Raw genomic sequence first — 57,671 nt, forward strand, 5'->3', positions numbered from 1 at the left:
GATTTACACTAAGGGTCACCATTTCAGCGACATTCATATGCGTTCTCCAGAGATGACCGTGATTGAGCAAAACCTACAGCAAATCCGCAGGCAAATCGCCGCCGCGGCTGAGCAGTGCGGCCGCGATCCGCACGATATTTCTCTGCTTGCAGTGAGTAAAACGAAACCTGTGAGCCTGATCGAAGAGGCCATCGCCGCCGGCCAGCGCCGCTTCGGTGAAAACTATGTACAGGAGGGCGTGGACAAGATTAGCCTGCTGCGGCCGCGCTACCCGGATCTCGAGTGGCACTTTATCGGGCCGCTGCAATCCAACAAAACCCGGCAGGTCGCCGCGCACTTTGACTGGTGTCATACTGTCGATCGCTTGCGTATCGCCCGCCGCCTGAACGACCAGCGCCCGGATGCCGTACCGCCACTCAACGTGCTGATTCAGGTAAATATCAGCGAAGAGGCCAGCAAATCTGGCATTATGGTGGCCGAACTGCCGGGCCTGGCGGCGGAGATTGCCGCACTACCGCGGCTCAGGCTGCGCGGCGTGATGGCCATTCCGGCGCCGGAAGCCAGCTATGCACGGCAGCTGGCCGTCTGCCAGCAGATGGCGGCGGCGTTTCATCATCTGCAGGCCGTCCATCCCGAAGCCGACACGTTGTCACTGGGAATGAGTGATGACATGCGCGCGGCTATTGCCGCAGGCAGCACGCTGGTGCGTATTGGCACCGCGATTTTTGGCGCCCGTGATGCCGGCGCGGCAAACCCGAACAACCCACACTGAGGAACCTCATGCTGACATTGACGTTTTTGGTCAAAACGCTTATCGATCTCTACGTAATGGTGCTGCTGCTGCGCATTTGGATGCAGTGGGCACGCTGTGATTTTTACAATCCGCTGGCGCAGTTTGTGGTGAAAATTACCCAGCCGGTTATCAAGCCGCTGCGGCGTATTCTGCCGTCGCTGGGACCGATTGACACCGCCTCCCTGCTGCTGGCATTTGTGCTGACGACCCTGAAATATCCACTGCTGCTGCTGATTCAGGTCGGCGCGTTTTCCGTCGATCCGGTCAATTTACTGGTCGGACTGCTATCGCTGCTGAAGTCCGCTGGCTATCTGGTGTTCTGGGTGATCATTATTCGCTCGCTGATGAGCTGGATAAGCCAGGGACGCAATCCGGTTGATTACGTGCTGATTCAGCTGACCGAGCCGCTGATGGCGCCAATTCGCCGCTTCCTGCCGGCGATGGGTGGCATCGACTTTTCGGCGATGGTGGTGATTCTGATCCTCTACCTGCTGAACTACCTTGGCATGGACCTGTTTCCGGGCCTGTGGTACCTGCTCTAACCCTGCTCCTCCACCGCGGCGGCACCGCCGTCGCGGCTTCCCCGTGGCGTGCGCCGCGGTGACCTGATACCATACCCGCCGGTGCATGACCGCGCCCGAAGGCCAACTCCCGCTGCGCGCCGCGTCATCGCACCGTTATCCTTTTTCACCGCACGCTGGCCCGACCCAGGTCGCGGCATCATCACGTAAGCGCAGGAATGTCACATGCAAAAAGTCGTATTAGCCACCGGCAACCCCGGCAAAGTCCGCGAGCTGGCGGATCTGCTTGCCGATTTTGGTCTGGACGTGGTGGCGCAAACCGATCTCGGCGTCATCTCCGCCGAGGAGACCGGCCTCACCTTTATTGAAAACGCCATTTTGAAAGCGCGTCACGCCGCGGCGAAAACCGGCCTGCCGGCGCTGGCCGATGACTCCGGGCTGGCGGTCGATGCTCTCGGCGGCGCCCCGGGAATCTACTCGGCCCGCTATGCGGGCGAAGCGGCCAGCGATCGACAGAATCTGGAAAAGTTGCTTGCCGCCCTGCACGAGGTGCCGGACGATCGGCGTCAGGCGCAGTTTCACTGCGTACTGGTCTGGGTACGTCACGCCGATGATCCGGTACCGCTGGTGTTTCACGGCCGCTGGGATGGGGTCATTACCCGCGTGCCGGCTGGCGAAGGCGGTTTTGGCTACGATCCGATTTTTTATCTGCCGGCGCTGGGCAAAACCGCCGCCGAACTGAGCAAAGCAGAAAAACAGGCGATCTCCCACCGCGGTCAGGCACTGACGCTGCTGCTGGATGCCCTGCGTGATGACTGATTTACCGCTGCTCAGCCTGTATATCCACATTCCGTGGTGCGTGCAGAAATGCCCCTACTGCGATTTCAACTCCCATGCGCTCAAGGGCGAGGTGCCGCACGATGATTACGTGCAGCACCTGCTGCGCGATCTGGAGCAGGACCTGCCGCTAACCGGCGGGCGGCCAGTTAGCACCGTTTTTATCGGCGGAGGAACGCCGAGCCTGCTCTCCAGCGCCGCGATGCAGACGCTGATGGACGGCGTACGGGCGCGGCTGCCGCTGGCCGCTGACGCGGAAATCACCATGGAAGCCAATCCCGGCACCGTCGAAGCCGACCGCTTTAGCGCTTATCAGCGCGCGGGGATTAACCGGATTTCGATTGGCGTGCAGAGCTTCAGCACGGAAAAACTGACCCGGCTGGGGCGCATTCACGGCCCGGAAGAAGCGGTGCGCGCCGCGCGGCTGGCGGCCGGGCTCGGCCTGCGCAGCGTTAATCTTGACCTGATGCACGGTCTGCCCAATCAGTCACTGACAGAGGCGCTGGATGATTTGCGTCAGGCGATCGCACTGGATCCGCCGCACCTCTCCTGGTATCAGCTGACCATTGAGCCGAATACGCTGTTCGCCTCACGCCCGCCGCGCCTGCCGGACGACGACGATCTGTGGGATATTTTTGAGCAGGGAGACCGCCTGCTGCGCGCCGCCGGCTATGAACAGTACGAAACCTCGGCGTACGCCAAACCGGGTTACCGCTGCGAGCATAATCTCAACTACTGGCGCTTTGGGGATTACCTCGGAATTGGCTGCGGCGCGCACGGTAAGCTGACGCAACCCGATGGCGAGATTGTCCGCACCACCAAAACCCGCCATCCGCGGGGCTTTATGCAGGGTCACTACCTCGATAAACGCCACAGCGTAGCAGCGGCGGACAAGCCGTTTGAATACTTTATGAACCGATTCCGCCTGCTGGAAGCCGCGCCGCGCGCGGAGTTTTCCCGGCTAACCGGCCTGAATGAAAGTGTGATTCGCCCGCCGATTAACGCAGCGCTGGCGGCAGGCTATCTGACTGAAACCACCAGCCACTGGCAGATAACTGAAAAAGGCAAACTGTTCCTGAATTCACTGCTGGAACTGTTTCTCGCCGACTAAGCCGTCGCCAGAGTCGACCGCCCGGCGGTCGACTCTGGTTAGCTAGCGCGTTTTCTGCGCCAGCTGCCATCCCCACAGGACGGCAATCGCCAGTGCGAACAGCGCGCCAAAGCCGATGCCGGTGGCGACGACCGGGGCACCGAGCTTGATGGCCAGCGAATAGAGCGCCAGCATCAGCAGCATGGCGGCGTTTTCACCGAGGTTTTGCACCGCAATCGCGTTACCGCTGCCCACCGTCGCTTTGCCGCGCGCCTGCAGCAGCGCGTTCAGCGGCACCACAAAGAAGCCGCCAAGCACGCCAATCAGCAACAGAATCACATAGGCGGGGAGCAGGCTGTGTTGCAGGGCAAAACCCACCACCGCCACGCCAATCAGCACGCCGGCGGGCATGCAGCGCGCCACCGTCTCCAGCGTCACCAGCCGCGCGGCGGCGCCGGCGCCGGCCACAATACCGACCGCCACCATCGCATTCAGCAGCGTGGGCGTGGCGTTATCGCTGATGCCCAACGCGACCGGCACCCACAGCACCAGCAGAAAACGCAGCGTGACGCCGGCGCCCCAGAACAGGCTGGTTCCCAGCAGAGAAAAGCGCGTCTCGCCGTTGCGCCACAGCACCGTGCAGGCCAGAAAAAAGCTGCGTGACATGGCGACCGGGTGCCACGACTGACCCGGCCGCGCCGCCAGCAGCGCCGGGATCAGCAGGTTCGCCGCCACCGCCAGCGCGTAGGCCAGCACGCACACCACCAGCGCGCCGATCAGGCTCCAGTCAGCCAGCACCCCGCCGGCGACCGATCCGAGCAGGATCGCCGCAATGGTGGAGGCCTCCATTAATCCGTTGGCTTTGACCAGCTTCTCCCCGCTGGTCAGCTCGCCGAGAATGCCGTATTTCGCCGGCGAGTAGGCCGCCGCGCCAATGCCCACCAGCGCATAGCCAACAAACGGATTCAGGCCGCAGCCGATGGTCAGGGCGCCGAGCAGTTTCAGGCCGTTAGCCACCATCATCACCCGCCCCTTGGCAAAGCTGTCGGCGATCTGGCCAACAAACGGCGCCAGCAGAATATAGGTAGCCACAAACACCATCTGCAGTACCGGCTGGCTCCAGTCGGGATAGCGCTGCTGTTTAATCACCGCCAGGGTCGCGAACAGCAGGGCGTTATCACCAAACGCCGAGAAAAACTGTGCGCCGATCGTCGCCAGCATGCCGCGCGACAGCAGTGAGGGATTATTCTGCGACATGAGCCTGCTCCGCCAGCTGTTTCAGGGTGACAAAATCGGGTTTGCCGCTGCCAAGCAGCGGCAGCTGCGACAGCGAACGAATATCGCGCGGCACCGCCAGCTCCGGGCTGCCCAGCGCGCGCGCCGCCTGCTGCAGGCGCTCACGGGTCAGCGTCGGGTCGGTGGTGAACAGTACCAGTGCCTCACCGCGCGTCCCGTCCGGGCGGCTGCTGGCGGCGTGCTGTTTCTCCGGCGAGGCGCGCAGCGCAATCTGCTCCACGCTCTCCAGCGACACCATCTCACCGGCCAGCTTGGCGAAGCGTTTCGCCCGCCCGGTGATCTGCAAAAAGCCCTGATCGTCAAAGGTTACAATATCACCAGTATCGTACCAGCCGGCCTCGCTCACGCCCTCCCCATTGTCCGCCGCCGGCGTTTCCAGCACCCCGGGGCGCTCCACGCGCAGATAGCCCTTCATGATGTTGGGACCGCGCAGCTGCAGCCGTCCGCCCTGCTCAATGCCCGGTACGGCGATCAGGCGCGAATCCATGCCCGGCAGCAGCCGCCCCACCGTATGCGGGCGCGCCACCATTGGCACGTTAATCGCTACCACCGGGGCACATTCGGTGACGCCATAGCCCTCAAGAATGCGGATACCGTAGTGGTCCTGCCAGGCCTGGCGCACGCCCTCCTGCAATTTTTCCGCGCCGGCCACCACGTAGCGCAGGCGGGCGAAATCGTACGGATTGGCAAAGCGGGCGTAGTTGCCAAGGAAGGTCGAGGTGCCAAACAGCACCGTACAGTTACGGTCATACACCAGTTCAGGCACGATGCGGTAGTGCAACGGGCTGGGATAGAGAAACACCTGCGCGCCGGTCATCAGCGGAGTCAGCAGCCCCACCGTCAGGCCAAAAGCGTGAAACAGCGGCAGCGCGGACATAAAGCGATCGCGCGGCGTGAAGTCGGCCACGGTGCGAATTTGCTCGACGTTGGCCAGCAGGCTTTTATGCGAGTGCACCACCCCTTTCGGCTGTCCTTCCGATCCGGAGGTAAACAGCACCATCGCCGGATCCTCCGGCTGCTGTCGAACGCTTGCCAGCCGTGGCAGCAGCAGGTGGCCAAGGATCCACAGCTTATCCTGCAGGGTCACCGTGCCTTTCAGATCCTCCAGATAGACCCAGCGCACCTGGCTGACGCCTTCCGGCAGGTGCTGCAGCTTGCCCTTCTCAAGGAACTGACGCGAGGTAAACACCGTGTTAATTTGCGCGGCGGTCACCGCACAGGTCAGGCCGCTGACGCCGGCGGTGTAATTCAGCATTGCCGGGACGCGGCCGCGCATCGAAGCCCCGAGGATTGCCGCGGCGGTGACCGTGGCATTGGGCAGCAAAAGGCCAATGGTTTCCCCCGGCGCGCTGTAGCGCGCCAGAATACGCCCGACGCCGAGCGCCTTTTTGAGCAGGCCATTATAGCTGTCAGGGGCAAAATTGATGTCTTCAATGCACGGCTTAAAGCGGCCATAGCGGGTCGCGGCGCTGAGAAAAGCCTCATACAGCGTTTCGCGTGGGCGCACCTGCATCCGCGCTTCCATCATGATGTGATGCAGATGTTCACCGGCCAGCTGCCGGCGGTCGCGGGCGCGCGGCGCCTCCGGCATCGGGATCAGCGTGGGGGGCAGCACCGTCAGAGTAATGCGGGGAAACAGGCGACGTCTGACCACGCCGCCCAGGCGGCCAAAGAAACTGTACTCCGCCCCTTCGATGCGCACCGGCACCACCGTCGCCTGTGATTTTGCCGCCACAAAGCCGGCCCCGCTGTAGATTTTCATCAGCGAGCCAGTCAGGGTGATGCGCCCTTCCGGAAAAATCACTACCGGCCGCCCTTCACCCACCAGCCTGACCAGGTGTTTGAGCGACATCGGACGGGTGGGATCCAGCGGCACAAAATCGATCAGTGGCCTCAGCGCCCGCATATACCAGCGACCGGCAATGCTGCCATAGACGGCAAACACCGGACGGACGGGCAAAAACAGCGCCAGCAGCACCCCGTCCAGAAACGACATGTGGTTGGGAACAATCAGCACTTTTTCTTTATGCAGCCCGGACAGATCACCGCGCAGCGTGGTACGAAACAGTAAGCGACAGAGGAAACGAAACAGACGGAAAATCATGCTGGCTCCATTAGCATCTTAAGATGGCAACACCATGCCGCATCGCCATGATTTTCTCAATAAGTCCGTTCATTCCCCGGCATCAGAATAAAAAAAACCCACGCATCCGCGTGGGTTGGTGCAACTGAACAGGTGGCAACATACGGGTATGCGCCGGTCCACCAATAATACCTCTGGGAGGCACATTCTCAGCGAAAAGCGCGCCGCGCCTCCAGCGCCAAAACGCAAGAGAGTGGGTCGAAATGCAACCAGATATGTGCAATCGGCGCGCGATTTACATTCCCCGCGGCCGGCGCCGGCAAAAAAAAACCCACGCATCCGCGTGGGTCGGTGTAATCAACGTTATTTCTGGTGATGTTCACCCATTCATACCTCTGGGAAAACCACTCTACTCGCGACGCGATCGTCGACGCCAGTTCGCTTTGGCAACAGTTCGGCGCAAAGTGTAACCAGCCATAACCCTCAGTCAGCGAGTTTTTCCACCTCAACCAGGCAGCTCATCGCATTCGGTCCCTGAGTCAGGGATGAGGTTCCGATATCCAGCGTCAGCACGTTGGGATTGCCGGCGCGATCAAACGCCTGCCAAGGACCGCCAAAGCCGGGATCGAACCAGGCACCGGTGGCAATCAGCACCACGCCCGGCGTAACGCCGTCGCTGAGGCGCACCCCGGCGCGCATCTCACCGCGATCGTTGCGTACCGCCACCGCCTCTCCGGCAGAAATACCCCGCGCGGCCGCATCGTCCGGATGCATCAGCAGCGTCTCATGACCGGCGGTTTTCGCCGCCTGTACCGACGGCGTGGCGTCCATCTGGCTGTGCAGCCGGTCTTCAGGCTGGAGCGATATCATGTGCAGCGGGTAGCGCTGGCTCTGCGCGCTCCCCAGCCACTCCTTCGGCTCGCGCCACTCGGGATGTCCAGCCATGTCCGCCAGGTGATAGTTCGCGATAGTGTCACAGTAGAGCTCAATTTTACCGCTGGCGGTCTGCAGCGGATGCTGCTGCGGGTCGGCGCGAAAATCCGCCATAAACACCCACGGCGTCTCCCTGGCCGGCACCTCTGCGTAGCCCTGCTGCCAGAAAGTAGCAAAATCCGGGAAGTCGACGCCGCGCGCCGCATGCGCTTCGGCACACTGCTGATACAGCTGGGCAATCCAGCCCGCTTCATCGCGCTGTTCGGTGAAGCGATCGCGATAGCCGAGGCGCTCGGCGAGATCGGCGAAAATAGCCCAGTCGTCGCGCGCCTGATGCTGCGGCGCAATGGCCTGATGCATCGCTAGCACAAAACGATCGCGGGACGAGCCACCGATGTCGTTGCGTTCCAGCGTGGTGGTGACCGGCAGCACGATGTCCGCCATCTGCGCCGCCGGCGTCCAGACGATGTCCTGCACGATCACCGTCTCCGGACGCTGCCAACCCGCTGCCAGCCGGTTAAGCTGCTGATGATGGTGGAAGGGGTTTCCCCCCGCCCAGTGAATCAGCCGGATATCCGGATAGCGCAGCGTTTGCCCCTGGAAGCCATATTCCGCCCCCGGGTTCAGCAACATATCGGCAATGCGCGCCACCGGAATCGCCTGGTCGGCAATCGGGTTCACACCGGCGGACATCATCGGTGCCGGTCCGTCCACCCGCGGATTGCCAACGCTGTTCATCGATCCGTGGCCAAAAGAGAAACCGCCGCCGGGCAGACCGGGCTGGCCAAGCATCGACGACAGCGCAATCATCATCCAGTAGGGCTGTTCGCCGCGGTGGGCGCGCTGCACCGCGTAGGCGCAGGTGATAAAGCTGCGTTTGCCAATCAGCTGCTGCGCCAGTCCGGTGATGCGCTCTGCGGGAATGCCAGTAATGGCGCTGGCCCACTGCGGGGTTTTCGCCTCGCCGTCGCCGCGGCCGCTCAGGTAAGCCTGCAGCGCCGGCCAGCCCTCGCAGTGACTGTGCAGAAACGCCGTATCCACCCCGCCCAGCCGCATCACCTCATGGCCGAGAGCCAGCATCAGCGCCACGTCGGTGTTGGGCCGGATGGGGATCCATTCGGCGTTGAGCCACGCCGGGCAGTCGTCGCGCATCGGGCTGATATTGATAACCGGCGTACCTTTTGCCGCCAGCTGCTGCAGCGCCGGTTTTAGCGAATGCTCACCGGCGCCGCCGGACGCTACCTGGGCATTTTTCAGCGCCAGCCCGCCAAAGGCGATAAACACCTCGGCGTGTTCAACCACCGACGGCCAGTCGGTGACCCGTCCGGTCAGCGGCTGCCAGGTGCCAATCACATAGGGCAGAAAAAACTGCGCGGCGCCCCAGCTATAGTTGCCAAGCTGATCCACCGCGCCGCCGCCAAGATTATAGAACCGACGCACCAGGGTGCGTGCATGATGTACCCGTCCGGCAGAAGACCAGCCGTATGATCCGTCAAACAGCGCGCTGGCGCCATAGCGGTCGCGGATGCGGCGGTTCTCGTCGGCCACCAGGTCCAGCGCCGTCTCCCAGTCCACCGCCACAAAATCTTCCCGTCAACGCAGCGTGCGGTCGCTGTTTTCCCGCCGGGCTAACCACGAGCGCCGCACCATCGGCTGACGGATCCGGCGGTCCGAGTAGACCAGCTCCGGAATCCGGGCCAGCATCGGTGAAGGATCGGCATCGGCAAAAAAGGGGTCGCAGCGGGTCAGGACGCCCCGCTCGGTGACGGCGGTGAAGGCGCCCCAATGGGCCAGGTGTGGAAATTTTTTTACGCTCATCAGGCTGTCCGACAGGCAGAAAATCAGTGGGATACAGCATACCATTCCCGGCGCGTTTTGCGACGCACCGCCAACGCCGCCGACTTGAACTCCCGGCGCTTTTCCGCAACACTGGCGCGATGTGTCAACGTTTACCCACGATGAGCAACTAACCGATGGCCACCATTAAGGATGTCGCCCGGCTCGCGGGCGTCTCGGTAGCGACCGTCTCGCGCGTAATTAATCAGTCGCCAAAAGCCAGCGACGCCTCCCGTCAGGCGGTATTGAGCGCCATGGAATCCCTGCAGTACCATCCCAACGCTAACGCCCGCGCGCTGGCGCAGCAGTCGACGGACACCCTCGGCCTGGTGGTGGCCGACGTGGCCGATCCCTTTTTTGGCGCCATGGTGAAGGCCGCCGACGAGGTAGCGGAACGCACCGGCAATTTTCTGCTGATTGGCAATGGTTATCATCAGGAACAGAAAGAGCGGCAGGCGATTGAGCAGCTGATACGCCACCGCTGCGCGGCGCTGGTCGTGCATGCTAAGCGGGTGCCCGATGCGGAGCTGGCCCGGCTGATGCAGCAGATCCCGGGCATGGTGCTGATTAACCGCACTCTGCCGGCGTTTGCTTCACGCTGCATCGCGCTGGACGATCGCCACGGCGCCCGGCTGGCCACTCGCCATCTGATTCAGGCCGGTCATACGGAAATTGCCTTTATTTGCTCCACCCACCGCATTTCCGATGCCGATGAGCGTTTGCAGGGCTACTACGACGCCCTGCGCGAGCACGGCCTGCCCTGCGAGGATCGGCGGGTGGCGTTTGGCGAACCGGACGAGGTGGGCGGCGAAAGCGCAATGACCGAGCTGCTGGGGCGCGGGGGAGCATGTACCGCCGTGGCCTGCTACAACGACTCCATGGCCGCCGGCGCGCTGGCGGTGCTCAGTGATAATGGCGTACGGGTGCCGGAAGAGATGTCACTGATCGGTTTCGATGATGTGCTGGTGTCGCGCTATGTCCGCCCGCGCCTGACCACCATTCGCTATCCGATTGTTACCATGGCGCAGCAGGCGGCCGAACTAGCGCTGGCGCTGGCGCGCGGTCAGCCGCGCCCGGCGGTGACCACGCTGTTCAGTCCGACGCTGGTGCGCCGTCATTCGGTCGCCCCGCCTGCCGGAGTGTAACAGGCGCTACAGCGCCCGCTGGTACAACCGTACCGGCGTTGCCGGATAATCCAGCCCGTCGCCGATATAGCGCCAGCCAAAGCGCTCGTAGTAGTCAGCACAGGCCGAATAGAGGTAGAGATGCTGATGACCGCGGCCGCGCGCGCAGGCGATGACCGCCCGCTGCAGCCGCTCGCTCACTCCCTGCCCGCGCGCGTCCGGGTCCACGTACAGCGCCGCCAGCCAGGGGAACAGATCCTGTCGGCTGATCAGATCGCAGCGCCAGAGGCCTACCGTACCGACCGGCCGATCGCCATCCAGTGCCAGCCAGGTAACCGGATAGTCGCCGTTGCGCAGGCTGGCGTCAACGATGCTGGCAAAAAAGTCGCGGCTCTCACGGTTGCCAAAAGCCTGCCACAGCCAGTCGGTCACCCGCGCCGCGTGCTGCGGCGCAGCACGCAGATCCACCACCTGAAACGTCACGCTTACGCCTCCAGCGCCAGCAGCTCCGCCAGGGTCTGGCGACGGCGGATCTGCCGCACCTCGCCGCGATCCAGCAACACCTCCGGCAGCAGCGGCCGGCTGTTGTAGTTGGAGGACATGGAGGCGCCGTAAGCACCGGTATCGTGAAACACCAGGTAGTCGCCCACCTGCACCGTCGGCAGCAGGCGGGGTTCAACCTTGCCGCCCTCCAGCTGGGTAAAAACATCGCCCGACTCACACAGCGGGCCGGCGACCACCGTCTCGACCGTTGCCGCCTCGCTCAGCGGCTCACCCGCGGCGCTAAGGGCGGTAATGTGGTGATAGCTGCCGTACATCGCCGGACGCATCAGGTCGTTGAAGCCGGCATCCACCAGCACAAAGTGGCGGCGGCCCATGGACTTCACGGCGCGCACCTGCGAAATCAGCACCCCGGACTCCGCCACCAGAAACCGTCCCGGCTCCAGCTCCAGCGTCACCGGGTGTCCCAGCCGGGCGGCAATGCGCGCGCGCGCGCCGTTCCACAGGCCGTAGTAGTGTTCGGTGTCAATGGCCTCCTCCCCGCGGCGATAAGGGATCGACAGACCGCCGCCGGCGGAGATCGCCTGCAGATCCTGACCGCTGTCGCTGACCAGCTGTACCATTGCATCGCACACCTGTGCCAGATGGCCATAATCCACGCCGGAACCGATGTGCATATGGATCCCCACCAGCCTCAGGCCATACTGCGCGATGGCCGCCAGCGCCAGCGCCAAATCGCCATGCCAGATACCGTGCTTGCTGTTTTCACCGCCGGTATTGGTTTTTTGACTGTGGCCATGACCAAAGCCGGGATTGACCCGCAGCCAGACGCGATGACCGGGCGAAACCGCCCCCAGCTGATGCAGCATATCCACCGAACCGGCATTCACCGTAATGTCCAGTTCGACGACTCGCGCCAGGGTGGCCTCATCCAGCACATCGGCGGTAAACACAATATCGTCGCTGTCAGCGCCGGGCGCATAGCCGGCGGCCAGCGCTCGCTCAATCTCGCCGAGCGAAACGGAATCCACTTTCACCCCCGCCTCACGCATCAGCCGCAAAATATGGATGTTGGAGCAGGCCTTTTGGGCAAAGCGCACCACGTCAAACTGCTGTAGCTGAGCAATACGCTCGCGGATCACTGCGGCATCATAGACCCACACCGGACATGAGTACTGGCGGACCAGCGCGTGCAGCGCGGTCGCATTCAGGGCGGCGTCGGGGTGGCTTAGGGAACGGGGCATACAACTCTCCTTATCAATATTGGCGTATTACGCCACAGCGCGGCCTGACTGAAAAATATCTATATCGCCGAAGTCTATTCATTTACGATATAGCTTTGCCGGAATGATCGCCATGGCTGCCGTCACCCACCGTCACATTGAAATTTTTCACGCCGTAATGACCAGCGGTAGCCTGACCGCCGCGGCCGCGCTGCTGAACACCTCCCAGCCCACCATCAGCCGGGAGCTGGCGCGGTTTGAGCGCCTGAGTGGCCTGCGGCTGTTCACCCGCGAACGCGGTCGACTGCACCCTACGGTGCAGGGGCTGCGGCTGTTTGAAGAAGTACAGCGCTCCTGGTACGGACTGGATCGGATCCTCGATGCCGTTGAAGGGCTGCGGCAGTTCCGCCAGGGCGAGCTGTCCGTGGTGTGCCTGCCGGTATTCTCGCAATCGCTGCTGCCGGCCGTCTGTCACCCCTTTTTACAGCGCTACCCCGACCTCAGCCTGACCATCACCCCGCAGGAATCCCCGCAGCTGGAAGAGTGGCTGTCGGCCCAGCGGCACGATCTTGGGTTAACCGAATCCGCCAGCGCGCCGGTGGGCACCGATCTGACGCCGCTGCTGACCCTGAACGAAGTGTGCGTGCTGCCGGCCGGGCACCGGCTGGCCGCCCGCGAAACGCTGACGCCGGCCGATTTTCACGGCGAGCATTATATCAGCCTGTCGCGCAGCGACAGCTACCGTCAGCTACTGGACGCGCTGTTTCATGAGCATCAGGTCGCGCGGCGCATGGTGATGGAAACGCACAGCGCCGCGTCGGTCTGTGCGATGGTCAGGGCTGGAGTGGGGATGTCGGTGGTCAATCCGCTGACGGCGCTCGACTATGCCGGCAGCGGCGTGGTCGTGCGCCGCTTCAGCGTCGCGGTGCCGTTCACCGTTAGCCTGGTTCGTCCGCGCCATCGCCCGGCGTCGGCGCTGGCCGAGGCTTTCAGCCAGCATCTGCTGGCCAGCGTCCCGACGTTTACCGGGCGACTTAGCGCGGTATTAGATCAGGCGCGCACCGGCTGCGGCTGACCCCGACCGCGGCGAAAGGTCAGGAGGCAGACCAGCAGACCCACGACCGCCAGCGCGGCGGCGGCGACCGGTACCGCCGTGAGGCTGAAGCCCCTGGCAATCACAGCGCCCCCCACCCACGCCCCCAGTGCGTTACCGATGTTGAACGCCGAAATGTTCAGGGTAGAGACCAGGTTCGGCGCGTCTTTACCGTGGCGGACCACGTTAATCTGCAGGCCCGGTACGGTGGCAAAGGTGGCCATCGCCCACAGAAACAGCGTCACCTCAGCCAGCCACAGGGCGTGGCTGGTCCAGCTGAAGGCCAGCGAAAACAGCGCAATCAGCGAGAAACTGAGGATCAGGCTGAACGAGACTTTCCAGTCGGCCAGCTTGCCGCCGAGGATATTGCCGACGGTCAACCCGGCGCCAATCAGAAACAGGGTCCAGCTGACGCCGCGATCGCTGATGCCGGTTACCTGTAGCAGCAGCGGAGCGATATAGCTGAACAGGGTGAACATCGCGGCGGCAAAGCAGACGGTCATCAGCAGCGACAGCCACAGCTTACCGTTGGCCAGCGCACCGATTTCACTGGCCAGATCGACCGGCTTTTCATGACGGTTATGCGGCAGGCTGACGATCAGCGCGATAAACGCCAGCACGCCAATCACCGCAACGCCCCAGAAGGTGGCACGCCAGCCAAAGAGTTGACCAAACCAGGTGCCCAGCGGCACGCCCAGCACGTTAGCCAGCGTCAGGCCGGTGAACATCAGCGCCACCGCGGACGCCTGCTTACCGGCGGGTACCAGGCTGGCGGCCACTACCGCGCCAATCCCGAAGAACGCACCGTGGCAGAGGGCGGTGATTATCCGCGCCAGCATCAGCAGGTTATAGCTGTATGCCAGCGCACAGAGGGCGTTGCCGACGATAAAAATGCTCATCAGCAGGATCAGCGTGCGTTTGCGCGGCAGTTTGGCGGTCAGCAGCGCCATGATCGGTGCGCCGATGGCCACGCCCAGCGCATAGCCGCTGATGAGCCAGCCGGCAGAGGGAATCGACACCCGCAGATCGTTGGCCACCTCCGGCAGCAATCCCATAATGACGAACTCGGTGGTGCCGATAGCAAAGGCGCTGAGCGCCAGCGCCAGCAATGAAACAGGCATAACAATACTCCAAAAAAAGAGGAACGGGCGGCGATTGCGGTCGGGCAGTCCGCACGACGCTGCCGCGCTAATGAGTGATCTACGTCACATTCTAATACTAATAGCACAACCTGCCACACGCATACAGTGCCGCCGCCGCAAGGGTGTATTGCCGGCGACACAACGGCCTGACACGACCATCCAGGATATTTTCAATGTTGTTTCCTGCGCTGGCACTGCGCGCCGTGTCCTTCCTGTCATGAGCAGGATAATCCAGCTAAGCCGCGCGCCGTCGCGGCCAATAACGCTTCAACAACGAACAATGGCGGGGAGAAGTCGATGCGACTGGCCATAATGCGGCCGTCCGCTGTCTGGCAGGCTGCCCGGAGGCGAGGATCAGTACAGCGGGGAAGCAGAGAAACGGGGGCGATATGACCCGTAGGGGCATCCCGGCCATTCTGGGGCTGAGAAGGCGGGGCATCACCATTACGCTCACGCCGGAGTTCAACCTGCCTCCTGCGCACGTGGCCAACGACGCCGCTCCCCCAGTGAAAGCCAGACCTCCACAGTGCGATGGGGCGGGGTGTGGCATAAACGCAGAGGCATCCGCCGCTGCGCTTTCGCAGCGGCCAGATCGGCGAAGCGGATACCCGGTATGGCGGCAGTTTGATTTTTGCCATGCCGCTCAGCGTCCACGGCAATCACCTGATACCCCCCGGCTGAACTACCGCTGGCACAGCACCGACTGCATCGTGGTGGCGGCCAATGCCGGCATGCTAAAGGATATGTCCGGCGCGAGCCTGTATAACGCCAGCGACGATACGCTGGCCGGGACTATCGCCGGTTTCAGCCGCAGGCTTGCCGATTCCCATAACGGCGAATTGCTGTATCAGGATGTGGCGCTCGACGCCCCCGGGGCCCGCTTTGACGGCTGGCTGGCGCAGGCAAATCGGCCGCCTAGCGTAGCCAGTCAGGCAGATCGTGCAAGCCCATTGCCTGCTCAAGCAGCCTGGGCTTCACGCCCGGCAGGCGGTCCGCCAGCCGCAGGCCAACGTCGCGCAGCAGCTTTTTCGCCGGATTATCCCCGGCAAACAGCGTACGGAAGCCCTGCATGCCGGCCAGCATCAGCGCCGCGCTCTGCTTACGACTGCGCTCGTAGCGGCGCAGACTCAGGTGCTGGCCTATGTCTTTCCCCTGCTGATGGAGACGGCGAATCTCGCCAATCAGCATCGCGGCGTCCATCAGTCCCAGATTGGCTCCCTGCCCGGCCAGCGGGTGAATGGTATGGGCCGCGTCGCCTACCAGCGCCAGCCGGTGAGCAGCAAACTGGCGGGCATAGCGCGCGGTCAGCGGAAAGGTTTTTCGCTCCCCTTCCACCTGGCACAGACCGAGTCGCATATCGAACGCCACCGACAGCTGCTGGTTAAACAGCGCCGTCGACATCGCCTGCAGCCGCGTGGCTTCCTGCGGCGGCAGTGACCAGACTATCGAGCAGAGATGCGGATCCTGCAGGGGCAGGAACGCGAGGATCCCGTCGCCGTGGAAAACCTGACGCGCGACGGCCTGATGCGGTCGCGCGGTGCGGATGGTGGCCACCAGCGCGTGATGCTCATAATCCCAGAACGTCAGCGGAATGTCGGCTTTTTGCCGCAGCCAGGAGTTAGCGCCGTCGGCGGCGATCAGCAGGCGGGCGCTCATCATGCTGCCATCCTGCAGGGTCAGAAACGCCTCGTTGTCGCCAAACGCCACCTGCTGCAGGCTGGCAGGGGCAATCAGCGTCAACTCACTAAGGCCCTGTGCGCGCTGCCAGAGCGCCTGGTGAATAACCGCGTTCTCGACGATATGTCCCAGATGGCTGAGCGTTTGATTATGGTCATCAAAGCGGATTGCACCAAAGCTGTCGCGCTCCCACACCTCCATGCCGTGGTACGGTGCGGCGCGCTGGGACAGCACTGCCGGCCAAACGTCGAGGTGCTGCAGCAGCCGTTCGCTGGCGGCATTGATGGCCGACACGCGCAGCTGCGGCGGCGCATCGTCCGCCAGTGGCAACGGCGGCTGCTGCTCCAGCACCGCGACGCGCAGGCCACTGCCCTGCAGGCCGCAGGCTACGGTCAGGCCAACCATCCCGCCACCGGCAATAATTACATCAAAGGTTTGCATGGCTCATCTCTCCTCATCGCGGGACCCAGCCCAGCGTCCGTTTGGCCAGTCGGTGACGCACCAGCGGTAAATTATCCATCGCCATCAGGCCGAGATTACGGCCGACAACCAGCGGGGTATAGCGGTTGGCAAACAGCCGGACCAGCGCATCGGTAATGCCGATGGTCTGCTGCTGATCGGGCCGGCGGCGCTGCTGATAACGCTGCAGTACGCCGTAGCTGCCTATGTCTTCACCGCGGCGCTGCGCGGACGCCAGGGTTTCCGCCAGCGACATCACGTCACGCAGACCAAGATTAAAGCCCTGACCGGCGATCGGATGTAGGGTTTGCGCCGCGTTGCCCACCAGCGCCAGCCGGTGGCCAACGTGCTGCGACGCGGTATGCAGGGCCAGCGGATAGTCGTCGCGGCGCCCCACCTGGGTGAGTTGGCCAAGACGCCAGCCAAACGCCCGCTGCAGCTCCGCCAGAAAACGGGCATCGCTCCAGCCGCGGACAGTCTCGCGCGCCGTCAGCGGATGACACCAGACCAGCGAGCTACGCCCGCCGGACATCGGCAACAGCGCCAGCGGGCCGTGTTCGGTAAAACGTTCAAAAGCCCGTCCCCGATGCGGCTGCGCCGAGGAAACATTGGCGATGACCGCCACCTGCTGATAGTCATTTTTTAGCCACTGCACGCCGCAGGAGGCCGCCACCGGCGAGCGTGCACCATCGGCGGCCACCAGCAGCGTACCGTTCAGGCGCTCGCCCGAGCGCAGCGTGACGCTGACGCTGCCGGCGCGGCGATCCACCGCGGCCACGCTGTCAGGGCAGCGCAGGCTGACGCCAGGTGCCTGACGCAGGCGGGCGTAGAGCCGCTGACCGGCATCGTGCAGCTCGATCACCTGCCCCAGTGCCGGAACGCCATAGTCTGCGGCCAACAGATTGACAAAGCCCGCGTGCCCGCGGTCGCTGACGTGGACATGGGTGATTGGCGTGGCCACCTCCCGCAGCAGCGGCCAGAGGTTAATGGCCGCCAGCTGCTGGCAGGTACCGTCGGCCAGCGCGATCGCCCGGCCGTCGTAGCCCGGGTGCGCGCGGCTGTCCGGCTGCGTCGCTTCAATCAGGATGACCGGCAGCCGGCCGCGGGTCAGGTGGGAAATCGCCAGCGCGAGGGTGGCGCCGGTCATGCCGCCGCCGGCAATGATCACGCTCATGGCTGACGCGCCGCCGCCATCAGCGCCTCAATGGCATCAGGGTCTTTAACCACCGCCTCCGTCAGGTTTTCATGGCCGTCGGCGGTGATCACGATGTCATCTTCAATGCGGATGCCGATGCCGCGGTAGGCCGGTGGCACAGCCGCATCTGCGGCGATATACAGGCCCGGCTCGACGGTAATCACCATGCCCGGTTCCAGCGGGCGGCTGCGTTCGACGCCATAATCACCGACGTCATGCACATCCAGCCCCAGCCAGTGGCTGAGCCCGTGCATAAAGAAATCACGATGCTTCTGTTCGGCAATCAGCGTTTCGACGTCGCCCTGCAGGATCCCCAGCCGCAGCAGCCCGTTGACCATCACCCGCACCACCGCATCGTTCACTTCACGAATGCTGGTACCGGGTTTAAACTGGCTCAGCGCCAGCTTGAGCGACGCCAGCACAATGTCGTAAATCTCGCGCTGCGCCGGGGTAAATTTGCCATTCACCGGAAAAGTACGGGTAATGTCACCGGCGTAGCCCCGGTATTCACATCCGGCATCGATCAACACCAGCTCACCGTCGCGCAGCGTGCTCTCGTTTTCGGTGTAGTGCAGGATACAGCCGTTCTCGCCGGAGCCGACGATGGTGTTATAGGCGGGGTAGCGGGCGCCGTGACGGGTAAATTCGTGGTGAATCTCCCCCTCCAGCTGATACTCCATCATGCCGGGACGACACTGCTGCATCGCCCGAGTGTGCGCCAGCGCGCTGATGCGGCCCGCCTCGCGCAGCAGGTTCAGCTCTTCTTCGGATTTAAACAGCCGCATTTCATGCAGCCAGGGACGCCAGTCGGTGACGGTGTGCGGCGCGCGCAGCTGCTGGCGACCGCCGCGGCGCAGCGTCTCCAGCGCGCCGTGCAGCAGCGCGTCGCTCCAGGCATACAGTCCCGGCGCGTGATACACCACGTCAAGCCCGTTTAGCAGCTGCGGCAGCTGTTCGGCGATATCGCTGAACGGCAGGGCGCGATCCACCGCCAGAGTCTCAACCGCGCGCGCCTGCCCCAGGCGGCGGCCAAACCAGATCTCCGCGGTTTTATCACGCAGGCGGTTGAACAACACGCTGTGCTGATGGGTTTCCGCGCTTTTGATCAGCACCAGCACCGCCTCCGGCTCGTGAAAGCCGGTCAGGTAGCTAAAGTCGCTGTTTTGACGATAGGGATATTCACTGTCGTTGCTGCGCGTTGCTTCCGGTGCGGCAAAGAACACCGCGGCGCTTCCCGGCACCATTTTCTGCAGCAGCGCCTCGCGGCGGCGCAGATACTCCTGCTGACTGATCGACATCTTCACCTCTCCCCCGAACACCCATTAATGTAGCGTAGGTTTTGGATTCTCTACCGCGGTCGGCGCTGCCGGACGCGTAAAGGTATCGTGGCACAGCAGCGCGGCGACGCGCACGTACTCGATCACCTCTTCCAGCGACTGCGCCAGCTCTTCTTCATCTTCGTCTTCGTCGTAGCCCAGCTGAGCGATGGTCCGCAGATCGTCAATCGCCTCGCCGGTTTCGCCAGTGACTTTGTCCAGCTTTGGCTGAGTGACGCCCAGTCCCAGCAGGAAATGGTTGACCCAGCCGGCCAGCGCATCCGCGCGATCAAACACCGTGATATCCTCCCCTTCCGGCAGCCAGAGCTGGAAAGCAAAGCCCTCATCCTCGAGGGCATCAGCGATCCCCTGATGGATTTGCGCCAGCGGACGGGACAGGGTTTGCGAAAACGCGAGGCCCTCGTTGGTTAGCTCGTGCAGCAGGGTCATCCAGCTGCTGTCGGCGTTGCCGCCGCAAATCAGGCCGCTGAGCAAGCCGTGCATTTCCGCCGCCATCATTCCCACGCCCTGCTGGCTGAGCAGTGACGCCAGTGTGTCGTATTCGATTACTTCGTTTTGTCTGGACATGCGCATTCGTCGTCGTTGCCTGGAATAGTTCATGGTATGCTACCACCAGGTGCCTGAATGATTCCAGAAAGGGGTTGTTTCTTCACTCAAGGGTAGATTATAGTGGCGCCCCTCCCGAGCCCATGGGGTGTTCAGGGTGAGCGGGCGAAGAATTCAGTCAGGAAGGTGGCATGTCTGCACAACCGGTAGATATTCAAATTTTTGGCCGTTCGTTACGAGTAAATTGTCCGCCTGAACAGCAAGATGCGCTGAATCAAGCCGCCGAGGACCTCAATCAACGGTTGCAAGATCTTAAAGTTCGCACTAGAGTCACCAATACAGAACAACTGGTGTTCATCGCGGCGTTAAACGTCTGCCATGAGCTGGCGCAGGAAAAGGGCAAAACCCGCGATTACGCCGCGAACATGGAACAGCGTATCCGCGTGTTGCAACAGACTATCGAGCAGGCATTGCTCGAGCAGGGTCGCATCACTGAACGCCAGGGTGTAAAATTCGAGTAACACGTCATGGTTGTCCACTGCGCGACAACGGTGTCGTAAAATTTCTCTGAGATGTTTGCAAGCGGGCCAGTCCCCTGAGCCGATATTTCGAAAAAACAGAACGTGGCGCCTCGTAGCCTGTGCGCATGCTCGGTCCGTCCGAGAAGCCTGATGGCTGCGACGACATGTTCACCTTGAACCAAGGGTTCAAGGGTTACAGCCTGCGGCGGCATCTCGGAGATTCCCACCTTTTTTTCAGTCGTGTTGTTCTTATTCAGGACGCATGCGTTATGCCTACACTCTCCTCTACCCGACAGCAACTGCGTCACCGCATCCGTCAACTGCGACGTGCGCTCTCCCCTGCGCAGCAGCAGCAGGCCGCCGAAGCCGTCTGCCAGCGGGCACTGACTTATCCGCCGCTGCAGGCCGCACGTACCGTTGCGCTGTTTTTATCGATCGACGGCGAGCTGGATACGCAACCGCTGATTACCGCGCTGTGGCGACAGGGGAAAACGGTCTGCCTGCCGGTCCTGCATCCCTTCTGCCCCGGCCAGCTGCTCTTTCTGCGCTATGACGCGCACACCCCGCTGCGGCGCAATCGCCTTGGCATAGCGGAACCCCCGCTGGATATTCGCCTGCTGGTGCCGCTGGCGCAGCTGGATCTGCTGCTGATGCCGCTGGTAGCGTTTGATCGCCATGGGCAACGGTTAGGGATGGGCGGCGGCTTTTACGATCGCACGCTGCAGCAGCATCAGCGCTACGGCTTTCACCGCGCGGGCCTGGCGCATGATATACAGCGGGTGGAAAACTTACCGGCCGAAGCCTGGGACGTGCCGCTGCCGGCGGTGATCACCCCGGGCGGGATCTGGACGTGGTCGTCGTGAGCGAAAACGGCGCCGCGGTTGGGCCGGAACGGGTTAACTATCCGTGCGGCCCAGCGCGGCGCAGAAATCAGTACAGCAGGCGCGCGCGGATCGTCCCCGGGATCGCCTTCATCAGCTGCAGCGCATTGGCCGCCACCGACTCCTGCGCATCAACATCAATCACCACGTAGCCCATATACGGCGTGGTTTGCAGATACTGCGCGGCAATGTTAATTCCCTGCTCAGCAAAGATCTGGTTGATGGCGGTCAGCACGCCCGGACGGTTTTCGTGAATGTGCAGCAGGCGGCTGACGGAGTCGCCGTGCACCGGCAGCGACGCTTCCGGGAAGTTGACTGCGGAGAGGGTGGAACCGTTGTCTGAGTATTTCGCCAGCTTGCCGGCGACTTCTATCCCGATATTCTCCTGCGCTTCCTGCGTGGATCCGCCGATGTGTGGCGTCAGGATCACATTATCGAACTCGCACAGCGGCGAGTTGAACGGCTCGCTGTTGGTGGCCGGTTCGGTAGGGAAAACGTCGATCGCCGCGCCCGCCAGGTGCTTACTGGCCAGCGCCTGACACAGGGCCGGAATATCGACCACCGTACCGCGCGAGGCGTTAATCAGCAGGGAGCCGGGCTTCATCAGCGCCAGCTCTTCCGGCCCCATCATGTTTTGCGTCGAGGCGGTTTCCGGTACGTGCAGGCTAACCACATCGCTCATGTTCAACAGCTCAGAGAGGTGACGGATTTGAGTCGCATTGCCGAGCGGCAGCTTATTCTCGATGTCATAAAAATAGACGTGCATGCCGAGGCTTTCCGCCAGCACACCGAGCTGCATGCCAATATGGCCGTAGCCAATGATCCCCAGCTTCTTCCCGCGCGCTTCAAAACAGCCGACCGCCTGCTTATTCCAGACGCCGCGGTGCGCTTTGGCGTTGGCTTCCGGTATGCCGCGCAGCAGCAGCAGCAGTTCGCCGATCACCAGTTCGGCCACGGAGCGGGTATTGGAGAACGGCGCGTTAAACACCGGTACGCCGCGCTTACCGGCGGCATCGAGATCGACCTGATTGGTGCCGATGCAGAAACAGCCGACGGCCACCAGTTTTTCCGCCGCGGCGAAGATGTCTTCGGTCAACTGCGTGCGGGAGCGAATGCCGATGAAGTGCGCATCACGGATCGCAGTTTTCAGCTCATCGCTGTCGAGCGCACCTTTGTGGTATTCAATGTTGGTGTAGCCTGAGGCTTTCAGCGTCTCAATCGCACTCTGGTGCACGCCTTCCACCAGCAAAAACTTAATCTTGTCTTTCTCCAGTGATACTTTTGCCATTTCCCAACCCTATTTAGCAGACTTCAGTAAGAGCCGCCTCTCCGACGCGGTGCGCCGGAACGTAAGCCAGCCTGCTGTCAAAATATCAAAATTCTGGCGCGCGGCAATACAAACGATTGCCTGCCCGCCAGCACAGGCGCGGTACGCTGGCACACTGCGCAACAGAATATAGGGCTTCAGCGTCACGCCCCAGGAGAACCGGACGGCATCAGGACAATTTGTGATATAAGTCACCGATTTTTGCGACAAACAGAAAAGATGTTTTGCCGAAAAAAATAACGGGCGCCACCGCGGGGGCACCCGCCGAATCATTTTTTGAAGGTGCGCACGCCGTCGGGGCCGCCGATCAGCGCAACGTCCGCCCCGCGGCTGGCGAACAGCCCGACGGTGACCACGCCCGGCAGGCCATTGATCGCCATTTCCAGCGCCACCGGATCGAGGATCTGCAGGCCCCAGACGTCGAGGATAACATTACCGTTGTCGGTCACCACCCCCTGACGATACTCCGGACGACCGCCCAGTTTGACCAGCTCGCGCGCCACGTAGCTGCGCGCCATCGGAATCACCTCGACCGGCAGCGGGAAGCGTCCCAGCACGTCAACCTGCTTTGAGATATCGGCTATGCAGACAAACAGGTCCGCGACCGCCGCAACGATTTTTTCCCGGGTCAGCGCCGCGCCGCCGCCCTTGATCATTTGCATCTGCCCGTTGATCTCATCTGCGCCGTCGACGTATACCGCCAGCTTATCGATCGCATTGAGATCGAACACCGGGATCCCGAGACTTTTCAGTTTGAGGGTAGAGGCCTCCGAGCTGGAGACCGCTCCCGCAATGTCTCCCTTAATCGAACCGAGTGCGTCAATAAAGTGCGCCGCGGTTGAACCGGTGCCTACGCCAACAATCGTCCCGGGCTGGACATAATCCAGCGCCGCCCAGCCCACCGCTTTTTTCAGTTCATCCTGCGTCATCATTCATTCCTGGCCTGTGCCTGTCACCGAGCGCGTAGTATAAACCGCTTACCCGGCAACAGAGGGGGGCAAAGTGTGAAAAATGTGGCATAGTGCGAAACATTCACTGCAAGGAGAGTTACACCATCATGAAACGCCCGGACTATCGCACACTGCAGGCCCTGGATGCGGTCATCAGAGAGCGCGGCTTTGAACGCGCCGCACAAAAGCTCTGCATCACCCAATCCGCAGTGTCCCAGCGCATCAAGCAACTGGAGAATATGTTTGGGCAACCCCTGCTGGTGCGCACCGTGCCGCCGCGCCCGACCGAACAGGGCCAGAAGCTGCTGGCGCTGTTACACCAGGTTGAGCTGCTGGAAGAGGAGTGGCTGGGGGATGAAAACGGCGGCACGACCCCGCTGCTACTGTCGCTGGCGGTGAACGCCGACAGCCTGGCCACCTGGCTGCTGCCGGCGCTGAAAGACGTGCTGACCGATTCACCGGTGCGGCTTAATCTGCAGGTGGAAGATGAAACCCGTACCCAGGAACGACTGCGCCGCGGCGAGGTGGTCGGCGCGGTCAGTATTCAGCCCCAGCCGCTGCCGAGTTGCCTGGTGGATCAGCTCGGGGCACTGGACTACCTGTTTGTCGGCTCGCCGACGTTTGCCGCCCGCTATTTTCCCAACGGCGTCACCCGTCCGGCGCTGCTGAAGGCACCGGCGGTGGCTTTTGATCATCTCGACGATATGCACCAGGCCTTTTTACAGCAGAACTTTGATTTGTCGCCGGGCAGCGTGCCCTGCCATATCGTTAACTCGTCGGAAGCCTTCGTGCAGCTGGCGCGGCAGGGTTCGACCTGCTGTATGATTCCGCACCTGCAGATTGAGCGCGAGTTGGAGAACGGTGAGCTGATTGATTTGACACCGGGACTGCTGCAGCGGCGGATGCTGTACTGGCACCGCTTTGCGCCGGAAAGCCGGCTGATGCGGCGGGTGACCGATGCGCTGCTGGCGCACGGCCATCGCGTGCTGCGCCAGGGGACGGAAGCCAGCTGAGATAGCGCGGGCCACCCTCCGGGGGCCCGCAAGCGACTTACGGATTACGCTGCAGTTCAAACACCACGTCGACCTGATCGTCAAAGTGGATTGTCTGCTGCTCGTAGGTCTCGGCGGCCGACGCCATCGGCGCCGCTTCAGCAGCCTTATACATCCGCGCCACCGGCATGGGCTGATAGTTCGCAACGTGGTACCGCACGCTGTAGACCGGCCCCAGCTTGCTGTTGAAGCCTGCGGCCAGCGCCGCGGCCTGCGAAGTGGCATTCTCAATGGCCGCCTGGCGCGCCTTGTCACGCCAGGTCTGCGGATTGGCAACCCCAAGCTCTACCGAGCGGATCTCATTCAGCCCCGACTTCAGGGCGCCATCCAGCAGATCGTTGAGCTTATCCAGCTGACGCAGGGTCACCTGCACCTGGCGCACGGCCTTGTAGCCTTTTAGTACCGACTTCCCGTCTTTCAGATAGTCGTACTCCGGCTGGGTGCGCAGGTTAGCGGCATCAATATCTTTCTTATCAATGCCATTTTTCTGCAGGAAATCAAAGTACTGTGCCACGCGATCGTCCGCCTGTTTTTTGGCCTGCGCCGCATCTTTCGACGACACGCTGACCTCGATCGCCAGCGTGGCAATATCGGGCCTGGCATCGACGCTCGACTGGCCGGAGGTCACCACGTGGGGACCATTGGGCAGCTCATTCGCTGCGGCGATAACCGGGACGACACTCAGTCCCATCAGGGTGGCAAATGCCAGCGATGTTAGCTTCACTCTTTCCTCCGTGTGCACGGGTTTCCGTTGCGCAAGTGTAATCTTCCGGCGGGCCATCACCCTGCGTTTTACCGCTCTTAACGCGACGGCCCTCAATGCCCGCTAAGCTTAATCCCGTCCGAGCCATTCTGCCATGATCGCAAGTCTGATTCTGTCGCTTACTGCGTAGCCCATGCCTGCCACGCCAGCTTACCGGCTACGCCCCACATCACGATGCCCACCAGCAGCTGGATCGTGCGCTGGGCCAACACGGTATTGAGCCGCGGCGCCAGCCGCGCGGCCAGCAGCGCCAGACCAAAGAACCAGAGCAGCGAAGCGGTGATGGTCCCCAGTGCAAACCAGCGGCGCGGTTCGGTCGGCAGCTGTCCACCCAGGCTGCCGAGCACCACAAAGGTATCGAGATAGACGTGGGGATTGAGCCAGGTCACCGCCATCAGGGTCAGGACAATGCGCCAGCGGCCGCGCGGCGCCTGCAGGGTTTGCGCCAGGGTTACCGCGCCGCTGCAGGCAGTTTTTAACGCCCCAAAACCGTACCACAGCAGAAACGCCACCCCGCCCCAGGTAACCCACTGCAGCAGCAGGGGCGACTGCAGCAGCAGCGCGCTGCCGCCAAATAGGCCAGCGCCAATCAGCAGCGCATCGCTCAGGCTACAAAGCGCGGCGGTCATCACGTGATACTGGCGCTGCATCCCCTGATTCATCACAAATACATTTTGCGGGCCGAGTGGCAGGATCAGCGCCGCCCCCAGCATGACGCCCTGAAAATAGATCGAAAACACCGCCGTCACCTCTGTCCGTTGCCGTAATGGCGGGCAGTGTAAGAGGGAAGCATCATAAGGGGAAACGCAAAATATTAATGGGGAATAAGCAGAACTTATCATGGGTGCGGCGGGCGCCGCACCCAACATCGAGAATTACTCGCTTTGCGCCACGGCCTCCGCCGCTTTGACGCGGTGCAGATGAACATCCATCTGCGGATAAGGAATGCCAATTCCCTGCGCATCCAGGGCGCGCTTGAAGTTGGCCAGCAGATCCCAGTACACCTGCTGCAGATCGCCGCTCTTGCTCCAGCAGCGCACGATGTAGTTGACCGAAGACGCGCCGAGTTCATTCAGGCCAATCTGGATACCGCGCTCCTGAATGACCCGCTCATCGGCCTCTACGACGCCGCGCAGCAGGGTCATCACCTGATCCACGTCGGCATCGTAAGACACGCCAATAATAAATTCATTGCGGCGCTCCGGCTCGCGCGAGTAGTTAATGATGTTGCCGGCGATGATTTTGCCATTCGGCACCACCACGATTTTTCCGTCGGTCGTTTTCAGCGTCGTGGAGAAGATCTGCACGCTGAGCACCGTACCGGCAATGCCGCCCAGATCAACGTACTCTCCGGCGCGGAACGGGCGGAAGGTGACCAGCAGCACCCCGGCGGCCAGATTACCCAGCGACCCCTGCAGCGCCAGCGCAAAGGCCAGGCCCGCGGCACCCAGTACCGCAATCACCGAGGCGGTCTGTACACCAACCCGCCCCAGTGCGGCAATCAGCGTAAAGGCAATGATGCCGTAGCGCACCAGCGCAGCAAGAAAATCCGCTACCGTGGTATCGATTTTACGCGCTTTCAGCATACGGTTGACCGCGCCGGAGATAACCCGTGCGACCAGCATACCGATAATGATAATGACGATTGCCGCCACGATATTGACTGCATAGCTCAGGATTAACGCCTGATTACGCACCAGCCAGCCGCCGGCATTATTGATGCCTTCGACTACGTTTAGCTCTTCCATTCAACCACCCTTTCTCATCCCAAAAAATACACACCGCCCCCGCTTGCGCGGGCGAGTAACCCGAACAAGGGTAACCAAAAATGGGCAACTGTGCCAAATACCGAACGTTTTTTCGCACGCTCCCGCCGGTCACCGGCCAAAAAAAAGGCCCCTGACGGGGCCTTTCGGACGGAAGGACGAGCCTTACAGGACGTCGACCGCGTTCAGTTCTTTGAAGGCCTGCTCAAGGCGCACGACCATAGAGGACTGCGCCGCGCGCAGCCAAACGCGCGGATCGTAATATTTTTTGTTCGGCTGATCTTCGCCTTTCGGATTGCCCAGCTGGCTCTGCAGATAGGCTTCATTGCCTTTGTAGTACTGCAGGATGCCATCCCAGGTGGCCCACTGGGTATCCGTGTCGATGTTCATCTTAATCACGCCGTAGCTGATGGACTCTTTGATCTCTTCGGCAGAGGAGCCGGAACCGCCATGGAACACGAAATCCAGCGCGTTGTGCGGCAGATTATGTTTCTTGCTGACGTACTCCTGCGAATCGCGCAGGATAGTCGGCGTCAGCTTAACGTTACCCGGCTTGTAGACGCCGTGCACGTTGCCGAAAGAGGCCGCGATGGTGAAGCGATGGCTGATTTTGCTCAGCTCGGTGTACGCGTAATCCACATCTTCCGGCTGGGTGTACAGCGCAGATGCGTCCATGTGGCTGTTATCCACGCCGTCTTCTTCACCGCCGGTGCAGCCCAGCTCGATTTCCAGCGTCATGTTCAGTTTTTCCATGCGCGCCAGATACTGGCTACAAATTTCGATGTTTTCTTCCAGCGACTCTTCGGACAGGTCGATCATGTGGGAAGAGAACAGCGGTTTACCGGTTTTCTTGAAGTGTTCTTCGCCGGCATCCAGCAGGCCGTCGATCCACGGCAGCAGTTTCTTCGCGCAGTGGTCAGTGTGCAGGATCACCGGCACGCCGTAGTGCTCGGCCATCTGGTGGACGTGCAGCGCACCGGAGATGGCGCCAAAAATGGCCGCGCCCTGCGGTTTATCGGTCTTCAGGCCTTTACCGGCCATAAACGCCGCACCGCCGTTGGAGAACTGCACAATGACCGGAGCTTTAACTTTCGCCGCGGCTTCCAGTACCGCGTTGATGGAGTCCGTGCCCACGCAGTTAACGGCCGGCAGGGCGAAGTGATGCTCTTTCGCCACGTTGAAGATTTTCTGTACGTCATCACCCGTGACAACGCCCGGTTTTACGAAATCAAAAATTTTAGCCATGGTTATATCCTGTTTCATTGGCCTGATGCCTGGCTGAGTCAGCGCAGACAGGGGAAGATAAACGGAGTGGGCGACGGGCCTGCCGCCGCCCCGTGAACCTTACTGCTTGGCGCGCGCTTCCAGCATCGCGACCGCCGGCAGCGTTTTGCCTTCGACGAACTCGAGGAAGGCGCCACCGCCGGTAGAGATGTAGGAGATTTTGTCCTCAATCCCAAACAGGTCGATCGCCGCCAGGGTGTCACCGCCGCCGGCCACGGAGAAGGCCTCGCTATCGGCAATGGCGTTGGCAATGATTTCGGTTCCCTTACGGAAGTTCGGGAACTCGAATACGCCGACCGGACCGTTCCACAGGATGGTTTTGGCGTTTTTCAGCAGCGCCGCCATCGCCTGTGCGGTCTCATCACCGAAATCCATGATCTCTTCGTCATCGGCGATCTCGCTCACTTTTTTCACCGTGGCCGGCGCAGTTTCAGAGAACTCTTTACCGGTGCGGGAATCGGTCGGCACCGGAATGCCATACTCGTCGCGCAGTTTTTTCGCCGCCTCAACGAAGTCCGGCTCGTACAGGGATTTCCCAACCTTGTTGTCAATTGCCACGAAGGTATTGGCAATGCCGCCGCCAACAATGACCGTATCGGCGATTTTTACCAGCGACTGCAGCACGTCAAATTTGGTGGAGACTTTAGAACCCCCAACCACTGCCACCAGCGGACGTTCCGGATTGCTCATCACTTTGCCCAGCGCGTCCAGCTCCGCGGAGAGCAGCGGACCGGCACAGGCAATCGGCGCGAACTGACCGACGCCATGGGTAGAGGCCTGCGCGCGGTGGGCGGTGCCAAAAGCATCCATCACAAACACATCGCACAGCGCGGCGTATTTTTTCGCCAGCGTCTCGTCGTCTTTTTTCTCGCCTTTGTTAAAGCGCACGTTTTCCAGCACCACCAGTTCGCCGGCCGCCACCTCCACGCCGTCGAGGTACTCTTTTTCCAGACGAACCGGGGTGCCCGCCAGCTTATCCTTCAGGTAGTTCACTACCGGCAGCAGCGAGAACTCGTCGTTATATTCACCTTCGGTCGGGCGTCCCAGATGCGACGTCACCATCACTTTCGCACCCTGCTGCAGCGCGGCTTCGATAGTCGGCAGGGAGGCACGAATGCGCGCGTCCGACGTCACTTTACCTTCTTTGACCGGCACGTTGAGATCGGCACGGATCAGTACGCGTTTACCGGCCAGATCCAGATCGGTCATCTTAATTACAGACATGGTGAACCCTCTCGTTGATTCTCTAAGTGTTGTTGCAGGCGCACACCGCGCCGTGACTGAAACCGCTTGCGGCCATCGCCAACGTGGTATCCAGCATCCGGTTGGCAAAGCCCCATTCGTTATCGCACCAAACCAGCGTTTTAATCAGGTGCTGTCCACTGACCCGCGTTTGCGTGCCGTCCACAATGGCACTGTGCGGATCGTGATTGAAATCGACCGAGACCAAAGGCAATTCCGTGTAGTCAACTATACCATTAAACGCCCCCTCTGACGCATTCCTGAGCAGCGCATTCACCCGACCCGCATCTACCGCCTCACGCACGCTGACGCTGAGATCGATGGCGGTAACGTTGATGGTCGGCACGCGCACGGCGATGGCTTCGAAACGGTCATTGAAGTGAGGGAAGATCCGGGTAATCCCGGCAGCCAGCCGGGTATCCACCGGGATAATTGACTGGCTCGCCGCCCGCGTGCGGCGCAGATCGCTGTGATAAGCGTCAATCACCTGCTGATCGTGCATGGCCGAATGGATGGTGGTGACGGTGCCGGATTCAATGCCAAAGGCATCATCCAGCAGCTTAATGATCGGAATAATACAGTTTGTGGTACAGGAGGCGTTGGACACAATGCGGTCGCCGGCGCGCAGCGCCTGCTGGTTAACGCCAAACACCACGGTAGCATCCATATCGGCATCGGCAGGATGGGAAAACAGCACTTTCTTTGCCCCGGCGCGCAAATGGGCTTCGCCGTCGGCGCGGGAGCCGTACACCCCGGTACACTCCAGCACAATATCGACATTTAGTTCCCGCCACGGCAGATCGGCCAGCGCCGGCTGGTGCAGCAGGCGGATGGTATCGTCGCCGACGCACAGCCGATCCCGTTCCTGACGAACATCCCAGGCGAAGCGGCCGTGGCTGGTATCGTATTTCAGCAGATGCGCCATGCCGGCGCTGTCGGCCAGCTCGTTAATCGCCACCACGGCGATTTCCGCGCGGCGCCCGGTTTCGTAAAGGGCGCGTAACACATTTCGTCCAATGCGGCCAAAGCCATTAATCGCAATGCGAACGGTCATACCACTCCTGCATAACATCCCGAAAAAAACGGTGGCGACAGACTGGGCCAGATGGCGCCATTTGTACAGGAGATTATCACTGCACATGCGCGGCAGGCACGACAACTGAAACGGTTCAGCTAGGATAATGCAAGGCGGGAATAACCGGAATGATTGCGATCAAAAAGGGTGTCAATAATTGGATCTTCGTCACAAAAATCGCCCAATACGTCGCGGGAGAAGGCCGGGCAAGCGCCATGCTCGCCCGGCCCGTGAGATTACAGCAGCGCTTTCGCTTTCTGCACCACGTTATCGACGGTGAAGCCAAACTCTTTGAACAGCAGGTCCGCCGGCGCGGACTCACCGAAGGTGGTCATGCCAACGATAGCGCCGTTCAGACCGGTATATTTATACCAGTAGTCAGCGATCCCGGCTTCAATCGCCACGCGCGCGCTAACCGCTTTCGGCAGTACCGCTTCGCGGTAGGCCGCATCCTGCTTATCGAAGACGTCGGTCGACGGCATGGAGACCACGCGCACCTTACGCCCCTCTTCCGCCAGCCGATCGGCCGCGGCAACCGCCAGCTCCACTTCGGAACCGGTGGCAATCAGGATCAGTTCCGGCTGCCCTTCACAGGACTTCAACACGTAGCCACCGCGCGCTACGTTAGCCAGCTGCTCAGCGCTGCGCGGCTGCTGCGCCAGGTTTTGGCGGGAGAGGATCAGTGCGGTCGGGCCGTCCTGACGCTCAATCGCCGCTTTCCACGCCACCGCGGATTCGACCTGGTCGCACGGGCGCCAGCTGCTCATGTTCGGGGTAACGCGCAGGCTGGCCAGCTGCTCAACCGGCTGGTGGGTCGGACCATCTTCGCCCAGGCCAATCGAGTCGTGGGTGTAAACCAGCACCTGACGGATTTTCATCAGCGCCGCCATACGTACCGCGTTACGCGCATACTCAACAAACATCAGGAAGGTGGCGGTGTATGGCATAAAGCCGCCGTGCAGGGCGATGCCGTTCGCAATAGCGGTCATACCAAATTCGCGCACGCCGTAGTGGATATAGTTACCCGCAGCATCCTCATTCAGCGGCTTAGAGCCGGACCACATGGTCAGGTTGCTTGGGGCCAGATCCGCCGACCCGCCGAGGTATTCCGGCAGCAGCTTACCGAAGGCTTCAATCGCATTCTGTGAGGCTTTACGGCTGGCGATCTTCGCCGGGTTGGCCTGCAGCTGCTCAACGAACTTCTGCGACTCTTCCGCCCAGTTGGCCGGCAGCGTGTTGCTCACCCGACGAGTAAACTCTGCCGCCAGCTCCGGAAACGCGGACTGGTAGGCGGCAAACTTGCTGTTCCAGGCCGCCTCTTTCGCCTGACCGGCGTCTTTCGCGTCCCACTGGGCGTAGATATCTTGCGGGATATCAAACGGACCGTAGTGCCAGCCCAGCTGTTTGCGGGTCAGCGCGATCTCTTCGGCGCCCAGCGGCGCGCCGTGCGCATCGTGCGAGCCGGCTTTATTGGGCGAGCCGAAGCCAATGACCGTTTTGCACATCAGCAGAGACGGCTTATCGGTTACCGCACGCGCCTGTTCGATGGCCGCTTTGATCGCCTGCGCATCGTGGCCGTCAATACCGCGGATCACATGCCAGCCGTAGGATTCAAAGCGCATCGCGGTGTCATCGGTGAACCAACCGTCGATGTGACCATCAATGGAGATACCGTTGTCATCATAAAACGCCACCAGCTTGCCCAGCTTCAGGGTCCCGGCCAGCGAGCACACTTCGTGGGAGATGCCTTCCATCATGCAGCCATCGCCCATAAAGGCGTAGGTATAGTGGTCTACTATCTCATGGTTCGGACGGTTAAACTGCGCGGCCAGCGTGCGTTCGGCAATCGCCATGCCGACGGCGTTGGCAATCCCCTGCCCCAGCGGGCCGGTGGTGGTTTCTACGCCGGCCGTGTAACCGTACTCCGGGTGCCCCGGGGTTTTGGAATGCAGCTGACGGAAGTTTTCCAGCTCGCTCAGCGGCAGATCGTAGCCAGTGAGGTGCAGCAGGCTGTAAATCAGCATGGAACCGTGGCCATTGGAGAGAACGAAGCGGTCACGATCGGCCCAGTGCGGGTTAACCGGGTTGTGGTTCAGGTAGTCACGCCACAGCACTTCGGCAATATCCGCCATGCCCATTGGGGCACCCGGGTGGCCGGAATTGGCTTTTTGTACGGCATCCATACTGAGTGCGCGAATGGCGTTGGCAAGCTCTTTACGAGAAGACATTTTCTACTCCAGATCGGATTAATGCGCTTCGCCATCCTTAACCTATTGTAAGTAATAAATTATCAGGCAAAGCAAAGGAAGATCGGCTTTCAATTTACATCAAACCGCGCCTCGCGTACATGCCGCCAGAGGCAAAAAAAGCCGCCGTCCGCTGCTTTCAGAACCCTGGCGTCGCCGGAAGAATCGGAGTGTGATAACGTCATCCGGACTGTCACACTTTATGACCAAACGTCTTAACACCGCCTGTTTCTGAGGAAGATACTATGAAAATCCGTGCCGCCGCTCTGGCGCTCTCCCTGGCCCCCCTCCTTACCGGGTGTCAGAATATGGACAGCAATGGCCTGCTCCAATCCGGCGCGCAGGCGTTTCAGGCCTGGAGCCTCACGGATGAACAGGTCAAAACGCTCAGCGATCAGTCCTGCCAGAAAATGGACAGCGAAGCGCAAATCGCGCCGGCCAACAGTGAATACACCCAGCGCCTGAACAAAATTGCCGCCGCGCTGGGCGACAACATTAACGGCACGCCGGCCAACTACAAGGTCTATCTGACCAAAGATGTGAATGCCTGGGCGATGGCCAATGGCTGTATTCGCGTCTACAGCGGCCTGATGGACATGATGACCGATAACGAAGTGGAAGGCGTGCTGGGCCACGAAATGGGCCACGTCGCGCTGGGCCACACCCGTAAAGCGATGCAGGTTGCCGTTGGGACCAGCGCGGCGCGAACCGCGATTGGATCGGCCGGCGGCATCGGCGCCAGCCTGAGCCAGTCGCAGCTGGGTGATTTGGGTGAAAAACTGATCAACGCACAGTTCTCGCAAACCCAGGAGACGCAGGCCGATGATTACTCCTTCGATCTGTTGAAGAAACGCGGCATCAGCCCGGACGGCCTGGCCAGCAGCTTTGATAAGCTCGCCAGGCTAGGCGGCGGTCAGCAGAGCACCCTGTTTGACTCTCACCCTGACTCCGCTGCGCGCGCGCAGCACATCCGCGATCGTATTGCCGCCGGACAATAACGCACGCGGGTCCTCGGCCCTCCCCCGGCGTCATGTCCGGGGTCGGGCCAGCTGTCGGGCACACCCGCTGTGCACACAGAAATCAGCGCCATATCCGGGCCTGCGCCGGAATCTGCCAGCCAGCCGGGGTGCCGACCCCGTGAGCGATCGCTTTTTCGGCAAGCGCCGTTCGCCCTGGGCCTGCCCCCCTGGCGCAGCGCGCTGTGATAATCGTCGCGCCGACCGGTTTTAAACAGGGGCATCGTTCGGCACCACCGTTAATACAGCGTTTTTTGCGGCGGCCCCGCAAAACGTAGTGGACCAATGGCATGCATATCCACCTCCACCACCGACGGTCCCGATACAGCCAGCGCTTCTGCCAGAATGGCGTCGGCCTCTGCAATGTGCGTGAGTCGCCACGCCCGCAGCCCTGTTGCGGTGGCTACTGCGCAAAAATCTGGCGTATGAAGCCGGTTATAATATTGTCGACCGGCAAAATACTTATCCTGAATGCCGCGCATCACGCCGTACCCGCCGTCGTTCATCACCAGCAGCGTGACGTTCACCTTCTCCTGGGCCAGCGTAGCCAGCTCTCCCAGCCCCAGTGACAGGCCCCCGTCACCCACCAGCGCAACAATTTTTTGCCCGGGATTGGCCAACGCGGTGCCAATGCTCATCGCCAGTCCCATACCGATTGCACCGGCCAGGGAGTGAACATTATGGCGTGGCCGGCAGGCGCGAAACAGGCGGCTGCCCCACAGGCTGCCGGATACGGTAATATCGCGCACCAATATGCCCTCCGCCGGCAGACTGCGCGCCAGCGCATCATTTAATTGCGCATAGGGGCCACACTGCTCACGCAATTCAGCCTCGGCGGCGGTAACCGCGTCGACAATCGCCCGATCCCACTCGGCGCAGACCTTTTCTCCCGGGCTTAACGCAGCGGCCAGCGCGGGCAACAGCGTTTCACACGCGCCGGTGATCGTCATATCCATAGCGTAATTACGCCCGGCAGCGGCAGGATCGAGATCCATCTGCAGACGCGGAGCGGGTAAGTTCAGCGTCCAGCTGCGGGTCTCATTACTGCGCAGGCGCGATCCCGCAATCAGCGTAAGGTCGCACTGTGCCATCAGCGCCTCAACCGCCGATGCGTTATGAAACGCCCGCAGGCTACGCGGATGGTCATCAGCAAGAATCCCGCGACCGTGAGTGCTGGAGATAACGGTCACACCGGCATCGGCCAGCTGGCGAACGGCCCCGGCGCACTGCACCGCGCCACCGCCGACCCATAATAGCGGCCTTTTCGCCGCCTTAAGCCGCGCGATCAACCGTTCCCTGGCCTCGCGTGGCGGCGGTGCCACACATGGCGGCTGGCAGGGTGGCGTTAACAGCGACACCGGAATCGGCGTATTCTGGATATCAATGGGGATCTCCAGTGAGACCGGACCGCAGGGCGGGGTCTGCGCCAGCTGAATCGCTTTATGTAGCAGGGCTATCGCCTGCTGCGCCGACGTCACGCGCAGCGCCGCTTTACCGCTGGCGCGTAATATTCCCCACTGATCGCGCGTCTCATGAATAAAGCCGCAGTCTGCATCAAGCCACGCCTTTTCCACCTGCCCCGTGAGGTGCAGCAGCGGGGTGCCGGCATTCAACGCTTCAAGCAAACCGCCAACGGCATTACCGGCACCAACCCCGGTGCTGGTCAGCGCCACTCCCAGCCCCGAAAATCGGCCGTGGGCGTCCGCCATGGTCACCGCCCCGGCCTCTCCCCGGGCGGGAACAAAGCGCACTGCACCGCGCTGGCCAATAGCGTCCGCAATGGGTAAATTGTGAATAGAGATAATGCCGTACAGCGTGGTGACGCCGTAGCTCTCCAGCGTGCGGGCAATGGCTTCCCCCACCGTGATCGTCGTGTTCATAGCAGCCCCTTTGGGTTAGTCACTCCAGTGGTTGATTCCGGGCGCGGTCGCCAGATAAACGCTTTTTTGCTGCATCCAGGCTTTGAGTCCCTGCCGCCCTTTCTCTCGTCCCAGCCCGCTTTGCTTATAACCACCAAACGGCGTCGAGACAGAGAACGTTTTATAGGTATTGATCCAAACCGTACCGACTTCGAGCTGCTCTGCCAGCCGCAACGCGCGCGCGCTGTCGCGGCTCCAGATCCCCGCAGCCAGGCCATAGATCGACGCATTTGCCGCCGCAATCAGCGCCGGCTCGTCATCAAAAGGCAGGGCAACTAACACCGGACCAAAGATTTCCTGCTGACACACCTGCGCTTGATTAGACAGGCCGGTGATAATGGTGGGTTCAAACCAGGGGCCGCACGCCAGCGTTGGATCGGAGGGGACGCCGCCGCCGCACAGCACGGTGCCTCCCTCTTCGCGCGCCAGCGCCACGTAGTGCATCACCCGCTCGCGCTGCGCCTCGTTGATCAGCGAGGCGACGTGAGTTCCGGGCTGACAGGGATGCCCAAGCCTGAGCGCGCGGGTCAGCTCGACCAGCCGGGCCATCAGCGGTTGCCAGAGAGTGCGATGAACAAACAGCCGGGTGCCGGCAATACATGCCTGACCCGCAGAGCTGAAGGCGCCGTAGCAGATCCCCCGTGCGGCAACCTCAACATCGGCATCATCCAGCACGATAGTCGGGGACTTCCCCCCCAGCTCTAACGAGGCTGGAATCAGCTTCTCAGCCGCAACGTGTGCCAGATGACGCCCCGTTTCCGTTCCCCCGGTAAACGCGATCTTCTTAACGAGTGGATGACGAATCAGCGCCTCACCGGTGACCGATCCCTTGCCCGGCAGCACGCTGAGTAGCCCACGCGGTAAACCGGCCTGCTCAAACAGTCGGGCCAGTTCCAGCGCCAACAGCGGCGTCGCTTCCGCCGGTTTGACCACCACCGCATTCCCCGCCGCCAGCGCCGGTGCTATCTTTTGCATTTCACTGGCCACCGGCGAATTCCAGGGCGTGATTGCCGCCACCACGCCGATCGGTTCATAGCGACTGAGCGTCATGATGCCCGGGGATCGCGGCGTGGTGAGCTCGCCTTCCAGCGTTTCGCAGGCGGCGGCAAAATAGCGGGCGGTGGCCGCCGCGCTGGCCACCAGGGCCCGCGTCTCCGCCAGGGGCTTGCCGTTATCGCGAGTTTGCAACTGGGCCAGCCTCTCCTGCTGTGCGTCAATCAGCTCACTGACCCGCAACAGGAGAGCCGCGCGCTGGTGTGGCAGCCGCTGACGCCACGCCGGGTCGCGCCACGCCTGCTCTGCGGCCTGCACTGCCGCCTCGACATCCTCAGCGGAGGCGGCCCGCATCACCGTATTAAGACTGCCGTCGGCGGGAAAGCGGCTTTCCATGCGCGGCCCCCGCCCCTCTCGCCACACGCCCCCGACAAAAATTGGCACGGTTTCCATGTCAACTCTCTCCTCAGTATTGAAGCAGCTGTTGGCAGGCGCTGACCGCGCTGAGCGCCGCCAGCATGGATGTTTTTGCATTACTTTCCAGCGGATAGCCGCGAATCTCCAGCTGCATGTCACCAAACGGCCCTGTCGCGTTGATGCGGTGGACATTCCGGGCGATCCCGGGATCTACCCACAGCTCAACGCGAGTCTTATCCAGCCCGATACCGGCCAGCGCCAGCGTGGCCGCCACGTTTGCATTGGCAGGGAAGCGCGTTGCCGCCTCGCGTGCGCTGCCTTCAAAAAAGCACCGGGGATGGCTGACGCTGGCCAGATCAATCCGCCGCTCGGCTTCGCTACCGCGCCAGCTCGCCGGGCTTTTACGCGCCTGATAGGTGACCCGCTCCAGACCGGCGACGCGCGCCGCCTGCAGGCCGTCCAGCCCGGCGATGGCACCGGACAGCAACGTCAGCTGCCCCCCGCCCTCTGCCGCCGCGACGTTAAGCCGCGCTTCCAGTGCCGCATCGGCCAGCGCCCCCGTGGAGATCAGCGCCAGCCGCCAGCCGCGTTGCAGGATCGCCGGACCATACTCCGCCACCGCCTGCTGGCTGGCGCACTCCAATACCAGGTCGGGCCGCTCCATGCAGGCCTGCGGGGTGGTGAGTGGCACAATGGTGCCGGCACCCTGCTGAAGGATCGCGGCGTGGTGCGCTTCGCGCGCCACAATCCAGCGCACGCTCACCCCCTCCGGCAGGCGAGCCAGTACGTCATGCGCCATCGCGCCATAGCCAATTAACATCACGGTTTTCACAGCGTTCTCCTCAGCATTGTCGGGCGAAACCGCCCGATACATCGAGCGCCGCACCGGTCGTAAAGGAAGCCAGCGGCGACGCGAGAAAGAGCAGTGCCTGCGCGGCTTCTTGTGGATGCCCCATTCGCCGCATTGGAATGCCGCGCCGGGCGGCCAGATGCTGACTCCAGGCCTCCCAGTCCTGTTCGCGATCGCGGCGTTCGGCGTAGCGTCGACGCCACTGCCCGGACTCGACCATACCGAGCAGGATGGAGTTGACGCGAATGCCTTTGTCAATCATCTCCTTCGACAACGTGAGGGTCATATTCAGCAGCGCGGCGCGGGCTGCCGAGGTGGCTATCATGTGCGCTTCCGGTTGCTTCGCCAGCAGCGAATTGACACAGGTGATGGAGGCTATCGGTGAGCGCATCAGCTGATTTTCAAATGCCTGCACCGGATTAATCACACCAAACAGCTTCAGTTCAGCCTCATGCAGCCAGGCCTCACGCGGCGTCGCGGCAAAATCAGCGACGTAGCCTTGTCCGGCGTTATTAATCAGCATATCAACGCCCCCCAGCTCCGCCTCCACCACGGCGGCAAACGCTTTGACCTGGTCGGGTATCAACACATCGCACGGCTGCGCCAGCATGACGGCCCCGGGGAACGCCTGCCGTAGCGTTTCGCTGGCGCCAGCCAGTCGACCGGCATCGCGCCCGCAGAAAGCCACTTTCGCGCCTTCCGCCAGCAGCAGGCGCAGCGTTTCAAAACCGATACCGGATGAGCCACCGGTAACGACCGCCACGCGATCTTTAATCTTGAGATCCATTTTCTCTCCCCTGATGTAGCGTCAGCAGACGCTGATTGAAGTCGGCCGGCCGATCGAGATAGCAGGCATGGCCGGCATGCGGCAGCCGGTGAAAATTCCGTCCCCAGCGCTGTGCCAGCCGCTGGCACTGTGCGGGCGGGGTGATGGTATCCATGGCGCCACACCACACGGCTCCCGGCTGAGGGCAGGCGGATAACCAGCGGTGGATATCCTCATTTATCAGTAACGCCGTCGCATCGCGATAACCCTCATCACGCAGGGCCAGCATGCTGGCTGTTACGGTCGCGATATCCTCAACGCTGGCGCCGGGACGGAGCAGATGCGCCGCACGCAGCTCGGCCATGCGCGGAAAGCCCGCGGCGCGCTGCGCTGTGCGCTGCTGCCTGACCTGCTCCCGGCGCCCGGCGGATTGCCCCCCATAGCCCTGAGCGGGATCGACCAACAGCAACCGGCTGACGCGCGCGGGATAACGCGCGGCAAAACAGCTGGCGACAATCGCCCCCAGTGAATGGCCGACCAGCGTGGCACCGGCTAACCCGGCGCGGTCAAACAGCGTTAACAGCGCCGCCGCCCAGCTCTCTGCCTGGCTGGCATCTCCGTCAAGCGCGCTGCTCTCTCCGTATCCGGGGGCATCCCAGGCCAGCAGGCGAAAGCGCTGTTGCAGCAAGGCGGAGTTCAGCTGTTTATGCCAGGAGCGGCTTCCGGAACTGATGCCATGCAGTAAAACAACGGGCTCGCCGCTACCTGCTTCTCGCCAGTACACCATGCTCTCCCCTTAACGACGCTTAACGTTGGATAGCGGGTGATCCGCCGGATAGGTCGGAATATTGGGTTTTTTATTCCCCAGCATGACGCACATCAGCGCCTCTTCTTCGCCATGATTAAACAAGCCGCGATAGATACCGGCAGGCACCGAAATCAAATCACGCTCGCGCAGGACGGTTTCAAAGGTGTTATCCCCATCACGGATGCTCAGGGTGATGCTGCCTTTCAGCATAAAGAAGACCTCTTCGACGTCATCGTGCAGGTGCAGTGGTCCTTCGCACTTTGCCGGCAGCACCATGGTAGAGAACGTGAAATGTTCAGCGGGGACGGTGTTAGCATCGCTGCTCACGCCGGTGGCGCCGGTACCGATATAGCGCATCTGGGCCCGGCGGTATTTCGGATCGAAATCTGCCTGAAACTTCAGCGCGTTCCAGTCATATTTACGCCCTTCAAAACGCGCAATTCGCGATTCAATCCACTCGGCCATCGACAGGTGTTGCGGCTTGTGCGCCAGGTTCGTCATCTCAGACATGGTGTATCTCCTCAGTAACGTTTCAGGATCGGCAGCAGCAGCAGACAACCGAGCGTCGCCATGACCACCAGAAAAATCAGGCCGGTATTCATCTCACCGGTGAACGCGATCAGCGCGCCCATCACCAGCGGCGCCAGCGCCCCGGCGAAGTTGCCTACGCCGTTAAAGACTCCTCCAGCCGTGGCGCTAACCCGCGCGGGTGTCGCCTTTGCCAGCAGGGCAAATACGTTAGGGGCACCGGCCCCCCACAAAAATGCGCTGGCGCTGAAACAGAGCACCACCTGCCAGCTTGCCTGCAAATGGAGTACCGCCAGCAGGCCAAGCCCCGCACCGGCCATTGAGATAAAACACGTAAGCGCGCGGCGATCGCTGCGGTCGGCAAGCCAGGCCCCCAGCACCTCCCCCAGCAACATGCCGACAAACGGCATTGAGGCCAGCCAGCCGGCATGCCTGAGATCGATACCCTTCCCTTCAATCAGATAGCTGGGCAGCCAGCCGTTGATGCCCCACAGATAAGTCAGAAAGGCGATGTTAAACAGGCAAATCAGCCAGAAATGGCGATTGCGCCACAGCGCGCGCCGCGCCGCACCGCGGCTCGGATAGTTCTGGGTAGCCGAAGGCCCGATCGGCAAACGATGGCGAAGATGACGAAAGCTGATCTGAACCAGCAGCAGCAGGGGCAGCGTCAGTAGCGCCATGAAGAAAAAGGTAAACTGCCAGCCAAACCGGGAGAGGATAAACAGCGACAGCGGAAACCCCAGTGCGGCCCCCAATGGCGTCCCTAACAGCCACAACATGGTGGCGCGCGCCTGGAGGTGTTGCGGGAAATGCTGGCGTACGATGGTAAACGCCAGCGGAAACAGCGGTCCTTCGGCAATTCCCAGCAGCACCCGCAGCGCGAGCATCACACCGTAATCGCGAGTTAACCCCATGAGGGTCATTAAGACACACCAGCTCAGCATCATGCCCAGTAACAGCCGCGGGGGCTGAATGCGATCGCCCAGCGCGCTGAGAAAAATGGATGAAAAACCGTAGCTCAGCAGAAAAGCGCTCATCAGCAGCCCCAGGCGGGTCGTATCAAAGTGCATGCCCATTGACTGCTGAAAATGGCTATCGGAAAACAGCGCCGCAATACTGATTTTATCAAAGAAGGCCAGCAGCACGCAGGCTAGTAAAATCAATGGGATATGCCATTTAACCGGGTTTGCAGCGGTGCAGAATCCCGCACTGCCCGCCGGTGAGGCAGCAGCGTTATGATCGAGGCTACTCATGGGTGTTCCCTCTCGGGTCGCGTGGTTTAGCGCAACGTCATCAGTGAAAAGTCAGGATCAGCGAGCTGTGCCGCATCCAGCGGCCTGCCAGACTGCATCCAGCGTTTCGCCAGTTTGATGGTCCGGGGATCGTTAAACGCCACCAGCTGCGCCAGACGCTGTCGATCGTCCAGGGTAAACCACAGCTGTTTGTCCCCCTCACAGCGCGACACCTGAAGCCCGCCGGCCGGTGGCGTACCGAGGATCTGGATATGGTGCTGATATTGATCCGACCACAGCCAGGGAAGATCCTGATAATCCGCCGCCTGGTCATCCAGCATGGCGCAGGCCGTTGCGATAGCCTGATTCTGCGCAAAGGCCCAGGATTGCAGGCTGAGACCCGTCTGCGGATGCAGCGCCACGTCGCCTGCGGCATAGATATCGGGATCGCTGGTTTGTCCCTTACCATTGACCACGATCCCCTGCCGCACGGTCAGCCCGGCCTCCCGCGCCAGCGCCGTATTAAGGTCAACGCCAATGCCAACAATCAGGTGATCAAATGTCTGCACGCTGCCGTTATTACAGCGGATATCGACGCGATCCTGCGCCTTACCCAGCACTATCTCCCCGCAGCCAAGCTGAATATCCACCCCGCGATCGCGATGCAGCTGTGCCAGCACCGCTGATACGCCGGCAGAGACGCTGCGCTGGCAAAGCGCCTGCTGCCGTTCAAATACGCTCACCGCAATGCCTTTACTGCGCGCCGAAGCGGCAATTTCGAGGCCAATCCAGCCGCCGCCAACGATGGCCAGCCGGCGGCAGCCGCTAAAAGCATCGCGCAGGGTTAGCGCATCCTGCCAGCTGCGCAGCGTATGTACGCGCGGGTGCGCCTGCCATTCGGCAGAGGGCCAACGCGGACGGCTGCCGGTGGCGATCAGCAATTTGTCGTATGTCAGCACTTCCCCGCTGCTTAGCCTGACCTGTTTGGTGGCGGGCAAGATTGACTCAGCCCGCTGCGGGCGATACCAGCAGACATTGAGTGTCTGCTGCGTCGCTTCGCTAAACAATCGGCTTAGCGCCACGTCCGGTGAGGTCAGCACGCTTTTGGACAGGGGGGGCCGCTCATAAAAATCATGGGGTTCTTCGGCAATCACGCTGATCCGGCCAGCATAACCGCGATCGCGCAGCGTTTTAGTCGCCCAGCCGCCCGCCTGCCCTCCTCCGATAATGACAATACCCGCTTGCATCAGGCCTCCTCCTTCCGTTGGCGACGCGTGTCATAGTCAATACCGCCCTCAACGGCCCATTCAGTAAATGAGGTGAGCGAATGCGCCAGCTCGCGCGGCTGCCAGTTTTCTGTCAGGTAATCTTCGTTGGTGTAGTACTCAAATGCTCCGCCGGTCGGGCTGTTAACATACCAAAAATAGGCTGAAGAAATGGGATGGCGTCCCGGCCCGATAAAGGTGCTCCAGCGGGCGCGGTTCATGGCAATGCCGCCGCCTATCACTTCATGAATGTCGCGCACGGTAAAGGCAACGTGATTCAGCCCGGGCTTTTTTTGCGGCAGCTGCAGCAGAAACAAATTATGGTGGCCACCACGCTTACCGGCCCGCAAAAAAACCGCTCGATCCACGTAGCGATCGGACACTTCAAATCCCATCACGTCACGATAGAAACGCTCAGTGGCGGCCAGCGCTTCGACAAAAAACACCACGTGCCCGATATTGATGGGGCTGGCGCGCTCGTACACCGGACTGGGGGTATCGACGCGCTGCATATCCCCCCACTGGTTAATCGGCGTAACCTGCAGATCGCGGGGCGCCTGCTGCTGCGTCACCCGCACGCGCAGCGTCATCCCATTGGGATCGCGACATGACGCCCCGTCGGCATCCTCAGCAAAACCAGGCTGGCTGCGCATACGCGCGATGACGGCACGCAGTGCGGCCGTGTCCGCCACGCCCCAGGTCATCCGCCGCAGAGTCGAACCGGGCTCAAAGGCCGCAGGCAGGGCCGGGCTATCCAGCGGATAGAGCGCCACCTGCGCGCCGCTGAGCGTCGTAAACTGATGATCCTCTCCAGCCAAAGGACGCAGTCCAAAATCGGTCATAAACCGGGTGCAGCGATCCAACGCCGCCACGCCAAATTCCAGTCGTTCAATGCCGATGATACTCATCTTCTTTCTCCGGGTTACTGGTCAACCCGCACGCGCGGAGTGGCCTAAAAATCCTGAAATTTTTTCTGCCGCCTCTGCCACCAGCAGCTGCAACGGGGATCGCTCGCGGACGGGAATGTGCTCCTGCGGAACCATGATGCTCACGACCGCGATCACCTTGCCGCGACGCTCGACGATGGGATACACGATGGAGGAGATCCCGTGACGATAGAAAGACTCGCCAATTACGTAGCCACGAGCGCGATCCTGCTGCACCATCTGCCACAGCGACTCGCGATCGGTCACCGGTCCGGGGGAGTGGCCCGGCAAACGGGCTTCCGGATAGACCTGCTCAAACTCGCCGCGGCAAAGGCCGCTCAGCAGCATGCGGCCCAGTGAAGTACAGTGCAGTGGCAGTCGGGTACCAATACTGACCTGATTGATCTGCGATCCGGCGGCGCTGACCCGGGCCACATAAATCAGATCCTGCCCATCGCGAATCGCCAGATGGCTACTGCAGTGGCTGCGGTCGCGTAGCTGCTCGATCACCGGTTGCCCTACCTGCGCCACATCCAGCGAAGCCATGTATTCAAAACCGAGGCGTAGCACCTTCATGCCCAGGGAAAACGTATTGGTCCGCGGATTCCGCTGCAAAAAACCGAGATACTCGAGCGTCTGGACGACCCGGTATGCCGTAGCTTTAGGAATATCCACCAGCCGATGCAACTCAGAAAACGTCATTTCACGCTGCTGCTCGCCCAGCAGCAGCAGCATCTGTAGCCCACGCTCCAACCCGGGGATCCTGTAGCGGCAGCCTGATTGTTCTGACATCACGCCTCCAACACTCAGTGGAAAACGAAGCCACCATTAACCGGTAGCAGCTGGCCAGTCACCATATCGGCCATCGACGACAGCAGCCAGAGCACGCTGCCACTCACATCTTGTGGATGCTGCGCCCCCTGCAGCGCCCGTCCCTGTTCATACAGCTGATGACGCGCCGCAGGCACCGATGCCGTGGCTTCCACCCGGGTGAGTCCCGGGGCGATAGCGTTGACGCAGATACCTCGCTCGCCGAGCTCGCGGGCCATCGCGCGGGTCATCGCGATGACCGCTCCTTTACTGGCAACGTAAGCCATCAGGTTCGGTGCCCCCCACAGCGCCGTATCGGAGGCGACATTAACGATTTTTCCCCCCGGCGGTAGCAGCGGAACGGCAGCCCGGGACACCAGCCAGGTACCGCGAACGTTAACCTGCATCACGCGATCCCACAGCGCAACGTCGTGCTCCAGCATGTTTTTCCCTCCGACCCCGGTGGCCAGCGCTGCGTTGTTGACCAGGCCATCCACCGCACCGCCTTCGGCAATCGCGGCGAACGCCGCGTCAATGGAGGCTTCGCTGGCAAGATCGAACACCCTGGTCTCGACGATCGCTCCGGTCCGCCGCAACGTTTCGGCCTGCTGCCGCAGCGGCGTTTCAAGCATGTCACACATCACCACCTGCGCCCCGGCAGCCGCAATATCACGCGTAAACTGCAGTCCCAACCCTCGTGCTGCCCCGGTAACCACAATGCGCTTGCCCACCAGCAGCGATGTCATGGCGTCAGGCTCTGCGCAGTGTTGCACGCGGTCAGGCGATCTATCTGCGCCCGGGCCATTTTTTGCATCACGCGCCGCAGGCGCGACAGCCCAACATCGTGCTGATAGAGGAACTCATGCTGACGGGCATTGGGTGCCAGCGATTCCAGCACGATGCGATCCTGTTCCAGTACGTCCCAGTGCAGTTTTTCCAGCCGATGACGGTACATAAAGCGCCACATATCCCGCTGCCAACCGCTGACCCGACGTATCCGCCAAAAGAAGACCCGGCAGTGATTTTCATCCTCCGGTACTACCATGCCCACGATCCAAAAGTGGCCACCGGGTCCAAAACGCCGTTTGTACGGAATAGAGAGCCGCATCCACTGCGCACCGGTATCACCAAACTCGACCCAGTCAAAATTGACGCCTTGCTGTCCATCTTTCTGGAAAATGAAACCGTCGTCGGTAGGATGCAGTGACATATCCGCCTGGCGATCGCCTTCTGCCATGGAGTGCGACGAGGAGTGGAGGTAAGTACCGTGCATAGGATCCATCACGTTTTCCAGTGCATACTGATAATTGCACTGCCAGGCGGCGGTACAGAGAAATTGGCTGTATTGCGTCTCGTCCTCCAACTCCTGCGGAAAACGGAGCTCGCCCGGAGGATCGTCAGGCTGGACGCCAAACCAGAGGAAAATCGCTCCCTGCGTCTCTTTTACGGGATAGTGGCGGACACATTTCTGCCCGACCAGCGGACAGTTGTCGACGGCCGGAACCTCTTCCACCTGACCCGCGCCGTTCACCGCCACGCCGTGATACCAGCAGGCGATACGCTCGCCGAGATTCCACCCCATCGACAGCCTTGCACCGCGATGTGGACAACGATCCTCCAGCGCATGCACGTGGCCTTTGTCATCGCGCCACAGCACGATTTGCTGTGAAAGGCGGGTGATCCCCACCGGCGCGGAATGCACTTCCCAGCTGGCAAGCACCGGATACCACAAGTCTCGCAATCCCGTGTCGAGATAAGCCTGAACGCTGTCTGTCATGATCACATTCTCCCTTAGTGGCCATTAACCTGCAGAAAGGCCTGAAAACTGGCGGTGGTCCATGGAAGACCGCGGCTATCGAAGCTGCGCTGCTGGTTCAGCGCCTCAACCAGCGTGGGCAATTCATCGATGCCCTGCTCAAACAGGATTTCCAGCGATGCAATCAGCGACGTTTCCCAGGCCGTAGGCAATCGACTGCGACTTTGCCAGATGATATTTGGATATTGTCCCGGCTGATGAATCGAACCGTTTCCTCCCTCGCGGGGCGGTTGAAACTGCCAGCTCTCGGGTAAACAGGGATTGAGGTCATCAATGATATTCACGATCCGTTCTCCTTGATCAGCGTAATTTCTATCTGGTTATCCCGAATCCGCAGCGGATAACGTGTCAAATCACGTCCGCCGGGACCGTGTAAACAGCGTCCCGAACGCAGATCGAATATCGCCTCATGCAGGGGACACTCTACCTTGCCATCTTCAACAAACCCCTGACTTAATAAGGCGTAAGCATGCGGACAAATATCTTCCAGCGCGTAATACTCCTCCTGCAGTCGGTATATGCCGATTTTTTTACCTTCCACAGTGGCAGCGTATGGAACATCTTCTTTTACCTGAGAAATGTCACACACCTTGCTCCAGCTCATTTTCGCCTCCGGCGTAATGGTCCCCATACGCGGCAATAAATCACAACGCGCATTACCGGCAACGGGGAAAGTTTCATATTTAAAACTATGTTTCTTATCTGGTTTTTCTAATATAAGAGCATCAAAAAAACCGTCAAGCGACTTTTTTAACCGCAGCGTCATAAATGGCGAAGAGATTAATTAATTGTGCAAAGGATCACGAAAAAATGAAATAAAGGACATTAAAAAAGGTGGAGTTTGAGATGGCGAGAATATTTAAACCGGTAAACGGGGGAGCGCTCTGTTATTTTTAACCGCATCAGGCGCAACGACAACCAAAAAATGCATTAAATAAAATATTGTTTAGAATGTTTTACTAATGAAAGTTTGCGCCATTAATTAAATAATTTCCGCAATAAATAGTCGCGTATTTCACGCCGCACGACGGGGAAAAAGCGGAGAGCGATTCGCTCTCCGCTTTATCATCAGCCTTTGTTAACGGCCTGCACGTGCAGCATGTCCAGCGCCAGCGTGGCCGCCGCCAGCGCGGTCAGATCCGACTGGTCGTACCCCGGCGCCACTTCCACCAGATCCATGCCGACAATGTTCAGCCCCTGCAGACCGCGCACCAGCTTCAGCGCTTTGTCGCTGGTCAGCCCGCCGCACACCGGCGTACCGGTACCCGGCGCGTGCGCCGGATCGAGGCAGTCGATATCAAAGGTCAGATAGACCGGCAGATCGCCAACGGTCTGCTTCACCTGCGCCAGAATATCGTCGACGCTGCGATCGTTGACCTGCCCCGCATCCAGCACCTGATAGCCAAGGCTCGGATCAAATTCGGTGCGGATACCGATCTGCACTGAATGCTGCGGATCAATTAGCCCCTCCTGCGGCGCATGGTGGAACATGGTGCCGTGGTCGAAGGTCGCGCCGTTGGAGTAGGTGTCGGTATGGGCATCAAAGTGCACCAGCGCCATTTTGCCAAAATGTTTGGCGTGGGCGCGCAGCAGCGGCAGCGTGATGTAATGGTCGCCGCCAAAAGTCAGCATCCGTTTGCCGCTGGCCAGCAGCTTTTCCGCGTGCGCCTGCAGCCGGTCGGTCAGATCCTGTGAATCACCAAAGGCGTACACCAGATCGCCACCGTCCACTACCTTCAGGCGCTCGCGCAGGTCAAACGACCACGGATAGCGGCAGCCTTCCCACGCCAGGTGGGTGGAGACTTGTCGGATGGCGCCCGGACCGAGGCGGCTGCCGGGACGGCCAGAAGTGGCGGCGTCAAACGGCACGCCAGTGATCACCCACTCGGCGTCGCTCTCCCACGGAGTAAAGTGCAGCGGAAAACGCAGAAAGCCAAAAGCGTTAGAGACCAGAGAGTTGTCGTACTCATGGTTCAAAGTGTTATACATAAAATGTCCTCATTGCACTGCGGCATTGGAATACGCAGTGTTCGTCACGCCAAAAAAAATCCCTCCCCCGTCAGCCCGACGGGAAAGGGAGTCGATTGACTTACCGTTGCCGGCCGGTCACGGCTTACTCATCTTCGAGGTAGGTGTAGCCGTACAGCCCGGTTTCAAACTCATGCAGGAACTGCGCGCGCAGATCGTCGTCGAGATCGGTTTGCTTGACCTGATTGCGGAACAGCGTGAGCAGCTGCTGCGGATCCAACTGCACGTACTCCAGCATATCGGCCACGGTATCCCCCTCATCCGACAGCTGGACTTCCACGCTGCCGTCCGGGAAAGCAAACACGTCCACCGCTTCGGTATCGCCAAACAGGTTATGCATGTTGCCAAGGATCTCCTGATAGGCGCCGACCATAAAGAAGCCCAACATCGGCGGATTATCAACGTCGTACTGCGGCATCGGCAGGGTGGTGGCAATGCCGTCGCCATCGACGTAATGATCGATGGTTCCGTCAGAGTCACAGGTGATATCCAGCAGCACCGCGCGGCGTTCCGGTGGCTTATCCAGCCCTTCCAGCGGCAGCACCGGGAACAGCTGATCAATCCCCCACGCATCCGGCATCGACTGGAACAGCGAGAAGTTAACGTACAGCTTATCGGCCATGCGTTCCTGCAGCTCATCGATGATCGGCCGGTGAGCGCGGTTGCTCGGATCGAGGTGCTGCTGAATATAGTTGCAAATGCTCAGATAGAGCTGCTCGGCCCAGGCGCGCTGGCCGAGATCGTAAGTCCCGGCGGAATAGCCGGTATGGATATCAAACAGATCCATTTGACTGTCGTGCAGCCACTCGCGCAGCGAACGGCGGGTGTTGGGCTCGTGCATCTCCTGCCAGGTGTCCCACAGGCTTTGCAGCGGACGCGGTGCCGGCTCCTGCGGCGGATTTGGCACGCTAAATTCATTGCGTTCCACGCCGATAATGTTCGATACCAGCACCGTGTGGTGAGCGGTGACCGCCCGCCCCGATTCGGTTATCACCGTCGGATGCGGCAGGCCATGCTCTTCACAGGCATCGCCAATTGCCCAGATGACGTTATTAGCGTACTCATTCAGGCCGTAGTTCACCGAGCAATCGGACTGCGAGCGGGTGCCTTCATAATCCACCCCGAGGCCGCCGCCGACGTCGAAACACTGGATATTGACCCCCAGCTTCGCCAGCTCAACGTAAAAACGCGCCGACTCGCGAACGCCAGTAGCGATATCGCGGATGTTGGCCATCTGCGAGCCCAGGTGGAAGTGCAGCAGCTGCAGGCTGTCCAGCCGCCCGGCATTGCGCATAATGTCGACCAGCTGCAGCACCTGGGTGGCGGAAAGCCCAAACTTCGATTTTTCTCCGCCGCTGGACTGCCATTTACCGGAGCCCTGCGACGCCAAACGCGCACGGATACCCAGCCGCGGGACCACGTTCAGCCGTTCTGCCTCTTCCAGCACCAGCTTCACTTCGGTCATCTTTTCCAGTACCAGATAGACCTTGTGCCCGAGCTTCTCGCCGATCAGCGCCAGGCGAATGTATTCGCGATCTTTGTAGCCGTTACAGACAATCACCGTCCGCGTCATGCCGGCGTGGGCCAGCACCGCCATCAGTTCGGCCTTCGAGCCGGCCTCTAACCCCAGCGGCTCGCCGGAGTTAACCAGCGATTCAATCACCCGCTTATGCTGGTTAACCTTGATCGGATAAACGAGGAAGTAGTCGCCCTGATAGCCATAGGATTCGCGCGCGCGCTTGAACGCGGCGTTAATAGAGCGCAGGCGGTGCTGCAGGATCTGCGGAAAACAGAACAGCGCCGGCAGGCGCTGGCCGTCGGCCTCGCGCTCTTTAACCAGCTTCGCCAAATCGACGCGCACTTCCGGCATATCCGGGTCCGGGCACACGCTGATGTGGCCGAGTTCATTAACGTCGTAGTAGTTATTGCCCCACCAGGCGATATTGTAGGTACGCAGCATGCGGCTGGCGTCCTGGCTGTTAACGGCGACCTCTTGCATGGATCGCAACTCACCCTGTTCGCCGGCTAACGAACCCTTAATTGTCTTCATGTCGTCAGACATCACGAACCTCATCTTTCGCTATCGGTGCAACAGAGTTAACTACTATCGCAGTTCGCTGTTGCGGGAACAAGCCGCCCCGCAGGCGACGTCTCAGCATAAACGGCTGGCCACGTCGCTGGCGGGACGCACAATCACTCTTTAAGTGTAAAACACGCCGGACGGCTTCGCTCATCACGCATGCGCGCCAGCGCCGCAAGCAGCCGGCTCAGCCAGCGCGCGCGTCAGGATCGCGACCAATCCGAACCAGCGGGGTCAGCGTGACAGAAACAGTATCGGGGAAACAGCGAGAAGCACCGAAAGGGGCAGCGGCGCAGGTTGGCAAACACATCCTGATTCATTACGTTTATCACCTCCACACACAACGGCCGGTCGCGTGATTGATGGGGCTGAGGATGGCGCGTCGTGGCCGATTGCCCGACGTGAATCACTGTAGAAAAAGCAGCGGCGTTTTATACCTCCCGACGGGGCAAAATGCAAAATCAAAATCGCGAAAATCTGCCTCCTGTCAGGAATTATTGCCAGATGCGCGGATCCAATGATGCGCCAGCGAAAAAAAAGGGTGGCAATCCGCTGAATGACTAACCTAAAATGGCCGTCCAGATGTTAATCCATCTATACTGGTTAACTTCTAAGCGGCTTCGCTTAGAGGTGTCACATTGCAGTGCTGCTCACGGCTTTGCCTGAGGGGGCGTTCAGCGGCACGGTTGCCCTGTCCAACGCTTGCGCAGTTGTCCTTACACCCGAATCTATAAAGGTAAAGATTACCATGGCTAAACACCTGTTTACCTCCGAGTCCGTTTCAGAGGGACATCCTGATAAAATCGCCGATCAGATTTCTGATGCGGTACTGGATGCCATTCTTGCGCAGGATCCGAAGGCGCGCGTCGCCTGTGAGACCTACGTGAAAACCGGCATGGTGCTGGTTGGCGGTGAAATCACCACCAGCGCCTGGGTAGATATCGAAGAGATCACCCGTCAGACCGTGCGCGACATCGGCTATGTCCATTCTGATATGGGCTTTGACGCCAACTCCTGTGCCGTACTGAGCGCCATTGGCAAACAGTCACCGGATATTAACCAGGGCGTGGACCGCACCGATCCGCTCGAGCAGGGCGCGGGCGACCAGGGCCTGATGTTCGGCTATGCCACCAATGAAACGGACGTGCTGATGCCGGCGCCGGTGACCTACGCGCACCGTCTGGTGCAGCGCCAGTCCGAAGTGCGTAAAAATGGCACCCTGCCGTGGCTGCGGCCGGACGCAAAAAGCCAGATAACCTTCCAGTATGACAATGGCAATATCGTTGGCATCGACGCCGTGGTGCTCTCCACCCAGCACGCCGAAGAGATCGGACAGAAAGCGCTGCAGGAAGCCGTGATGGAAGAGATCATCAAGCCGGTGCTGCCAACCGAGTGGATCAACGCCAACACCAAGTACCACATCAACCCCACCGGTCGCTTTGTGATTGGCGGACCGATGGGCGACTGCGGCCTGACCGGACGTAAAATCATTGTCGATACCTACGGCGGCATGGCACGCCACGGCGGCGGTGCGTTCTCCGGTAAAGATCCGTCCAAGGTTGACCGCTCTGCCGCGTATGCCGCGCGCTACGTGGCAAAAAACATCGTGGCCGCTGGCCTGGCTGACCGCTGTGAAATTCAGGTTTCCTACGCCATCGGCGTAGCCGAGCCGACCTCAATCATGGTGGAAACCTTCGGCACCGAAAAAGTCGCTACCGAGCAGCTGACCCTGCTGGTGCGCGAATTCTTCGATCTGCGCCCCTACGGTCTGATCCAGATGCTGGACCTGCTGCACCCGATCTACAAAGAGACCGCCGCCTACGGTCACTTCGGTCGCGAGCACTTCCCGTGGGAAAAGACCGACAAAGCCGCCGCGCTGCGCGAGGCCGCCGGCCTGAAGTAAGCTGGCGCAGGCCGTCAATGCCGGGGCGACACTGTCGCCCCTTTTTTGCATCCTGTCTCAGCCGGTTTATCCACCGCGTGCCGCCGTCGAAGGCGGATCCGCACGCCGCGTCGATTCCCGTACCCGCAGCAGCAGCAGCAGCGCCGCCAGCGCCAGCAGCAGCGCCAGCCAGTACACCGCCGCGTGGCCAAAGGTTTCAGCCAGCCCTCCCTGCACCACGCCGGCAAGGATCATCCCGGTAGAAATACTGTTGGTAAACAGCGTCGTGGCGGCACCGGCCCGCCCCGGCATCAAATCCTGAAACCACAGCATTCCGATCCCGGCGATGATGCCGATAAACACCGCATTAAACAGCTGTAGCAGCAGCAGCGCCGTACGCCCCTGAAACAGCACCAGTCCAAGATAAAACAGTGCGCCGCAGCTCACGGCGAAGAGCGAGATGGCGCGCTTACCGCAGCGCTTCACCAGCCAGCCGGCCAGGATCATCACCGGGATTTCCAGCCCCGCCGCGGTGCCCATCAATGCGCCAGCCAGATCCTCCGGCAGCCCGAGAACGCTGGTGATATATAGCGGCATATCAATGATATACATGGTATTACACGTCCACATCAGCACCGATGCGAAAAACAGCATCCGCACGTCGCGATGACGCCAGACGCTGGCCTGCGCCACGATGACGCCCGGCGGCGGCAGGGTGCGCGGCACCGAGGGCAGCGCAAAGGCGATCAGCAGCAGGCAGAGCACAAACAGACCGGCGGCAACGAGGAACATCAGGGTAAAGCCATAACTCAGCGCCAGCGCAAAGGAGAGCGGCGGGCCAATCACCCACGCCAACGAGAGCTGCGCACGCATGATTGAACTGAACATCACCACCTCTCGCCCGCTGCTGTCGGCGTATTCGCGCGCCAGTGCAAACAGCTGCGGCATCGCCACGCTGGCCAGCGCCGACAGCAGCACGCCCAGCGTCACCAGCGTCAGGTAGTCGCGGCTCCAGGCAAACAGCAGCGCATTCGCCACCGCCATGGCGCAGCAAAACAACAGCAGCCGGCGGCGGTCGCCGCGGCTATCCGAGCGCTTCGCCACCAGCAGGCTGATGACGATGCCGGCCACGGCATTGACGGTATAAAACAGCCCAACCCAGAAGGGCCTTACCGCCACCTCGCGGGTTAAAAACAGACTCAGGGTTGGCGCCTGCAGGGCACCGGCGATGCCGGTCATAAACGCGACCAGCATAAAGGTGACAAATACGGGATTGAGGGTACAGCGGTGAAACCAGGCGATCATGAAGGCTCCCTGAGCGAGTCGGTACGGCCACATCCGGCCGCAGCGTGGCCTGTAAAGGTTATCGACTCCAATGAAAAAAGCCAGCGGCAGGCGCCGCTGGCGGGTAAAAGCACCCATACTCAGTATCGCTGACTAACGTGTCAGCCAGATGTCAGCGCGCCATTTCGTCGAAATGCCTCCCGCGCTTTCATCCACCGCCAGTATCGGCCTAAAATGAGGCAGGAAAAATGGTCCATTTTTCAACTGGAGTTCCTCATTTATGTCATCATCCCGACTGCAGCAGCAGTTTATCCGCCTGTGGCAGCACTGCGCGGGCCGCTCGCAGGAGACCACCCTCAGCGACCTGGCCGGAGCGCTCTGCTGCTCGCGCCGCCATATGCGCAACCTGCTCAATGCCATGCAGGCCGAAGGCTGGCTAACGTGGCAGCCGGCGGCCGGTCGTGGCCGCCGCTCCGCGCTGTGTTTTCTGCGCAACGGGCTGGCCCTGCAGCAGCAGCGCGCCGACGAGCTGCTGGAACAGGACAGCATCGATCAGCTGGTGCAGCTGGTCGGCGACAAAACCCGCGTGCGCCAGATGCTGCTCTCGCATCTTGGCCGCAGCTTTCGCGAGGGGCGGCACCGGCTGCGGGTGCTCTACTATCGCCCTCTGCTTAATCTGCTGCCCGGCTCGCCGCTGCGCCGCTCCGAAACCCATCTGGCGCGACAAATTTTCAGCAGCCTGACGCGGATAAATGAGGAAAACGGGGAACTGGAGCCGGATATCGCCCACCACTGGCAGGCGATCTCACCGACCCACTGGCGCTTCTATCTGCGGCCGGCGATCGGTTTTCACCACGGCCGCGAGCTGGAAATGGCCGACGTCATCGCCTCACTGGCGCGGCTGCGGACGCAGCCGCTGTTCTCCCATCTGCAGACCCTGACCTCGCCCGCCCCCTGGACGCTGGATATCCAGCTCAGCGCGCCGGATAGCTGGCTGCCGTGGCTGATGGGCAGCGTCAGCGCGATGATATTACCGCGCGAATGGCCGTCGCTGCCCGATTTCGCCCGCCAGCCGGTAGGAACCGGCCCCTATGCCGTACAGCGCAATCAGGCCTCACAGCTGAAAATCACCGCTTTTGACGACTACTTTGGCTATCGGGCGCTGATTGATGACGTCTCGATTTGGGTGCTGCCGGATCTGTCGGAAGAGCTGGTTTACGCCGGCGTGCGCCTGCAGGGACCGGCCGGGAGCCAGGCGGAGATCGCCGAAGAGAGCCGGTTAGAGGAGGGCGGCTACTTCCTGCTGTTCGATCAGCGCTCGCCGCACGGCGGCAATCCCGCCGTGCGGCGCTGGATCAGCCATCTCTGTAACCCAATCGCCCTGCTGAATCTGGCGGATCCCGGCTTTCAGCGTTACTGGTTTCCCGCCTGGGGGCTGCTGCCGCGCTGGCACCACCGGCGCGACGTGACGCCGGTCCCCCAACCCGCCGGTCTGACTGAGCTGACCCTTACCTGGTATGGCGATCATATCGAGCATCGCGGCATTGCCAACGTGCTGACCCCGCTGCTGGCAGCGCACGGCGTCACGCTGCGCACCCGGGAGGTGGATTATGCCTGCTGGCATAACGGCGAGGCCGAGAGTGATATCTGGCTGGGCAGCGCCAACTTCACGCTGCCGCTGGCGTTTTCGCTGTTTGCGCTGCTGTATGAGCTACCGCTGCTGCAGCACTGCGTGCCGATCGACTGGCAGGCGGATGCGGCGCGCTGGCGCGAGGGGCGCCTGCCGATAGCCGAATGGTGTAAACAGCTGGTCGCCAGCGACAGCCTGCACCCGCTGTTCCACCACTGGCTACTGCTGGAAGGCGAGCGCAGCATGCGCGGCGTGCGCATGAATACGCTGGGCTGGTTTGATTTTAAATCAGCGTGGTTTGCCCCGCCGGAAGAGCAGGCGGCGCTGCCCGGCGACAAAAACGGAACGAGTATCCGCTAAGCGCCGGAGGCCGCCGCAGCGCGCGCGGTCCAGTCGGCGCTCATTTCACTTCGGAGGATGAACCCGCGGTGACGTCAGAAGAAGTGCGGCTTAGCCGTGGTGCGGGAGCCACACCGCCACCGCCGAAGACCGCGGCGAAGTGCAGGCCCATGCCGCCGGCGCCCGGATCATCGCTTGCCGCCCCGTTGCGCACTCTTGTCCGCGACTGCCTCTTTTTAAACGGCGACGAAGTCATTACAATCAGCCCACCTCAACGGGGTGCGCGCAGCGGGCTGCGCGCTGAGAAACACCCGTCGAACCTGATCCGGTTAATCCCGGCGTAGGGATTTGAGCCGCCCCTTTCCACTCAAATCCTTTGCGCAACCTGCTTACCTAAGGAACGCAAAGTGCTGAAAATCATACTCCCCCTGCTGATGCTGTTCGCCACCTCCGCGCTGGCGGCAAAGCCGACTCTCACCGTGTATACCTATGATTCATTCGCCGCCGACTGGGGCCCCGGGCCGAAGGTTAAACAGGCGTTTGAAGCAGAGTGCGACTGCACGCTGCAGTTTGTCGCGCTGGAAGATGGCGTCTCGCTGCTGAACCGCCTGCGTATGGAGGGCAAGCACAGCCGGGCCGACGTGGTGCTGGGGCTGGATAACAATCTGGTCAGCGCAGCGCAGAAAACCGGCCTGTTTGCCCCTGCCGGGGTAGACACCGCCGCGCTGGCGGTGCCCGGCGGCTGGCAAAATGCGACCTTTATTCCCTATGACTACGGCTGGTTTGCCTTTGTGTACAACAAGCAGACGCTGAAAAATCCGCCGACCAGCCTGAAGCAGCTGGTGGAGAGCCCGGAAAAATGGCGGGTGATCTACCAGGATCCGCGCACCAGCACCCCGGGGCTGGGGCTGCTGCTGTGGATGCAGCAAGTGTACGGTAAAGATGCGCCGCAGGCGTGGCAGCAGCTGGCGAAAAAGACCGTCACGGTGACCAAAGGCTGGAGCGAAGCCTACGGCCTGTTTTTAAAAGGAGAAGCCGATTTGGTGCTCAGCTACACCACCTCTCCCGCCTATCATCTAATGGAAGAGCACAACGCCAGCTACGCCGCCGCCGACTTCAGCGAAGGCCACTATTTGCAGGTAGAAGTGGCCGCCCGCCTCGCCGCCAGCCAGCAGCCGGCGTTGGCGCAGCGCTTTCTGCAGTTTATGCTGACTCCGGCGTTTCAGCAGTACATCGCAACCGGCAACTGGATGTATCCGGCGACGGCAGTGCCGCTGCCGGCGGGCTTTAATTCGTTAGTTACACCGGCGCACACGCTGGCTTTTAGCGCTGACGAGGTGGCCGCCCGGCGCTCCGCATGGATCGCCGGCTGGCAGCGCGCCCTGAGCCGCTGATGTCGCGCACGCTGATCCCGGGAGCGCTGGCCGCTCTGCTGCTGTGCGGCGTGGCGCTGCTGGCGCTTGGCGCCCTGTGGTCATCGGCGCCGGATGCCAGCCTCTCCGCCCTGTGGCAGGACGACTATTTCTGGCACGTGCTGCGCTTTTCCCTCTGGCAGGCGCTGCTGTCAACGCTCCTGTCAGTCCTGCCGGCGATTGCGCTGGCCCGGGCGCTGTTTCGCCGCCGCTTTCCCGGCCGGACGCTGCTGCTGCGGCTGTGCGCGATGACGCTGGTGCTGCCGGTGCTGGTGGCGGTGTTTGGCCTGCTCAGCATTTATGGTCGCGAGGGCTGGCTGGCGCTGCTGTGTCGCACCATCGGCATTGACTATCGCTTTTCGCCCTACGGCCTCGCCGGCATCCTGCTGGCCCACGTCTTTTTTAATCTGCCGCTGGCCACCCGCCTGCTGCTGCACACGCTGGAGCAGATTCCCGGTGAGCAGCGCCAGCTGGCCGCGCAGCTCGGTATGGCGCCGCTGACCCGTTTTCGCCTGCTCGAGTGGCCGTGGCTGCGCCGCCAGCTGCTGCCGGTGGCGGCACTGATCTTCATGCTGTGCTTTGCCAGTTTTGCCGCGGTGCTGGCGCTGGGCGGCGGACCGCAGGCCACCACGCTGGAACTGGCGATCTACCAGGCGCTGAGCTACGACTACGATCCCGGACGCGCCGCGCTGCTGGCGCTGGTGCAGATGGGCTGCTGCCTGACGCTGCTGCTGCTCAGTCAGCGGCTGAGCAGCAGCATCCCCAGCGGCAGCGCACCGCTCAGCCGCTGGCGACAGCAGGACAGCAGCGCGGCGTCACGGGTGGCGGATACGCTGCTGATTGGCGCCGCCGTGCTGCTGCTGATTCCGCCACTGCT

General features: G+C 61.3%; 50 protein-coding genes, 1 other RNA gene, 1 pseudogene and 1 riboswitch (2 of these 53 only partly in view). Of the genes and pseudogenes, 15 read left to right on the forward strand and 37 right to left on the reverse strand.

Features of this window, described 5'->3' with window-relative positions; all coding sequences use genetic code 11:
* Positions 1-37 carry the 5' portion of a type IV pilus twitching motility protein PilT gene (locus BS626_RS09980; RefSeq protein WP_075182250.1) on the reverse strand. It extends 953 nt beyond the left edge of the window, so 37 of the gene's 990 nt are visible here — the first part of the coding sequence; its start codon is at positions 35-37; the stop codon falls past the left edge of the window.
* 15 nt (positions 38-52) lie between these two features.
* Here BS626_RS09980 and BS626_RS09985 point away from each other — a divergent pair, with 15 nt between their 5' ends.
* From BS626_RS09985 to hemW, 4 genes are all read left to right on the forward strand, one after another.
* Entirely contained in the window at positions 53-772 is a 720-nt protein-coding gene (locus BS626_RS09985; protein WP_075182387.1) for a YggS family pyridoxal phosphate-dependent enzyme, read from the forward strand.
* Positions 773-780: 8 nt separating this feature from the next.
* Positions 781-1,335 carry a YggT family protein gene (locus BS626_RS09990; RefSeq protein ID WP_075182251.1) on the forward strand — a complete coding sequence of 185 codons (555 nt, stop codon included), beginning with the start codon at positions 781-783 and terminating at the stop codon, positions 1,333-1,335.
* A 204-nt stretch (positions 1,336-1,539) separates the two neighbouring features.
* Positions 1,540-2,133, forward strand: a complete 594-nt coding sequence (locus tag BS626_RS09995) for an XTP/dITP diphosphatase (RefSeq protein ID WP_075182252.1) — start codon at positions 1,540-1,542, stop codon at positions 2,131-2,133.
* Positions 2,126-3,262, forward strand: coding sequence for a radical SAM family heme chaperone HemW (gene hemW, locus BS626_RS10000; RefSeq protein WP_075182253.1), 1,137 nt, complete (start codon positions 2,126-2,128; stop codon positions 3,260-3,262). The genes BS626_RS09995 and hemW overlap by 8 nt, the downstream gene beginning before the upstream one ends.
* Before the next feature lie 42 nt (positions 3,263-3,304).
* Here the strand turns inward: hemW and lplT are convergent, their stop codons facing one another.
* From lplT to BS626_RS10015, 3 genes and pseudogenes are all read right to left on the reverse strand, one after another.
* Positions 3,305-4,498, reverse strand: coding sequence for a lysophospholipid transporter LplT (lplT, locus tag BS626_RS10005; protein ID WP_075182254.1), 1,194 nt, complete (start codon positions 4,496-4,498; stop codon positions 3,305-3,307).
* A complete protein-coding gene (gene aas / locus BS626_RS10010; protein ID WP_075182255.1) occupies positions 4,485-6,641 on the reverse strand; it encodes a bifunctional acyl-ACP--phospholipid O-acyltransferase/long-chain-fatty-acid--ACP ligase in 2,157 nt (718 codons plus the stop codon). The genes lplT and aas overlap by 14 nt, the downstream gene beginning before the upstream one ends.
* Before the next feature lie 462 nt (positions 6,642-7,103).
* Positions 7,104-9,371, reverse strand: a pseudogene (locus BS626_RS10015) (molybdopterin-dependent oxidoreductase).
* 155 nt (positions 9,372-9,526) lie between these two features.
* Between BS626_RS10015 and galR the strand changes: the two are divergent.
* Positions 9,527-10,534 (forward strand): HTH-type transcriptional regulator GalR, encoded by a 1,008-nt coding sequence (galR, locus tag BS626_RS10020; protein ID WP_075182256.1) that lies wholly within the window; start codon positions 9,527-9,529, stop codon positions 10,532-10,534.
* A 6-nt stretch (positions 10,535-10,540) separates the two neighbouring features.
* Here galR and BS626_RS10025 read toward each other — a convergent pair whose 3' ends face one another.
* Positions 10,541-10,996 (reverse strand): GNAT family N-acetyltransferase, encoded by a 456-nt coding sequence (locus BS626_RS10025; protein ID WP_075182257.1) that lies wholly within the window; start codon positions 10,994-10,996, stop codon positions 10,541-10,543.
* Positions 10,997-10,998: 2 nt separating this feature from the next.
* Positions 10,999-12,258 carry a diaminopimelate decarboxylase gene (lysA, locus tag BS626_RS10030; RefSeq protein ID WP_075182258.1) on the reverse strand — a complete coding sequence of 420 codons (1,260 nt, stop codon included), beginning with the start codon at positions 12,256-12,258 and terminating at the stop codon, positions 10,999-11,001.
* Positions 12,259-12,370: 112 nt separating this feature from the next.
* Here lysA and BS626_RS10035 point away from each other — a divergent pair, with 112 nt between their 5' ends.
* Positions 12,371-13,312 carry a LysR family transcriptional regulator gene (locus BS626_RS10035; protein ID WP_075182259.1) on the forward strand — a complete coding sequence of 314 codons (942 nt, stop codon included), beginning with the start codon at positions 12,371-12,373 and terminating at the stop codon, positions 13,310-13,312.
* Here BS626_RS10035 and BS626_RS10040 read toward each other — a convergent pair.
* The 5 genes from BS626_RS10040 to BS626_RS10060 all read right to left on the reverse strand — a co-directional run bounded on the left by BS626_RS10040 (position 13,288) and on the right by BS626_RS10060 (position 19,707).
* The gene (locus BS626_RS10040; RefSeq protein ID WP_075182260.1) at positions 13,288-14,451 is read right to left on the reverse strand and encodes an MFS transporter; all 1,164 of its coding nucleotides are present in this window, start codon (positions 14,449-14,451) and stop codon (positions 13,288-13,290) included. The two genes, BS626_RS10035 and BS626_RS10040, sit on opposite strands and share 25 nt — an antisense overlap.
* 936 nt (positions 14,452-15,387) lie before the next feature.
* A complete protein-coding gene (ubiI, locus tag BS626_RS10045) occupies positions 15,388-16,590 on the reverse strand; it encodes an FAD-dependent 2-octaprenylphenol hydroxylase (protein WP_075182261.1) in 1,203 nt (400 codons plus the stop codon).
* Positions 16,591-16,603: 13 nt separating this feature from the next.
* Positions 16,604-17,782 (reverse strand): 2-octaprenyl-6-methoxyphenyl hydroxylase, encoded by a 1,179-nt coding sequence (gene ubiH, locus BS626_RS10050; protein ID WP_075182262.1) that lies wholly within the window; start codon positions 17,780-17,782, stop codon positions 16,604-16,606.
* Positions 17,779-19,095: a Xaa-Pro aminopeptidase gene (gene pepP, locus BS626_RS10055; protein ID WP_075182388.1), complete on the reverse strand. Its 1,317-nt coding sequence runs from the start codon at positions 19,093-19,095 to the stop codon at positions 17,779-17,781. The genes ubiH and pepP overlap by 4 nt, the downstream gene beginning before the upstream one ends.
* 30 nt (positions 19,096-19,125) lie before the next feature.
* Complete coding sequence (locus tag BS626_RS10060) at positions 19,126-19,707, reverse strand: YecA family protein (protein WP_075182389.1); 582 nt, start codon at positions 19,705-19,707, stop codon at positions 19,126-19,128.
* Positions 19,708-19,877: 170 nt separating this feature from the next.
* Here BS626_RS10060 and zapA point away from each other — a divergent pair, with 170 nt between their 5' ends.
* The 3 genes from zapA to BS626_RS10075 all read left to right on the forward strand — a co-directional run bounded on the left by zapA (position 19,878) and on the right by BS626_RS10075 (position 21,070).
* Positions 19,878-20,207 carry a cell division protein ZapA gene (gene zapA / locus BS626_RS10065; protein ID WP_075182263.1) on the forward strand — a complete coding sequence of 110 codons (330 nt, stop codon included), beginning with the start codon at positions 19,878-19,880 and terminating at the stop codon, positions 20,205-20,207.
* 40 nt (positions 20,208-20,247) lie between these two features.
* A non-coding RNA gene (ssrS, locus tag BS626_RS10070) (6S RNA) lies at positions 20,248-20,431 on the forward strand.
* A 45-nt stretch (positions 20,432-20,476) separates the two neighbouring features.
* The gene (locus BS626_RS10075) at positions 20,477-21,070 is read left to right on the forward strand and encodes a 5-formyltetrahydrofolate cyclo-ligase (protein ID WP_075182264.1); all 594 of its coding nucleotides are present in this window, start codon (positions 20,477-20,479) and stop codon (positions 21,068-21,070) included.
* A 67-nt stretch (positions 21,071-21,137) separates the two neighbouring features.
* Here BS626_RS10075 and serA read toward each other — a convergent pair whose 3' ends face one another.
* Both serA and rpiA read right to left on the reverse strand, forming a co-directional pair.
* The gene (serA, locus tag BS626_RS10080) at positions 21,138-22,376 is read right to left on the reverse strand and encodes a phosphoglycerate dehydrogenase (RefSeq protein WP_075182265.1); all 1,239 of its coding nucleotides are present in this window, start codon (positions 22,374-22,376) and stop codon (positions 21,138-21,140) included.
* 308 nt (positions 22,377-22,684) lie between these two features.
* Complete coding sequence (gene rpiA / locus BS626_RS10085; protein WP_075182266.1) at positions 22,685-23,344, reverse strand: ribose-5-phosphate isomerase RpiA; 660 nt, start codon at positions 23,342-23,344, stop codon at positions 22,685-22,687.
* A gap of 128 nt (positions 23,345-23,472) precedes the next feature.
* On the opposite strand from rpiA, the gene BS626_RS10090 reads away from it, so the two are divergent.
* Positions 23,473-24,378, forward strand: coding sequence for a LysR family transcriptional regulator ArgP (locus BS626_RS10090; RefSeq protein ID WP_075182267.1), 906 nt, complete (start codon positions 23,473-23,475; stop codon positions 24,376-24,378).
* 37 nt (positions 24,379-24,415) lie between these two features.
* On the opposite strand, the gene BS626_RS10095 is transcribed toward BS626_RS10090, so the two are convergent.
* The 7 genes from BS626_RS10095 to tkt form a co-directional block, all read right to left on the reverse strand.
* Complete coding sequence (locus BS626_RS10095; protein ID WP_240494290.1) at positions 24,416-25,141, reverse strand: oxidative stress defense protein; 726 nt, start codon at positions 25,139-25,141, stop codon at positions 24,416-24,418.
* 158 nt (positions 25,142-25,299) lie between these two features.
* A complete protein-coding gene (gene argO / locus BS626_RS10100) occupies positions 25,300-25,920 on the reverse strand; it encodes an arginine exporter ArgO (RefSeq protein ID WP_075182390.1) in 621 nt (206 codons plus the stop codon).
* Between the two features lie 135 nt (positions 25,921-26,055).
* Entirely contained in the window at positions 26,056-26,928 is an 873-nt protein-coding gene (mscS, locus tag BS626_RS10105; protein WP_075182269.1) for a small-conductance mechanosensitive channel MscS, read from the reverse strand.
* A 183-nt stretch (positions 26,929-27,111) separates the two neighbouring features.
* The gene (gene fbaA / locus BS626_RS10110; protein ID WP_075182391.1) at positions 27,112-28,191 is read right to left on the reverse strand and encodes a class II fructose-bisphosphate aldolase; all 1,080 of its coding nucleotides are present in this window, start codon (positions 28,189-28,191) and stop codon (positions 27,112-27,114) included.
* Positions 28,192-28,290: 99 nt separating this feature from the next.
* A complete protein-coding gene (pgk, locus tag BS626_RS10115; RefSeq protein WP_075182270.1) occupies positions 28,291-29,454 on the reverse strand; it encodes a phosphoglycerate kinase in 1,164 nt (387 codons plus the stop codon).
* Positions 29,455-29,476: 22 nt separating this feature from the next.
* Complete coding sequence (gene epd / locus BS626_RS10120) at positions 29,477-30,526, reverse strand: erythrose-4-phosphate dehydrogenase (RefSeq protein ID WP_075182271.1); 1,050 nt, start codon at positions 30,524-30,526, stop codon at positions 29,477-29,479.
* A 257-nt stretch (positions 30,527-30,783) separates the two neighbouring features.
* Entirely contained in the window at positions 30,784-32,775 is a 1,992-nt protein-coding gene (gene tkt / locus BS626_RS10125; protein WP_075182272.1) for a transketolase, read from the reverse strand.
* A gap of 263 nt (positions 32,776-33,038) precedes the next feature.
* Between tkt and BS626_RS10130 the strand changes: the two genes are divergently transcribed.
* On the forward strand, positions 33,039-33,791 hold the full coding sequence (locus BS626_RS10130; RefSeq protein WP_075182273.1) for a M48 family metallopeptidase: 753 nt from the start codon (positions 33,039-33,041) through the stop codon (positions 33,789-33,791).
* Positions 33,792-34,048: 257 nt separating this feature from the next.
* On the opposite strand, the gene BS626_RS10135 is transcribed toward BS626_RS10130, so the two are convergent.
* From BS626_RS10135 to speA, 16 genes are all read right to left on the reverse strand, one after another.
* Positions 34,049-35,689: a thiamine pyrophosphate-binding protein gene (locus BS626_RS10135; protein ID WP_075182274.1), complete on the reverse strand. Its 1,641-nt coding sequence runs from the start codon at positions 35,687-35,689 to the stop codon at positions 34,049-34,051.
* Positions 35,690-35,704: 15 nt separating this feature from the next.
* Positions 35,705-37,174, reverse strand: coding sequence for an aldehyde dehydrogenase (locus tag BS626_RS10140; RefSeq protein ID WP_075182275.1), 1,470 nt, complete (start codon positions 37,172-37,174; stop codon positions 35,705-35,707).
* Positions 37,175-37,187: 13 nt separating this feature from the next.
* Positions 37,188-37,970: an aspartate dehydrogenase gene (locus BS626_RS10145; protein WP_075182276.1), complete on the reverse strand. Its 783-nt coding sequence runs from the start codon at positions 37,968-37,970 to the stop codon at positions 37,188-37,190.
* A 10-nt stretch (positions 37,971-37,980) separates the two neighbouring features.
* Positions 37,981-38,775 (reverse strand): SDR family oxidoreductase, encoded by a 795-nt coding sequence (locus BS626_RS10150; RefSeq protein ID WP_075182277.1) that lies wholly within the window; start codon positions 38,773-38,775, stop codon positions 37,981-37,983.
* Entirely contained in the window at positions 38,759-39,541 is a 783-nt protein-coding gene (locus tag BS626_RS10155; protein ID WP_075182278.1) for an alpha/beta fold hydrolase, read from the reverse strand. The genes BS626_RS10150 and BS626_RS10155 overlap by 17 nt, the downstream gene beginning before the upstream one ends.
* Before the next feature lie 9 nt (positions 39,542-39,550).
* Positions 39,551-40,072, reverse strand: coding sequence for a cupin domain-containing protein (locus tag BS626_RS10160; protein ID WP_075182279.1), 522 nt, complete (start codon positions 40,070-40,072; stop codon positions 39,551-39,553).
* Between the two features lie 11 nt (positions 40,073-40,083).
* Positions 40,084-41,343, reverse strand: a complete 1,260-nt coding sequence (locus BS626_RS10165) for an MFS transporter (RefSeq protein WP_075182280.1) — start codon at positions 41,341-41,343, stop codon at positions 40,084-40,086.
* A gap of 26 nt (positions 41,344-41,369) precedes the next feature.
* The gene (locus tag BS626_RS10170; RefSeq protein ID WP_075182281.1) at positions 41,370-42,569 is read right to left on the reverse strand and encodes an NAD(P)/FAD-dependent oxidoreductase; all 1,200 of its coding nucleotides are present in this window, start codon (positions 42,567-42,569) and stop codon (positions 41,370-41,372) included.
* A complete protein-coding gene (locus BS626_RS10175) occupies positions 42,569-43,495 on the reverse strand; it encodes a VOC family protein (RefSeq protein ID WP_075182282.1) in 927 nt (308 codons plus the stop codon). The genes BS626_RS10170 and BS626_RS10175 overlap by 1 nt, the downstream gene beginning before the upstream one ends.
* 21 nt (positions 43,496-43,516) lie before the next feature.
* The gene (locus BS626_RS10180) at positions 43,517-44,305 is read right to left on the reverse strand and encodes an IclR family transcriptional regulator (protein ID WP_075182283.1); all 789 of its coding nucleotides are present in this window, start codon (positions 44,303-44,305) and stop codon (positions 43,517-43,519) included.
* A 14-nt stretch (positions 44,306-44,319) separates the two neighbouring features.
* Positions 44,320-45,069: an SDR family oxidoreductase gene (locus tag BS626_RS10185; protein WP_075182284.1), complete on the reverse strand. Its 750-nt coding sequence runs from the start codon at positions 45,067-45,069 to the stop codon at positions 44,320-44,322.
* Entirely contained in the window at positions 45,066-46,100 is a 1,035-nt protein-coding gene (locus BS626_RS10190; RefSeq protein ID WP_075182285.1) for an aromatic ring-hydroxylating dioxygenase subunit alpha, read from the reverse strand. Before BS626_RS10190 ends, BS626_RS10185 begins: the two co-directional genes overlap by 4 nt.
* 14 nt (positions 46,101-46,114) lie before the next feature.
* Positions 46,115-46,423 carry a recombinase-like helix-turn-helix domain-containing protein gene (locus BS626_RS10195; protein ID WP_075182286.1) on the reverse strand — a complete coding sequence of 103 codons (309 nt, stop codon included), beginning with the start codon at positions 46,421-46,423 and terminating at the stop codon, positions 46,115-46,117.
* Positions 46,420-46,743: a non-heme iron oxygenase ferredoxin subunit gene (locus BS626_RS10200; protein ID WP_075182392.1), complete on the reverse strand. Its 324-nt coding sequence runs from the start codon at positions 46,741-46,743 to the stop codon at positions 46,420-46,422. The genes BS626_RS10195 and BS626_RS10200 overlap by 4 nt, the downstream gene beginning before the upstream one ends.
* Before the next feature lie 464 nt (positions 46,744-47,207).
* On the reverse strand, positions 47,208-48,128 hold the full coding sequence (speB, locus tag BS626_RS10205) for an agmatinase (RefSeq protein WP_075182287.1): 921 nt from the start codon (positions 48,126-48,128) through the stop codon (positions 47,208-47,210).
* A gap of 124 nt (positions 48,129-48,252) precedes the next feature.
* Positions 48,253-50,229, reverse strand: coding sequence for a biosynthetic arginine decarboxylase (gene speA / locus BS626_RS10210; protein WP_075182288.1), 1,977 nt, complete (start codon positions 50,227-50,229; stop codon positions 48,253-48,255).
* Between the two features lie 766 nt (positions 50,230-50,995).
* Between speA and metK the strand changes: the two genes are divergently transcribed.
* Entirely contained in the window at positions 50,996-52,150 is a 1,155-nt protein-coding gene (gene metK, locus BS626_RS10215; protein ID WP_075182289.1) for a methionine adenosyltransferase, read from the forward strand.
* A gap of 66 nt (positions 52,151-52,216) precedes the next feature.
* Here metK and BS626_RS10220 read toward each other — a convergent pair whose 3' ends face one another.
* Positions 52,217-53,434, reverse strand: a complete 1,218-nt coding sequence (locus BS626_RS10220; RefSeq protein ID WP_075182290.1) for an MFS transporter — start codon at positions 53,432-53,434, stop codon at positions 52,217-52,219.
* A gap of 259 nt (positions 53,435-53,693) precedes the next feature.
* Between BS626_RS10220 and sgrR the strand changes: the two genes are divergently transcribed.
* From sgrR to thiP, 3 genes are all read left to right on the forward strand, one after another.
* Positions 53,694-55,403, forward strand: coding sequence for an HTH-type transcriptional regulator SgrR (gene sgrR, locus BS626_RS10225; RefSeq protein ID WP_075182291.1), 1,710 nt, complete (start codon positions 53,694-53,696; stop codon positions 55,401-55,403).
* A 244-nt stretch (positions 55,404-55,647) separates the two neighbouring features.
* Positions 55,648-55,747: riboswitch (TPP riboswitch) on the forward strand.
* A 42-nt stretch (positions 55,748-55,789) separates the two neighbouring features.
* Entirely contained in the window at positions 55,790-56,776 is a 987-nt protein-coding gene (thiB, locus tag BS626_RS10230; protein ID WP_075182292.1) for a thiamine ABC transporter substrate binding subunit, read from the forward strand.
* Positions 56,752-57,671, forward strand: partial view of a thiamine/thiamine pyrophosphate ABC transporter permease ThiP gene (gene thiP, locus BS626_RS10235; protein ID WP_075182393.1) — the 5' portion only. It continues 688 nt past the right edge of the window; the window shows 920 of its 1,608 coding nt (coding positions 1-920); the start codon lies at positions 56,752-56,754; its stop codon lies beyond the right edge, outside the window. The genes thiB and thiP overlap by 25 nt, the downstream gene beginning before the upstream one ends.

The organism is Pantoea sp. 1.19 (genome assembly GCF_001922585.1).
GTDB lineage: Bacteria > Pseudomonadota > Gammaproteobacteria > Enterobacterales > Enterobacteriaceae > 1-19.

Excerpts from the sequence above, each read along its gene's own strand:
- pgk (WP_075182270.1), bottom strand. The coding sequence starts at position 29,454 with ATGTCTGTAATTAAGATGACCGATCTGGATCTGGCCGGTAAACGCGTA.
- BS626_RS10135 (WP_075182274.1), bottom strand. The coding sequence starts at position 35,689 with ATGAACACGACGATCACGGTGGGGGAAGCCATTGCCCGCACGCTGGAG.
- BS626_RS10090 (WP_075182267.1), top strand. The coding sequence starts at position 23,473 with ATGAAACGCCCGGACTATCGCACACTGCAGGCCCTGGATGCGGTCATC.
- BS626_RS10200 (WP_075182392.1), bottom strand. The coding sequence starts at position 46,743 with ATGAGCTGGAGCAAGGTGTGTGACATTTCTCAGGTAAAAGAAGATGTT.
- speB (WP_075182287.1), bottom strand. The coding sequence starts at position 48,128 with ATGTATAACACTTTGAACCATGAGTACGACAACTCTCTGGTCTCTAAC.
- serA (WP_075182265.1), bottom strand. The coding sequence starts at position 22,376 with ATGGCAAAAGTATCACTGGAGAAAGACAAGATTAAGTTTTTGCTGGTG.
- BS626_RS10220 (WP_075182290.1), bottom strand. The coding sequence starts at position 53,434 with ATGATCGCCTGGTTTCACCGCTGTACCCTCAATCCCGTATTTGTCACC.
- ubiH (WP_075182262.1), bottom strand. The coding sequence starts at position 17,782 with ATGAGCGTGATCATTGCCGGCGGCGGCATGACCGGCGCCACCCTCGCG.
- zapA (WP_075182263.1), top strand. The coding sequence starts at position 19,878 with ATGTCTGCACAACCGGTAGATATTCAAATTTTTGGCCGTTCGTTACGA.
- galR (WP_075182256.1), top strand. The coding sequence starts at position 9,527 with ATGGCCACCATTAAGGATGTCGCCCGGCTCGCGGGCGTCTCGGTAGCG.
- BS626_RS10075 (WP_075182264.1), top strand. The coding sequence starts at position 20,477 with ATGCCTACACTCTCCTCTACCCGACAGCAACTGCGTCACCGCATCCGT.
- BS626_RS10165 (WP_075182280.1), bottom strand. The coding sequence starts at position 41,343 with ATGAGTAGCCTCGATCATAACGCTGCTGCCTCACCGGCGGGCAGTGCG.
- BS626_RS10180 (WP_075182283.1), bottom strand. The coding sequence starts at position 44,305 with ATGTCAGAACAATCAGGCTGCCGCTACAGGATCCCCGGGTTGGAGCGT.
- BS626_RS10155 (WP_075182278.1), bottom strand. The coding sequence starts at position 39,541 with ATGGTGTACTGGCGAGAAGCAGGTAGCGGCGAGCCCGTTGTTTTACTG.
- fbaA (WP_075182391.1), bottom strand. The coding sequence starts at position 28,191 with ATGGCTAAAATTTTTGATTTCGTAAAACCGGGCGTTGTCACGGGTGAT.
- BS626_RS09995 (WP_075182252.1), top strand. The coding sequence starts at position 1,540 with ATGCAAAAAGTCGTATTAGCCACCGGCAACCCCGGCAAAGTCCGCGAG.
- BS626_RS10185 (WP_075182284.1), bottom strand. The coding sequence starts at position 45,069 with ATGACATCGCTGCTGGTGGGCAAGCGCATTGTGGTTACCGGGGCAGCA.
- tkt (WP_075182272.1), bottom strand. The coding sequence starts at position 32,775 with ATGTCTTCTCGTAAAGAGCTTGCCAACGCCATTCGCGCACTCAGTATG.
- mscS (WP_075182269.1), bottom strand. The coding sequence starts at position 26,928 with ATGGAAGAGCTAAACGTAGTCGAAGGCATCAATAATGCCGGCGGCTGG.
- BS626_RS10170 (WP_075182281.1), bottom strand. The coding sequence starts at position 42,569 with ATGCAAGCGGGTATTGTCATTATCGGAGGAGGGCAGGCGGGCGGCTGG.
- BS626_RS10160 (WP_075182279.1), bottom strand. The coding sequence starts at position 40,072 with ATGTCTGAGATGACGAACCTGGCGCACAAGCCGCAACACCTGTCGATG.
- sgrR (WP_075182291.1), top strand. The coding sequence starts at position 53,694 with ATGTCATCATCCCGACTGCAGCAGCAGTTTATCCGCCTGTGGCAGCAC.
- BS626_RS10140 (WP_075182275.1), bottom strand. The coding sequence starts at position 37,174 with ATGGAAACCGTGCCAATTTTTGTCGGGGGCGTGTGGCGAGAGGGGCGG.
- BS626_RS10190 (WP_075182285.1), bottom strand. The coding sequence starts at position 46,100 with ATGACAGACAGCGTTCAGGCTTATCTCGACACGGGATTGCGAGACTTG.
- epd (WP_075182271.1), bottom strand. The coding sequence starts at position 30,526 with ATGACCGTTCGCATTGCGATTAATGGCTTTGGCCGCATTGGACGAAAT.
- BS626_RS10060 (WP_075182389.1), bottom strand. The coding sequence starts at position 19,707 with ATGTCCAGACAAAACGAAGTAATCGAATACGACACACTGGCGTCACTG.
- BS626_RS09990 (WP_075182251.1), top strand. The coding sequence starts at position 781 with ATGCTGACATTGACGTTTTTGGTCAAAACGCTTATCGATCTCTACGTA.
- metK (WP_075182289.1), top strand. The coding sequence starts at position 50,996 with ATGGCTAAACACCTGTTTACCTCCGAGTCCGTTTCAGAGGGACATCCT.
- lplT (WP_075182254.1), bottom strand. The coding sequence starts at position 4,498 with ATGTCGCAGAATAATCCCTCACTGCTGTCGCGCGGCATGCTGGCGACG.
- hemW (WP_075182253.1), top strand. The coding sequence starts at position 2,126 with ATGACTGATTTACCGCTGCTCAGCCTGTATATCCACATTCCGTGGTGC.
- BS626_RS10130 (WP_075182273.1), top strand. The coding sequence starts at position 33,039 with ATGAAAATCCGTGCCGCCGCTCTGGCGCTCTCCCTGGCCCCCCTCCTT.
- BS626_RS09985 (WP_075182387.1), top strand. The coding sequence starts at position 53 with ATGACCGTGATTGAGCAAAACCTACAGCAAATCCGCAGGCAAATCGCC.
- BS626_RS10035 (WP_075182259.1), top strand. The coding sequence starts at position 12,371 with ATGGCTGCCGTCACCCACCGTCACATTGAAATTTTTCACGCCGTAATG.
- ubiI (WP_075182261.1), bottom strand. The coding sequence starts at position 16,590 with ATGCAAACCTTTGATGTAATTATTGCCGGTGGCGGGATGGTTGGCCTG.
- lysA (WP_075182258.1), bottom strand. The coding sequence starts at position 12,258 with ATGCCCCGTTCCCTAAGCCACCCCGACGCCGCCCTGAATGCGACCGCG.
- rpiA (WP_075182266.1), bottom strand. The coding sequence starts at position 23,344 with ATGACGCAGGATGAACTGAAAAAAGCGGTGGGCTGGGCGGCGCTGGAT.
- BS626_RS10040 (WP_075182260.1), bottom strand. The coding sequence starts at position 14,451 with ATGCCTGTTTCATTGCTGGCGCTGGCGCTCAGCGCCTTTGCTATCGGC.
- speA (WP_075182288.1), bottom strand. The coding sequence starts at position 50,229 with ATGTCTGACGACATGAAGACAATTAAGGGTTCGTTAGCCGGCGAACAG.
- aas (WP_075182255.1), bottom strand. The coding sequence starts at position 6,641 with ATGATTTTCCGTCTGTTTCGTTTCCTCTGTCGCTTACTGTTTCGTACC.
- BS626_RS10175 (WP_075182282.1), bottom strand. The coding sequence starts at position 43,495 with ATGAGTATCATCGGCATTGAACGACTGGAATTTGGCGTGGCGGCGTTG.
- BS626_RS10150 (WP_075182277.1), bottom strand. The coding sequence starts at position 38,775 with ATGGATCTCAAGATTAAAGATCGCGTGGCGGTCGTTACCGGTGGCTCA.